This window comes from Methanosarcina sp. KYL-1 (assembly GCF_024372725.1).
Classification (GTDB): domain Archaea; phylum Halobacteriota; class Methanosarcinia; order Methanosarcinales; family Methanosarcinaceae; genus Methanosarcina.
In genome coordinates this window covers 1-45,154 of sequence record NZ_VOUA01000032.1, presented here as the reverse complement: position 1 = coordinate 45,154, position 45,154 = coordinate 1, and the positions used below count along the sequence as shown (strand labels likewise).

Annotated in this window: 30 protein-coding genes and 1 tRNA gene; 18 read left to right on the top strand and 13 right to left on the bottom strand. The window is 48.5% G+C overall.

Annotated features, from left to right (window positions below):
* Positions 1-132: 132 nt before the first annotated feature.
* Together FTO70_RS15795 and FTO70_RS15790 are read right to left on the bottom strand one after the other, a co-directional pair.
* The gene (locus tag FTO70_RS15795) at positions 133-2,244 is read right to left on the bottom strand and encodes a methyltransferase domain-containing protein (protein WP_255336728.1); all 2,112 of its coding nucleotides are present in this window, start codon (positions 2,242-2,244) and stop codon (positions 133-135) included.
* A 191-nt stretch (positions 2,245-2,435) separates the two neighbouring features.
* Positions 2,436-3,680: an anion transporter gene (locus FTO70_RS15790; protein WP_255336727.1), complete on the bottom strand. Its 1,245-nt coding sequence runs from the start codon at positions 3,678-3,680 to the stop codon at positions 2,436-2,438.
* Between the two features lie 160 nt (positions 3,681-3,840).
* On the opposite strand from FTO70_RS15790, the gene FTO70_RS15785 reads away from it, so the two are divergent.
* The gene (locus FTO70_RS15785) at positions 3,841-4,032 is read left to right on the top strand and encodes a hypothetical protein (protein WP_255336726.1); all 192 of its coding nucleotides are present in this window, start codon (positions 3,841-3,843) and stop codon (positions 4,030-4,032) included.
* A 115-nt stretch (positions 4,033-4,147) separates the two neighbouring features.
* Here the strand turns inward: FTO70_RS15785 and FTO70_RS15780 are convergent, their stop codons facing one another.
* Complete coding sequence (locus FTO70_RS15780) at positions 4,148-5,260, bottom strand: uroporphyrinogen decarboxylase family protein (RefSeq protein WP_255336725.1); 1,113 nt, start codon at positions 5,258-5,260, stop codon at positions 4,148-4,150.
* A 160-nt stretch (positions 5,261-5,420) separates the two neighbouring features.
* Here FTO70_RS15780 and FTO70_RS15775 point away from each other — a divergent pair, with 160 nt between their 5' ends.
* Both FTO70_RS15775 and FTO70_RS15770 read left to right on the top strand, forming a co-directional pair.
* Complete coding sequence (locus tag FTO70_RS15775; RefSeq protein WP_255336724.1) at positions 5,421-5,660, top strand: type II toxin-antitoxin system HicB family antitoxin; 240 nt, start codon at positions 5,421-5,423, stop codon at positions 5,658-5,660.
* A gap of 1,756 nt (positions 5,661-7,416) precedes the next feature.
* Positions 7,417-7,489: transfer RNA gene (locus FTO70_RS15770), tRNA-Gln, on the top strand.
* Between the two features lie 333 nt (positions 7,490-7,822).
* Here the strand turns inward: FTO70_RS15770 and FTO70_RS15765 are convergent.
* From FTO70_RS15765 to FTO70_RS15740, 6 genes are all read right to left on the bottom strand, one after another.
* Entirely contained in the window at positions 7,823-10,438 is a 2,616-nt protein-coding gene (locus tag FTO70_RS15765) for a dockerin type I domain-containing protein (RefSeq protein ID WP_255336723.1), read from the bottom strand.
* Positions 10,439-10,772: 334 nt separating this feature from the next.
* The gene (locus tag FTO70_RS15760) at positions 10,773-11,009 is read right to left on the bottom strand and encodes a hypothetical protein (protein WP_255336722.1); all 237 of its coding nucleotides are present in this window, start codon (positions 11,007-11,009) and stop codon (positions 10,773-10,775) included.
* 734 nt (positions 11,010-11,743) lie between these two features.
* Entirely contained in the window at positions 11,744-11,926 is a 183-nt protein-coding gene (locus tag FTO70_RS15755; protein WP_255336721.1) for a hypothetical protein, read from the bottom strand.
* Positions 11,927-12,535: 609 nt separating this feature from the next.
* Positions 12,536-13,243, bottom strand: a complete 708-nt coding sequence (locus FTO70_RS15750) for a diphthine--ammonia ligase (protein WP_255336720.1) — start codon at positions 13,241-13,243, stop codon at positions 12,536-12,538.
* 44 nt (positions 13,244-13,287) lie between these two features.
* Positions 13,288-14,550 carry an ABC transporter permease gene (locus tag FTO70_RS15745; protein ID WP_255336719.1) on the bottom strand — a complete coding sequence of 421 codons (1,263 nt, stop codon included), beginning with the start codon at positions 14,548-14,550 and terminating at the stop codon, positions 13,288-13,290.
* On the bottom strand, positions 14,543-15,619 hold the full coding sequence (locus FTO70_RS15740) for an ABC transporter ATP-binding protein (RefSeq protein WP_255336718.1): 1,077 nt from the start codon (positions 15,617-15,619) through the stop codon (positions 14,543-14,545). Before FTO70_RS15740 ends, FTO70_RS15745 begins: the two co-directional genes overlap by 8 nt.
* Positions 15,620-15,918: 299 nt before the next feature.
* Here FTO70_RS15740 and FTO70_RS15735 point away from each other — a divergent pair, with 299 nt between their 5' ends.
* The 10 genes from FTO70_RS15735 to FTO70_RS15690 all read left to right on the top strand — a co-directional run bounded on the left by FTO70_RS15735 (position 15,919) and on the right by FTO70_RS15690 (position 28,538).
* Positions 15,919-16,602, top strand: coding sequence for a dihydrofolate reductase family protein (locus FTO70_RS15735; protein WP_255336717.1), 684 nt, complete (start codon positions 15,919-15,921; stop codon positions 16,600-16,602).
* Positions 16,603-17,163: 561 nt separating this feature from the next.
* The gene (locus FTO70_RS15730) at positions 17,164-19,107 is read left to right on the top strand and encodes a proton-conducting transporter membrane subunit (RefSeq protein WP_255336716.1); all 1,944 of its coding nucleotides are present in this window, start codon (positions 17,164-17,166) and stop codon (positions 19,105-19,107) included.
* The gene (locus tag FTO70_RS15725) at positions 19,104-20,045 is read left to right on the top strand and encodes a respiratory chain complex I subunit 1 family protein (protein WP_255336715.1); all 942 of its coding nucleotides are present in this window, start codon (positions 19,104-19,106) and stop codon (positions 20,043-20,045) included. Before FTO70_RS15730 ends, FTO70_RS15725 begins: the two co-directional genes overlap by 4 nt.
* Positions 20,042-20,728 (top strand): hydrogenase subunit, encoded by a 687-nt coding sequence (locus FTO70_RS15720; RefSeq protein WP_255336714.1) that lies wholly within the window; start codon positions 20,042-20,044, stop codon positions 20,726-20,728. The genes FTO70_RS15725 and FTO70_RS15720 overlap by 4 nt, the downstream gene beginning before the upstream one ends.
* Positions 20,725-22,221, top strand: a complete 1,497-nt coding sequence (locus FTO70_RS15715; RefSeq protein WP_255336713.1) for a proton-conducting transporter membrane subunit — start codon at positions 20,725-20,727, stop codon at positions 22,219-22,221. The genes FTO70_RS15720 and FTO70_RS15715 overlap by 4 nt, the downstream gene beginning before the upstream one ends.
* A gap of 19 nt (positions 22,222-22,240) precedes the next feature.
* Positions 22,241-23,911: an NADH-quinone oxidoreductase subunit C gene (locus FTO70_RS15710; RefSeq protein ID WP_255336712.1), complete on the top strand. Its 1,671-nt coding sequence runs from the start codon at positions 22,241-22,243 to the stop codon at positions 23,909-23,911.
* 108 nt (positions 23,912-24,019) lie between these two features.
* Complete coding sequence (locus tag FTO70_RS15705; protein ID WP_255336711.1) at positions 24,020-24,532, top strand: NADH-quinone oxidoreductase subunit B family protein; 513 nt, start codon at positions 24,020-24,022, stop codon at positions 24,530-24,532.
* A gap of 827 nt (positions 24,533-25,359) precedes the next feature.
* Positions 25,360-26,481 (top strand): aminotransferase class I/II-fold pyridoxal phosphate-dependent enzyme, encoded by a 1,122-nt coding sequence (locus FTO70_RS15700; protein ID WP_255336710.1) that lies wholly within the window; start codon positions 25,360-25,362, stop codon positions 26,479-26,481.
* 33 nt (positions 26,482-26,514) lie between these two features.
* On the top strand, positions 26,515-27,429 hold the full coding sequence (locus tag FTO70_RS15695) for a class I SAM-dependent methyltransferase (protein WP_255336709.1): 915 nt from the start codon (positions 26,515-26,517) through the stop codon (positions 27,427-27,429).
* A 323-nt stretch (positions 27,430-27,752) separates the two neighbouring features.
* Complete coding sequence (locus FTO70_RS15690) at positions 27,753-28,538, top strand: winged helix-turn-helix domain-containing protein (protein WP_255336708.1); 786 nt, start codon at positions 27,753-27,755, stop codon at positions 28,536-28,538.
* A 158-nt stretch (positions 28,539-28,696) separates the two neighbouring features.
* Here FTO70_RS15690 and FTO70_RS15685 read toward each other — a convergent pair whose 3' ends face one another.
* From FTO70_RS15685 to FTO70_RS15675, 3 genes are all read right to left on the bottom strand, one after another.
* The gene (locus FTO70_RS15685; protein ID WP_255336707.1) at positions 28,697-29,068 is read right to left on the bottom strand and encodes a response regulator; all 372 of its coding nucleotides are present in this window, start codon (positions 29,066-29,068) and stop codon (positions 28,697-28,699) included.
* Positions 29,040-32,123 (bottom strand): response regulator, encoded by a 3,084-nt coding sequence (locus FTO70_RS15680; RefSeq protein ID WP_255336706.1) that lies wholly within the window; start codon positions 32,121-32,123, stop codon positions 29,040-29,042. Before FTO70_RS15680 ends, FTO70_RS15685 begins: the two co-directional genes overlap by 29 nt.
* A gap of 203 nt (positions 32,124-32,326) precedes the next feature.
* Positions 32,327-35,155 carry a cation-transporting P-type ATPase gene (locus tag FTO70_RS15675; RefSeq protein ID WP_255336729.1) on the bottom strand — a complete coding sequence of 943 codons (2,829 nt, stop codon included), beginning with the start codon at positions 35,153-35,155 and terminating at the stop codon, positions 32,327-32,329.
* Between the two features lie 548 nt (positions 35,156-35,703).
* On the opposite strand from FTO70_RS15675, the gene mtaA reads away from it, so the two are divergent.
* From mtaA to FTO70_RS15660, 3 genes are all read left to right on the top strand, one after another.
* Positions 35,704-36,723, top strand: coding sequence for a methylcobamide:CoM methyltransferase MtaA (gene mtaA / locus FTO70_RS15670; RefSeq protein ID WP_255336704.1), 1,020 nt, complete (start codon positions 35,704-35,706; stop codon positions 36,721-36,723).
* A gap of 326 nt (positions 36,724-37,049) precedes the next feature.
* Entirely contained in the window at positions 37,050-38,669 is a 1,620-nt protein-coding gene (locus tag FTO70_RS15665) for a methylamine methyltransferase corrinoid protein reductive activase (RefSeq protein ID WP_255336703.1), read from the top strand.
* Positions 38,670-38,778: 109 nt separating this feature from the next.
* A complete protein-coding gene (locus FTO70_RS15660; protein WP_255336702.1) occupies positions 38,779-39,930 on the top strand; it encodes a GTP-binding protein in 1,152 nt (383 codons plus the stop codon).
* A gap of 225 nt (positions 39,931-40,155) precedes the next feature.
* Here the strand turns inward: FTO70_RS15660 and FTO70_RS15655 are convergent, their stop codons facing one another.
* Positions 40,156-40,929, bottom strand: coding sequence for a winged helix-turn-helix domain-containing protein (locus FTO70_RS15655; RefSeq protein ID WP_255336701.1), 774 nt, complete (start codon positions 40,927-40,929; stop codon positions 40,156-40,158).
* Between the two features lie 1,196 nt (positions 40,930-42,125).
* Here FTO70_RS15655 and FTO70_RS15650 point away from each other — a divergent pair.
* Complete coding sequence (locus FTO70_RS15650; RefSeq protein WP_255336700.1) at positions 42,126-44,021, top strand: uroporphyrinogen decarboxylase family protein; 1,896 nt, start codon at positions 42,126-42,128, stop codon at positions 44,019-44,021.
* A 291-nt stretch (positions 44,022-44,312) separates the two neighbouring features.
* Complete coding sequence (locus tag FTO70_RS15645; protein ID WP_255336699.1) at positions 44,313-44,633, top strand: hypothetical protein; 321 nt, start codon at positions 44,313-44,315, stop codon at positions 44,631-44,633.
* Positions 44,634-45,154 lie beyond the last annotated feature (521 nt).

The window sequence follows — 45,154 nt, the reverse complement described above, 5'->3', positions numbered from 1 at the left end:
GTACCCTGTTTTATGTACCCTGTTTTATGTACCCTGTTTTATGTACCCTGTTTTATGTACCCTGTTTTATGTACCCTGTTTTATGTACCCTGTTTTATGTACCCTGTTTTATGTACCCTGTTTTATGCGGCCTTAAAGGGCCTGTACCGATTCGGAAGTGTTAGAAAAAACACCTCTCTTCCTGTTGCTTTCATGGCCCTCGGGGGTTTCCCCTTCAAGTTCGGCTTCGAATTCCGCTGCATATTCGGCCGGGCTTTTCCTGGGGATTTTCCCAGGAAGCTCAGCAGAGGTTTCCTTCTTTTCTGCAGCTCTGTTGAGGCCGTACCTCTCTTTTGCAGCTTCAAGGACAGCCGCAAGCATCCCGGAATAGGAAATCCCCGAATAGGCTGCCATCTTTGCCAGGTGCCCGTCCCAGCACCAGCCAGGATTGGGGTTTACTTCAAGGAGCCTGGGCCTGCCTTCGGCATCCAGCCTCCAGTCAAAGCGGGCATAGTCCCGGCAGCCCAGTCTGGAAAAGAGAGAAAGGCAGCACTTCACGACTTCCTTTTTTGTCTTTTCCGGAAGCTCCACAGGCACGGATTTGATTTTCCAGTATGGGGAGTCAGGAAGCCATTTGGCTTCATAGCCGCAGAGCCGGGGGAGGTCCTCCGGGACTGCAGAGTAATCCTCTTCGGTGATGGGCAGCACCGTGCAGGCAGGGGGGTTTCCTATTATGCCTACACTGATGTCTTTTCCGGGTAGGAACTCTTCTACCAGGAAAGGCCTGTCAGACCCGATCCTTTCCCTGGTATTCCTGAGGAGCTCAAGGAGTTCTTCCCGGCTGTGGGCGATGCTGTGCTGGGTAATCCCAAAACTTGAGTCCCCAGAGTTGGGCTTTACGAGCACTGGGAAGGGAAGGGAAAGCTTTGAGATGTCGGAATTCCCGTCCACCAGGGCCCCTTTTGCCACGGGGATCCGCATCTCCCTGGCAACGCCCCTTACAAGGGACTTGTCATAGCAGAAAGCAAGGCCCTGGGGACCTGCCCCAGTGTAGGGGATGTTGAGCTGCTCGAGGAGAGCCGGGACGTGGAGCTCTTTTGTGGGGTCGTTGTTGAAACCCTCGTCGCAGAGGTTGAGCACAAGGTCAATTTTTCCTGCCCTCTTTTTCAGGTCTTCGAGCAGGGTATCATGCCTGTCAAAGAAAGTGAATTTCATGTCAGGGACCTGGGCAAGGGCTTTTTTCATCCTGTCCAGGGTATCGAAATCATCGTCATCAAACACGCAGGCAGGCTTGACTACGTCTTCTTTTCTCGGGTCCCCGAGTACCACGGCAACGTTAAAGGGTTTGCCCTCTGCCTTAGGAAGAGAAGAAGCCACCTGAGACCAGGCTTTTTCAACTGAAGCCGAAACCAGGATTCTCTTCTCCATCATGCCGGGGTCCTGTGTGCCTTCGGACACCGGGCTGAAACTTGTATGGAAAGTGGGGCTGCTGAAGCCCGTAGCCGTAAGCAGTTCGAAAAGGCTGTCCTGGTTGTAGAGCCGTTCTGCATAAAACTGGTCTGCAATTATTCCCCTGTCAATGCGGCTTATGACTTCCCGGCAGATTAAGCGGTTCCCGTCTGCGGAAAGGGCCCGTTCCCTGCATACGAAGTACTTCCCGTCAAGCCATTCCCAGGACCTTGGCTGAAAACTCCTCTTAATATGGTCCCCGTCGGCGGCATCAATGAAAACCCTCCCCCCGGGCTTGAGCACCCTCAGGACCTCTTCGAGCACCTTCCGGTCCTGGAGGGTGGACTCAAAGTAACCGAAACTGTTGCCCATGATAGTGACCACATCAAAACTATCCGGAGGATAGGGCAGCTTTCTTGCGTCCCCTTCCCTGAACCTGACGTGAAGGCCTTCCTTCTGGGCCCTGCTCTTTGCTTTCCTTATAAGGTACTGGGACCTGTCGTAGCCTTCTACATTGAAATAGCCCCTTCTGGCCATTTCCATGACATGCCGGCCCTGCCCGCAGCAGAGGTCAAGGACCTTTTCTTCCGGGGCCAGCCCGAGAATGGAGACAACGAGGTCAACCTCTTTTTGGGTAACTGCCAGGTCATCCAGAAGATCGGCATCGGTCTTGAGGTAAAGGGAGTTGAAAATAGTCTGCCACCAATCGGTCCTGACGTGAGGCTCAAGGTCCTCCACAGGACCGAGGGTTTTCTTCTGTGCAGTACTTTTCGCGCGTTTCCGCCTGTTATTGTGAGCGATAGTATTCTGGGTCATGATCTGATGTCTTCCAGAAAAAAGTGTATGTATTTTGAGTATATCAAACTTATCGGAGGCTTTAGAACCCTTTATATACATATCGGGTTAACCAGAATAATCCATTACAGGATTAATAGGATTTTAAAGGAAATTTAAAGCTTTAATCGTTCTTCTATTGTTATTTCGGGAAAAATTATCGCTTTTGAGACTTAAAGGAAGATAAAGTAAATAATAACGTCTAAAAATGTAATTAAAGCTCCAATTCTGGCGAATTCAACAAATGAAAGAGTTTCACCTTCTTTTTCTGCATTCTGGATAATTATAACGTTGCTTGCAGCCCCCAGGATCAGGAGGTTTCCTGCAATTGTGCTTCCCGCAGCAAGCGCCATCAGCTGCCCTTCAGAAACTGCCGGGCCCATTGCGGGCAGGTAGAGGGCGACAAAAGGCACGTTTGAAATCAGCTGGCTGAGCCCAATACTGAGGGCCAGGACCACGAGCACCGAGCCTAGCTGCGGGCCCAGGCTGTCCAGGATGCCCTGACAGGCCCCGGAAGCCCAGACACTTTCCATAAGCACGAACATGGAAACGAAAAAGACAAGGGTTGACCAGTCAATATTTTTTAGGACTTCAACCCGCCTCCGGCTGAGCAGCACGGGCAGGGCGGAAAGAAGCGCAAGGTAACTGAGCCTGAAGTCCAGGGCAGGGAAAAACTCTACCATGAGGACCTTACACCCTATAAGGAAGAGCATGAGGCAAAGGGCCCATTTTGAAACCCGGGCAAGCTCTGGGTCCGTTACCTGCTCTTCGAAGTGCACAAGAGCTCCTTTTCCGAACTCCCGCCAGAAGAAAAGCCTCAGGACGGCATAGGCGAGCCCCAGGTTTATGAGTGTAGGCAGGGCGAGGGTGCGCAGGAAAACCACAAAAGGAGAATCCAGATCACCCTCAACCGCGATCAGGAGGTTCTGGGGGTTTCCTATGGGGCTCATGACGCTTCCCGTGGTAATTCCGAAAGCCAGGGCAAAGAGCATAAGCTTTGCCGAAACCCCGTATTTCCGGGAAAAGCGCAGCACAAGCGGGGTTCCCATGATCGCAAGGGTGTCGTTCATCAGGAGGGCGGAGAGGAGCCCTGTAGAAAAGAGCACGAGCAAAACCAGCTGGTCGGTGTTCCTTGCCCCGGATACAGCCCTGCTCCCGAGCCAGGCCAGGTACCCGCTCCTGTTCAGGGCTTCCCCTATACAAAAAGCCCCGAAAAGGAAGAGAAGCACGTCAAGGTTAACCGCAGCCAGGGCTTCAGCAGGCGAGATTTCCCCGAGCAGCAGGACAGATAGAGCCCCCAGGGTCATGACCTGCCAGATCTGCAGCCTGACAGACCCCACCTGCCTGAGGGCCGTCAGCAAGAAGACGCCCAGCAGGACCAGGATTGAAAGATCAAATGAAGGAGCAAGAGAGGACATCAACGACCCTGTTGCCATAGATTCCGCGAGCCTGTTAACATAAACTTCGCATGTGATGTGTGGCCGGGTATAAAATCCCTGCGCTTGAGGGCGTTTTTACCTTCAAAAAAATGGATAAAAATACGAAATATTTAAAAGCTGATTTGCAGTATTTCAGAGCATGGCAATATGGTTCCCATTCTCCGCAACAATCGTCCAGGAAGGGGATTCCTGCATCTCAATCTGTCCCGAAGCCGACATAACCTGCAGGGGAGAGACCGCCGAAGAAGCCGTTGCAAACCTGAAAAAAGAGGTTGAAAAATTCCTGGGGGAAGAACTGCCCCAGGGGTTTTCGAAAATCGTATTTTACTGAGATTTTACTGAGATTTTACTGAGATTTTACTGAGATTTTACTGAGATTTTACTGAGATTTTACTGAGATTTTACTGAGATTTTACTGAGATTTTACTGAGATTTTGCTGATTTCTTCAAAACCTTGCTTTTATCGCTTCCCACATTGCTTCCATATTTTCGAGGGGAGAGTTCAGTGGGATTTCGCATCCTGTGGCAAGAATGAAACCTTTTTCAGGAGCCGCATTGAGGCAGCTTTTAACCTCATGCTCGATTTCGGCCCTGCCGCCGGTGAGAGGCGCGTTCGGGATTATGTTGCCCATGAGGCAGATGCCGGCATCAGAAAAGGCCTTGAACTCCCTGACGCAGTACCGCGGCCCGCACCCTATATTTTTATGGTTATGCAGTTTCTCGCATTCGACCCCGTACTTTTTCCCGAGTTCCCTGACGTCCCCGAAGGCAAAATTCAGGGCATGGGGCTCAAGTTTCAGCTCAAGGTCGTAGAAGGCATGGGCTGCGCAGTTGTGGGAGATTACGTACCCGCCTTCGGCCTTTATGCGGTCGTAAAGCTCCTTCGTATACGGCAGCATGAACTCCTCGGCCATCTGCGGACTGAAGAGGTCGCCCGTGTTTTCCCCATTTTCGACGAAGATGCCGTCAGCTCCGGCTTCGAGCAGGGCTTCGGAAAAGAGGATGCAGCTTTCCGTAAGATTCTCAAGCAGCGCATGAAAGCCGTCCCTGTCTTTTAGCATATCGATGCAGAGCCTGCTCCCGCCCATGACCTGGGAAGCAAGCATAAGGGGAGACATGGTAGCCCCGAGAATGAAGGCCTCATCCCCGAGCTCTTTCTTGAGGATTTCAACTGACCCTGAAACGGCCTTTACCCGCTCCGACCTCTCGAGATCCCGGGGATTGATCTGCTCATGCTCGCCCGCAGACTTCAGGGCATACTTCGCAACCGTGGGGTACCTGTTATCCATGACGTTCACTTTTGTTCCGAGCGCCTCCGCTTCCACAAGGAGGCAGCCCCAGGGAGACATCACGTTGTCGTGGTGGTACATCTCCCGGGCAAGGACCTGCGCCTTTGCAATCCCTTCTGCAGAATAATAGACGTCTTTGAGGCTTGCGCCCATCCGCTCCAGCACTGCATGCCCGGCCCCGAACCAGAGGTAGCCGTAGGGGATCCGGTCAACATCCTTTTGCTCAAGCGCGTTGATAAAACGCTCCCGTGAGGTCATTTCCGCTGTCATAAAATAATCTTCTCCGCTTCCTTAGATGACTTCCTGCAGATAGGACTATAAAATTACTTTTATAAATACCAGCCCCGGAGGTCCCGGGCCCTGAGGTATGGCTTTGCAGAAACGGGTTAGCTGCGAAATATTCAAGACAATCCCCTCATTATGTTGAACCATGAAAGAAACGTACACATTTACCGCGATCGTGCGCCGGGAAGGAGAGCAGTATGTTTCCCTTTGTCCGGAGCTGTATGTTGTAAGCCAGGGAAAAACAATCGAAGAAGCAGTTTCAAACCTGAAAGAAGCCGTTGAGCGCCACCTCGATGAGAAAGCCATAAGCCTCCCCCTCAAACACCCTTTCAAGACCACATTCGAAGTGTCCCGCGAAACCAACATTCCCGAGGAAGAGAATTAAGCGGAAAGCCAGCAGCCACAAGCGGAAAAACAGAATTATTTAAGAAAAACGATACCAAAAAAGAGAAAGACAGAGAAAAACCAGCAAAAAAGAAAAAGGTCAGTAAAAAAGAAGAAAAGGAAGAAGCCAGGAGTGCTGTATCCCTTAACCGTATCCCCCAATACGGTTGCCCCGAAGATATACTCCCCCAAGCATATCGGTCCAGAGCAGGAACAGCTCCCCCCCAGGCTATTCATTCGCTGATTTATTTACCAAAGCTGACTTATTTACCAAAGGAAGAAGCCAGGAGTGCTGCATCCCTTCACCGTATCCCCCAACACGGTTGCCCCGAAGATATACTCCCCCAAGCATATCGGTCCAGAGCAGGAACAGCTCCCCCCAGGCGATTCTTTCACTGATTCATTTACCTATTCCCTTATACCCTTCCACTTCACAACTCCCAACATAGAATAATATCATAAATTATTTTAAATTAATTATTCAAAAATTCGTATTATGACAAAAAATATTTTCCCGTAAAAGATTTCAAAGCCAGCATAGAATTGCATATGAAATGTTTTTTTAATGGGAATACAACGCAACAAAAAACGGCTCAAAAACTTTGACTATTCTCAGCCCATGAAAACAGGACCTGCCGACTCCACTTTCATATAAGGCATAAAGCAAAACGGTCAACCAAAAAACGGCTAACAGCAAAATAGATTTTGAAACAACCTTTATTTCAAAAAACAACTAAAAAACAATACAAGAAACAAACAAAAGAAGCAGATTAAAAAAAGGATTGAAGAAGAGAAGCAGATTAAAAGAAAAAAGGATTGAAGAAGAGAAACAGATCAAGAAGAAAAGAGATTTAAGAAGAAGCCCAGGGACACTGAATCCCTTTTACTGCGTTCCCCAACACAGCAACCCCGAAAATATGCTCCCCCAAGCATATTGGAACGGGAAAGGACCAGCGTCCCCCTGGAACTTCTTTCACATCACTCAATCATACCCGGTTCACTTCCCATGTTACAATATAGAATAGTATCAAAACTTATTTTAAATTAATTCATAGAAAAATTTTCCCGCCGTGAAAAATAACTTTACTTCAAAAGATTCAAACTCTACATAGAATTGGACATGAAACAGATTTTCAACCGGAAAAATTGGGAAGATACGGGAAAAAGGATGGGAAAAGACAGGGAAAGACGGGAAAAATAAATCAAAGAAAGACAAAATGAATTTGGAAAACTCCGAAAAGATCAGAAACAGAAGATGGAAAAAACAAAAGATTGAAAAAGAAAGTCAGCCCCGGTGCATAAGAGTCCAGGAAACTGATGAAGCCCTCCCCAGCCGGAAGAACACACTAATTTTTCAAAAGAAACTTAGCAAAAAACCATCTTAAGAAAAAGGAATATTAAGAAGAAGCCCGGGGACACCGATCCCTTTACTGACCCTCAAACAGTGCCCCGAAGATATACTCCCCCAGCATAAATCCAAAGCGGGACAGGTGGCTCCCAGGAACTTCTTTCACATCATTCTGACCCAATCATCCCTTGTTACAAGATAGTAATTGTACCAAAACTTATATCAAATTAATTCTTCAAAAAAAAAATTAGCGAGAAAAATTAACCTTGCTTTGAAAGTTTCAATCCCTGAATAAAAAAGAATGTGCCACTTACTTTTAATCAGAACCCCCCCTGAAGAGAAAAACTGCAAATTAGTGGCACAAAAATTAAGTACATGAATCAATCTATAGGTAAAAGCTTGCACGCGCAGTCCTGTAGGGTAGTGGTCAATCCTTCGGGCCTTTGGAGCCCGGGACAGCGGTTCGAATCCGCTCAGGACTATCGGACAATAAAGAAGGCTCTTCGTCATTCTCTATGGATTAGGTGATTTTCACTTCAAGCCCGCATTGGTTTTTGTGATGGCTTACCACACAAAACAACGAAGAGCCATAAAATAATAACAGAATATAGGGAGTTCGCTCAATATTCTGAATCCATAGAAAATCTGAGTAAACTACACAGCTAAAGTCGTGCTGGCGAACCCCCGTAACAATCTGCGGGGTATTCGGCTGAAACAAAATTGTGTGCGATCACCCACCTAGACAGCCTATAAAGGTAGGGTATTCGTGACCCTTCAAACTCCCGATGTAATGAAAAAGGAGCTTTAAAGGCTCCTTACATCATTCCTAGCAACTCCATAATCTTGTACTTCGCGATTTCCAGAGCATCGGAGATGTCAATGACAGAGTCACCATTTATATCCGTAAAAGTGTCGTATTGACTATCACCTTCCTTTGCACCATATTTGCTTACAAAAGTAGAGATGTCTACAACATCAATTCTGCCATCTCCATTAATGTCATCTATCTGGCCTGGATTTTTCGGAATATTGATATCAGTATAGAATTCCTGTATTACTGGTCTGTAAACCCCAATGTCATCATCACCATCACCATCCCAATCTCCAATTACAGGATAATCTCCTCTGTCTCCATATTCATAAGGCAATATTTTTCCATCCGTTCCCACTGGACCTATCTCATGCTGACCTCCCGATAAATCAGAATCAAAATAAAAAGCGTTTGTGTTCAGATTTTTTGGAGAAGGATACCTGAACACACCAATTTCATCCTTTCCATTGCCGTCCCAGTCACCCACAAATGGAATATCGCCAGAAATTCCAAATTTAACAGAAGGTATTTCTCCATAAGGTTCTGAAACTGATGAGTCAAGGTTAAGTATGTATAAGTAAAATTCGTTGTTCTCAGGATTGAAACCACCAACATCATCCCTGCCGTTATTATCCCAGTCTCCCACTACAGGAATATCAGTTGGATATATCCCAAAGTTTATCTTTCTGATATCTTCGGAAGCTTCCACCTTGGAACCAAGACTATTCCAATCTTTCATGACTAAGTAAAATCGGGATTTTCCGTCATCGTCTACAGGTCTGAATACTCCTATTTCATCTCCTCCTTTACCATCCCAATTGCCAATGATAGGGATGTCCGTAGGAAGACCGAATTGGACAGATTTGGAATTGAAAGTGAATTCAGATGTACTGGAATCAAAGATTCCGGTAATATCTCTGTCATTCCCGTCCATTTTTCCGGAAAGAACAAATCTTCTATTTATTGGTGGAGATAATGGAGGGTAAGCCCAGCCAATATAGGGGAATTTTTTTGAATCCAGGGATCTGTAGTCTTGTTTTAGAATCGATGTTCCAGAATTATGAATAATTTCTCCATTCCCTAGAGACAGACCTACATGACCCCAATTTTTATAGACCCCTCCTACTTTTCCATCCCAGTCGTAAAAAACAAACGCTCCTCTCGGAGGTAGACCTTTGTTACTTTCAGCATTTAATTTATTTGCAGCATTTTTAGCATATGACAGGCGTGAACCTGCAGACATTTTGAAAGCATCCTCAACAAATTTTAAACACTCTAGATTATAATTGTATGTTTTGACTTCGATTTCAGATTCAGCCCATTTTATGGCTTCTTCAATCCTTTGGTCTTCAATCCAGTAACCAGTGTTTTGAGATAATGCAGTTTCAGTCATAGGAGAGGATGAGGATTCTAAAGTTTCTATTGATATGGGATTTATGGAGTCTGAATTCAGTTGTATTATTTCAATATTATTTATTTCATCGTCTAGTTGACTTTGAAAGTCTCTATAATAATTAACATCCCTATTCATTTCAATTCCTTTATTATAAAGATACAGATTCAGGATAGCCTGTCCCTTGTTCAAAGAATCAACAAGATTCTGATTTTTAATTGAATAAGTGTTTGATACAAAACCATCTAAATCATCTGCAACTTTTGATAAATAGTTTGGATCTCCTTGTTGTTTTCCCAAATATATATATAAAGTATTGGGACCTGAATTGTAATGCAGCGTAGCGTAAACAGGAGAATTGGATTTTTCATACAGATCATTGAGATAGGCACAGCCATCATTTATCGCATAATCATAACCAAGATTATCTTCAGTATATGGCTTACTCTTATCATAACCACTTGCAGGCGTAACCTGCATTATTCCATCACCATTAGTTGGTTGAGCCCAAGGACCGTGATTTTCCTCATAAAAGGTATTGTATTTTGAACCATCAGTGTAGAAAGACCCTTTTCCGCCTTCCTGGCAAATGATAGCAAGCACAAGTTCTGCAGGCAGTTCACCTTTATGAATATTTACTAAATTAAAAATCTCTTGTTGCTTTTGTTTGTCAGTTATAGCGTCATTATTTTCGTATTCTGAAAATTTTTCAAGTCGTATATAATCAAATCCAAAAGTATCATCATGTATTTCAGGGTCATTATCTGCATAATCAGAAGGATCAATTCTCAAACCCGTGATGAAACCACTCCAAGAAGGATTATCGGATACCAAAATTGTATATTCGTTCCACTCCAGACCTTGAGATACGGTAAAATCAAATTTTTTGTTCTCATCATAATCTTTTGATTCCGATGTCGTAAAATAAATTGCACCTGTTTTGTCATTGCAGTTGCTTGACATCCTGATTTTGATGATATCTACAGAAGATGAATCCACAGAAAGGCCATCATGCCGTATCCATGGATCAGGCCCTATGGGGTCTATTATGAGAAGTCCGTCGTTTTGAACATTTATATTTTCATTCAATGCATCCCCATTGTATGCCAGCCATCCTTCAGTATTTCCGGGATCATTAAATTCCCATTGTTGAGCAGAAGTTGTGTTGATCAAGGTAATTACGAAGAAAAAAGTAATAACATATTTAATATGCATAATTTCCTCCAATATTACATATAGTCAAATGTCAAATAAAAAAGACATTTATGGAAATAGTCTGAGAATTAGATCATTAATATGATTCTGTACATCAAACAAAGAGTACTTTAAGAGATATTCAGAAATATGAGGCATTATAAACTGAGATTACTCTACTAGTGTCGTGTCAATCATCAATTGAATGATTATGAATAATTGTAATCTGTATCATATCACATTATTTGGTTGACAGGGCACTAAGCGAGGTAAATCCTATCGATTTTTGGATCCTCATTTTAAGGAACTTTATATAAACATGTAAGGGCAATAAATTTAAAAAACATCAAAGTTACGTAAATTAAACTTATAGTTTCGATTGCCCAATCTCATCATCTTCAATACGATTGTCTCTAGCTTGTTTTAATCCTTCTGCAATACCATCTCGAATAATTCTTTTAGCAGCTTTATTTCTTTCATGATACAGCATGTAAGAACCAATCAAAAGCATAGGAATTCCTATGATTGCACCTAACACAGTAAAGCTTAATAGACAACCAATAATTACTAAACCGGCTCCAATTACATAATTTATTGCACCCATAAGATCACCAAAGTTAACTATACTTATCCAGCTTTAAAATTTGGAATTATTGAATCAAAATACAAGGCAATAGCCAAATATTCAAGATTTAGTGAAAGTGTAACACCCAAAGTACTGGTAGTTTCAAAAAAATTAGGCCTTCTTAAATTTTCCAATCATATATTTGCGTTAGTTACAGATTTTGACCTAAAAAACTACGATATGTCCTTTACCATAATTGTATATAACATTTGCTAAAAAATTGTATTTTTTTAAAAGAATATGGAATAGTAAATAAATGAACTATATAAACCAATTGATACTTGAAAAACATTTTATCCCGATAAAACGGCATCTGGAGTAAGGCGCTTAAACTAAAAACAGCATGGCATGGATGATTCATACGGATCTATCCACATATGGACGGAGTACCATACCGGTAATTGTACGGCTTCTAAAAAGATTGTATTCAGGACGTGAAAGGCGTAAACCTTATGTCCTGTTAATAATTCGCATCTATTCAGCGTACCAAAAATCAGACGATTGATGCTGATTTTGAGGTTTCAAAAACATGGAATTACCAACTTACGTAAAACCGAAAAACACAATCAATAGCCGACAATTATATAAAATAAGGCACGATGATTTTGCCCGTTTTACACTTAAGAGGATGTCTATTGATGTTGTTTTTTATACGCTGAATAGTTACAATAATTCTTTTTCCGTTTGCATTTCATTTGGGCATCAAAAGTAAATCAGACTTTATTTCCGGATTTTTGTTCCAGAATTTTTGTATCCCAGTATTTTTCTACTCTTTCCGCAGCAAGCATAGCTCCGTTAACTCTAATGTCCTCGTTTACTTTTCTACAATGGGTGGGGTATAGACCTTCTTCATGTTCAGGACATTGACTGCATTCTGTGTAACACACAAATTCCATTATACTAACTCCAAGGGTTTTTGGGGGGATATAAACATTATATAATAATTTTAGAATATACCATGCATTATAAATAATTTTCTATTTTTGTAAAATTTATTTTATAAGATTGGCGGCAGAAAAAGAATGAGGGAAAAAGAATGAAAGAAAGGGCTGCCATGCAAGCTGGTGGAGGCGACTTGCAATAGCGACTTGCAATAATTAGAGAAAAACCTTTTCGGGGACGATGAAAAAAGCGTACATCTGAATCCTCACCCAACCCCCAACCCGAAACCTGCAACCCGCATATCCCCAAGGAGAGAAAATAGATGCTTGAAAAGAGAGACTTGAACTGGAAAAAAAGTATGGTATAGGTGATCCATAAGGACTTATCCACATATGGGTGAGGTCCCGTACTCATTAATTTTCGGCTTTCCCCATCCTTACGGCCCTTATCCTTATGGATCAATTATAATTATGTCGCGAATAATATAAAGGTATATTCATAGAATGTCGGTTTCTTTAATTAGTCCTATTTTTAGGTCCCGGGAACTTATAACAAAAGCAAAAACAAGCAGGACCCGGAAGTGAGATAGGCATAGCGTCAGGCACAAAGCCTGGCAGGCAGGCTCACTTTTTCTCAGCCTCAAAAGTTGAGATATCCAGGAACCAGTAGCCTCCCCTCAAGACCATTTCGCTCTCGACGATTTTTATTTTGTTTTTGAATAACGGGCCGTCGGTAACAAAGGTATGGAACTCCCCGTTTTCACCACATGGGTCGATTGAAGGATTGTGGTTTCTCAGGTCGCGTATGAAATTTTCATCGATCTTTCGGCCCAGCCACTCTTTACCTAACAAATCGGCTTTAACGCTGAGCAGGATCGCCTCAAAACCCGAATCTATGAGGCCATTTATTATCTGTTCGGAATTCCTCTGCCAAAGCGGCATTATTAACTCGAGGCCCAGTTCCCCGCAGATCCTGTCCACGAGGTTCTTGTGTGTCTCGATATGCCCGAAGACCGCCCCGTCTACTTGCTCCCCGCTTTCCCTTAAATCACGGACAACTTTTTTGAATTCCTGTTCATATGAAATAAAGTCCTTGTGGATAAGGGGAATTCCAAGCGCTTCGGCCTGGGCATAAATCAGGCCAGGATTGATGTCATGGGAGCCGCGCCTCCGGGCTTCCCTGAAGTTCAGGAGGTGGGATACCTCAAAACCTTCCGATATTGCCCCATAACATGCAAGGCAGCCGTCCTTGCCTCCGGTCCACGAAACAACTACCCTGCTTTTATCGTTCTTGCTTATATCGTTCTTAGTTGAAATGGGATTGGCGTTCATCTCCTATATCCATGCACAATTTGAAAAAAAAGCTTTTGTTTTCGTCACCGGCTATCTGCCCGCATATTCCTCAGAATCTCCCTGAGGCCGGGCCTCTTCCCGTACATCAGCAAATAGGCCCTGAAGAGGCGGCTTGAAAACACGATTACCCCGTGGATGGAGACAAAGAGGATTAAAAGGCTTGCTGCGATCTGGTAAAAGGGCACTTCTGAGGCTCCGATCCTGACAAGCATTGAAACGGGGGAAGTAAGGGGAAAAAGGGAAAGGAAGACTGCAAGCGGGCTGTCGGGTTTTGTGAGGAGGAACTGCATGAAGATAAGGGGGGCAGCGGCTGCAAAGGTGAAGATCCCTGCGACCTGCTGGCTTTCCTGGAGGGAGGAGGTTACGGCTCCCACCCCTGCCATGAGACTTGCAAAGAAGAGGAAGCCGAGCAGGAAATAGACCAGGGACAGGAGAAGGAGGAAGGGTTCGATTGTAAGAGGAAGGGCGTATGCCGAACCCAGGGCAACTGCCGAAAGCCAGACCGTAATCTGCAGGAGGCCGACTGCGCCGAGGCCAAGGACTTTTCCGGCAAGGAGCTCGGTCGGGGTCGCAGAGGAGAGCAGGACTTCGATGACCCTGTTTTCCTTTTCTTCGGACACTCCGCGAAGGAGGTAGCCGGAAGACGAAAAGATGCTGAAGAAGAGCAGGAAGGAAGTGAGGAAGGGAAGTCCGAGGTTGCCCAGGAGCTCGGCCAGGCCCTGCTCGGCGGCTTCCCCGCTTTCCCCGATATTGAACATCTTCATATTGACCGGGTCTTTGACCCTCTGGAGCACGGGCTCTTCCACTTTGCCTTCCAGGAGGAAGTTTATAGCGAGATCGGAGAGCTCTACGGAAAGTTCGACCCCCGGGGCCGGAGCCCCTTTGTCAGCGGTGTAGAGTTCGATAATTCCGGTTTCCAGGAAATCCTCAGGGACCACGAGGAAAGAAGAGATCTCTCCCGCTTTAAGGGCCTGCCTGGCCTCAGAGACTTCAGGATAACTTACAAATTTTATCTTCGAAGCTTTTTCACCCAGTGGACCTACAGCAAAACCCTCACTGATAATTTCAGGGGGGAAGTCAAAGGAACCCGTCATGTCGATATAGCCTACACTCTGGTCTTCCGAAGGCGTCATTCCGGCAAGCAAGGCGGGTAAAAGGGTAATTCCTGCCAGGAAGAGCGGGAAAATGAAAGTCATGAAGAGAAACTCTTTCCTTTTCACGGTTTTCAGGAACTCATGCCTGGCAACTGTCACGGATTTTTTTGAAAATCCAAAAAACTTACTCATTGGGAACTCCCTCCCGGGATTCCCCTTCAGTATCCGTGCCAGCTTTTTCTGCAGCTTTTTCAGCAGCCTTATCTACATCCGTATCTGCAGCCTTATCTGCAACTTCTCCTGAATCCCCCTCTACCGTTTCAATGAAAATGTCGTTCAGGGAGGGGAGGGCATGCTCAAAGCGCAGGACTTCTACCTTCCGGACAAGTTCCTCAAGGAGAAACTGAGTGTTTGTGTCTGCCTCAGGAAAGATTTCAACAAATATCCCATGCTCCTGTTCATGTTCCTGCTTGCGCTCCACTATTTTCCTGATGCCGGGAATTTCCCTGAGTGCACTGAGGCCCCCGCCTGCAATGCTGCCAGAACTACTGCCAGAACTACTGCCTGTAAATTCCACGAGCAGGGAATTTTTCCCGCGCTCTTTTCTGATCCCTTCCACGGTGCCGTAAAGCACCCGACTGCCCCTGTCTACCATCAGGATCCTGTCGCAGAGCGTCTGGGCCTTTTCCATCATGTGTGTGGAAAGGATGATCGTCTTGCCGGCGTTCCTGTGCTCGAGGATCATGTCCTTGATGGTCCTGGTGTTCACGGGGTCAAGGCCTGAGAAGGGCTCGTCCAGGACAATCAGGTCCGGGTCGTGGATAATCGAGGAGAGGAACTGGATTTTTTGCTGCATCCCCTTGGAGAGTTCTTCGACCTTTTTTCCCCTGTGTTCGTAGAGCCCGAAGGAGTGCAGCAGGGATTCGGCATTCGCGTGCGCCTGCTTTTTTGGGACGTTCTTGAGCTGGGCAAGGTAGACCAGCATATCGACGAGCTTTGTTTTCCTGTACAGCCCCCGCTCTTCCGGAAGGTAGCCTATCCTGTCCTTTGCCCCGGGGCCCAGGGAAGCCCCAAAAACCCGGATCTCCCCGGAATCTGGCCTTATGATGTCAAGAAGCATCCTGATTAGCGTGGTTTTCCCGGCCCCGTTGGGTCCGAGCAGCCCGAAAATTTCTCCCTGTTCAACAGAAAAAGAAATGTCCTTAATGACTTCAGTCCCGTTGTACACCTTGGATACGTGCTCGAATTCTATGACCCGCATTCAAGTAAAATATATCCTCATATAGAGTTAAAGTTATTTCAGTTCGCAATAGGATAGGCTCTGCAAAAGGCCGGTTCTCTAATAAATAAAAGGCCTACAAGACAAATTTATTATACAAGACCGGATCTCTACAGGACAATCATTCTACAAAAATAAGCCTCTAAAAAAACAAACTTCTAAAAAAACATGTATCTACAAAAACGGGTCTCTAAAAAAACAGTTCCTAACAAAAGTTTCTTTACGAAAACAACTCACAGGATTAGCAATTCTCAGGGTAGCCAATCCGCAAGGTGACAAACATGCTCCCCAAACTCATCCTTCACAACAGCATCAGCCTCGACAGCTCAATAACCGGGTTCGAAGCCAACCTCGCCGTACACTACGGCATCCTCAGCAGCTATCGGCCCAGTGCCATGCTTGTGGGATCAAAAACCGCAAAGATAGGAATAGAACTCTTCTACGAAAAAGTCCCCGCCGAAGAAGAAACCGATTTCTCGAAGCCGGAAATCCAGCCTGGTGACCCGCGGGCTTACTGGTTGATAGCCGATTCCAGGGGAATTCTGGAAGGGCTGCTACACATCTACAGGCGCTCCGAATACTGCAAGGACGTAATCGTCCTGGTTTCGAAAAGGACCCCTGCATCTTACATCAACTACCTCAAGGAAAGAAACTATGACTTTATCCGCGCAGGAGAGGACCATGTAGATTACCGGCAGGCCCTTGGAACCGCAAACGAGAGGTATGGCTTCAAGCTGGTAGTCTCGGACAGCGGCGGGATGCTGAACAGTATTTTGCTTGAGCAGGGGCTGGCAGAGGAGATCAGCCTGGTGGTCTACCCGGTAGTTGTGGGGAAGCAGGGTACAAACCTGTTCAGGAACCTGGAGAAAAGCGGGGTTCAGCTTGAACTTTTGAGGACCGAGGCGTTAGAGGGCAACTACGTCCACCTGCTGTACAGGGTTTTGAAAGAATACGGAACTCCATAAATTATCCTGGGCCTGAAAGCCTGCCGCGAGATGTACATGGGCAGTACACCCTCAAGCAATTTAGTTGGAAAATGCCGGAGAGAAAACGGACAAAAGGAAAAACTGCCCAAATCTCATGTAAATCTCATGTAAGATAGTTATAGTTCTGTACATTCAACCCCATCACCGGAATGATAGGAGTTCCGGGCACCTGTTAAAAAAAGAGGGGGGAGACTTCTGCTTTTTACAGTAAATTAAACTTTTTTTAGAACGGATTCAGGGGGGAACCAGCCTCACGAATAATCGTTATATATTATAATAATAAAATTTACAATGTAAATCTTTATAGTCTTGGGAAGTATTAGGCGGGAGGTTTCCCCGGGGAAAAAAGCGCCCCCGGGACAGAACTTTACGGTGGAATGTCAATACGAATCACAGAATTGTCCGTCTCGTCTATTCTCAAAGGGACAGTTTCAAAGAGCCCGCTTTAAGCGGGATGGGGGCAGGGGAGTTTGCACTTCCCACCCGATCCGAAACATCGTTTTCTGATCTCTTTTCAAGTGCCGGAACCCGGCTTCAGGAGTGAATAGTTTGCTCGAAGCCCTAGCGTACGGCGCAGTTTTTGCCCTTGTATCCGGAACTGTCCTCCCTCTCCTGTACCGCAGTAAAAATGCCAGACAGGCCTCCTTTGGCCTTTCTCTTATTTCGTCAGTCCTGCTCCTGGGTTTTGCAGGCACGGTCCTCTACACAGGGAAAGAGCCCTCATTTCCGGCCTTCGGCTTCCTTCCGGGCCTGGACTTCACCCTGGCTGCAGACCGGCTAACGGCCGGGTTTGTCCTGCTGATAGCAGCCGTCCTGCCCGGGGTCTCAATCTATTCCCTGGAATACACTGAGCACGCAAAAAGCGAAGCCCGAAAAGCCCTGCAGGCAGCCCTGACAAGCCTTTTCGTCCTTGCCATGCTGCTGGTCGTGCTTGCAGGCAACATGGTGGGTTTCCTCATATTCTGGGAAATCATGTCCCTCTCATCCCTCCTGCTGGTGCTCCACGACTATTCTTCGGAGGAGAACAAAAAGGCAGGCTTCTTTTATTTCGTGATGACGAACATAAGCACGACTTTTCTTTTCCTGGGCTTCATTAGCCTCTACAGGCTGACCGGGTCTGCCGAATTCGGGCCGCTCGAATACCCGGCCGGAGCACTTACCCTGCCCTTCCTCTGCCTCTTTATCGGCTTTGGGGTCAAGGCGGGGCTTGTGCCCTTCCACAAATGGCTGCCCTACGCCCACCCCGCAGCCCCCTCAAACATCTCGGCCCTGATGTCCGGGGTCATGTTGAAGGTCGCAATCTACGGTTTCCTGCGTTTCCTGCTTGCAGCTGCCTCCCCGGAACTCTGGTGGGGTGTGCTTATCCTTATCGCAGGCAGCCTCTCAGCCCTCTTCGGGGTGATCTACGCCCTCAAGGAAAGCGACATAAAACGGCTGCTTGCCTACAGCAGTATAGAAAACATAGGCATCATCTTCATAGGAATAGGGCTCTACGTCATATTCAGAGTCGAAGGACTCGAAACCCTTGCCCTTATGAGCCTTGCAGGAGCCTGCTTCCACGCCTTTAACCACGCCCTGTTCAAGAGCCTGCTCTTCCTCTGTGCAGGTTCGGTGGTCCATGCCACAGGCACCCGGAACATAGAAGCTTTCGGCGGGCTGGTCAAAACTATGCCTGCAACGTCGGCCCTTTTCCTGATAGGCTCGGTCTCCATTGCAGCCCTCCCCCCGGCAAACGGCTTTGCGGGAGAACTCCTGCTCTACCAGGCCTTCTTCCAGGCTTCGGCCCTTTCCGCAAACCCCCTGCTCACGGTGTTCATGGTAATTGCGCTTTCGAGCTTTGCCCTCACCGGAGCCCTGGCAGCAGCCCTTTTCGTAAAACTTTTCGGGATTACCTGCCTTGCACTCCCTCGCTCCGAGGAAAGCAGGCTGGCCGAAGAAGTCGAAAAGCCCATGCTTTTCGGGCCTGCAGTCCCGGCAGTCCTCTGCATCCTTACCGGGATCTTTTCAAAGCAGATCCTCTCCCTTGCGGGCTGGGACATCGAATTTCCGGACCTGCTCCTGCTCGGGCTGCTGCTGGCTTTCATATACGCAGCCCTTTTCCTGGCAGTCCGCGCAAAGACCGAAATCCCTGACCGGATCAGCGAGACCTGGGGCTGCGGTTTCCCTGCTCTTACCCCTTCGACGGAGTACAGTTCCGCAGGCTTTTCCGAACCCCTGGTCATGATCTTCAAAAGCATTTACAGGACCAGGATCGTGCACAGGCCGGAGTACTTTGACGGGCAGGAAAGCCTATTCAAAAACGGACATGTGGAAATCCGCCTGCTCCGCTTCTTTGAGGAATACCTCTACATCCCCCCTGCCCTGGCCATTGACAGCCTTTCAAAGAGGGTTGCAAAACTGCAGAACGGCAAACTTGACAGTTACGTCCTTTACGCCTTCCTCGCAGTCCTGACCCTGATTATCGCTACGGGGGTCCTCGTATGAACACGTCATTCCTGCTCTTTGCCCTGTTAAACCCGGCCTTTGCCCTGCTTGCAGCTCCCCTCTACATGGCCCTGATCCGGAAGGTTAAGGCCTATGCCCAGGGGAGGAAAGGGCCGAAACTTTTCCAGGTCTACTATGACTTAAGAAAACTCATGCACAAGGAAGCCGTCTATTCCCCGACTTCTTCCTGGGTCATGCGGCTCACCCCCTGCCTCAACCTGACAGCCCTGCTGGCCTGCTCCCTCTTCGTGCCCCTCATCTTTGTCCCGGAGCCTGCAGGAGGATTCGGAAACGTTATTGTCTTCCTCTACCTCCTGGCTCTCGAACGTTTCTTTACGGCACTTTCCGGGCTTGACGCAGGCAGTGCTTTCGGGGGCATGGGCAGTTCCCGCTCCATGAGCCTGGCAGCCGTGATCGAGCCCACGATGGTTGTTGCTTTTGCTGCGCTTGCTTTTGTCCTCAAGAGCCTGAACCTGCACGAGATGTTTGCCCTGACCGCAGGCTCGCTCCTCCCCGCAAGCCCGACCCTTGTCCTGGTCTCGATTTCCCTCTTCATCATCCTCATCGTGGAGACCGGAAGGCTCCCCGTAGACAACCCGGCAACCCACCTTGAACTCACAATGATCAACGAGGCCATGATCCTGGAACAGACCGGGAAAAACCTGGCCCTGCTCGAGCTTGCCCATGCCATAAAACAGCTCCTCCTGATGGGGGTCCTGATCAACACGATCCTCCCAATCGGGCTCAGTGCGGAAGCCGATGCAGGAAAAATTGCGGTATCAGCCCTGCTATTCCTCCTGAAGGCCGGGGTGCTTGCCGTGGTAATCGGGCTCTTTGAATCGGCCCTTGCGAAAATGCGCCTCTTCAGGCTTCCCGCCTTTTACATGATGGCGTTTTTCTTTTCAGCCCTTACCATCCTTATCGAGGTGTTTGCATGATTGAACCCCTTTTCCTCGAAGGCGTAATCAAGATCCTCTTCGTCTTCGTCCTGATCAGTGCAGCCCTGATCATCTCCACCCGCAGCCTTGCTTCCGTCCTTACTACATATACCGTCCAGTCCTTCCTGCTTGCGGCGGTTTCCTTCCTCCTCTACCTTATGGAAGGAAAAAGCGAACTCCTGCTGCTGGCAGGCCTGACCCTGGCAAGCAAGGTACTCCTGATCCCCCATTTCATTAAAAGGATAGAGGAGAAGATCAAGATCAGCAGAGACCTGAACTTCACCTACCTCGAACCCACGACCTCCCTCCTGCTGAGCATAGGCCTGATCCTGCTCTCCTACGCCTTCCTCTCCAGGGTCTTTGAAGCCTTTGCCCTCTCGAAGCTCTTCTTTTTCGGGGCGGTCATAGGGCTTTCCCTGACCCTCATGGGCATGCTTGTCATGTTCAGCCGGAGAAAGGTCATCACAAAAGCCCTCGGCTACCTCAGCATGGAAAACGGGGTCCTGATGTTCGGAATCTTTGTTACGGAACTTCCCTTCATCCTTGAAATCCTGATCATAATCGACCTGATCATCCTGGTCCTGCTGACCTCTATCCTGGCCGTGGGGCTGGACTCCAGCATCGAGGAGTACAGGAAAAAAATAAGGAGACTCCAGGTCTGGAACGGAGGTGAAGCCCTATGATCCGCTTTTATCTGCTGGCAATGGGGGTATTCCTGACCCTCGGCCTCATCCCGAAGTCCCACAGGCTCATGAACGCCCTTGCCGCAGGAAACGCTTTCTTCCACCTTGCCCTGACATGTGCAGCCCTGCTAACCCTCGAGCTTCCGGTAAGGTACGGGCCGACCCTCTACCTGGACCACCTGAACCTCTATGTGGAACTTATTACGGCAGTCGGCTTCTGTGCAGCAGCCTTCTACGCAAAAGGGTACACTGAAAGCCTGATGGAAGCCGGGGAACTCGACCCGAAGAACCTCAAGCTATTCTACCTGGCTTTCAACCTCCTGCTGGTTATGGCCACAGCTGCACTCTTTTCGGACAACCTTGCCCTCTTCTGGGTCTTTGCGGAACTCACCACGGTCTGCGCAGCCGTGCTTGTGGCAATCCTTTCGGCAAGGGAGAACATCGACGCAGCCTTAAAGTATGTCTTCATAGTCTCAGGAGCCATGCTCTTTGCCTTCCTGGGGCTGATCTTCCTCTTCACCCTCTCGGCCCAGGTGCTGGGGGAGGGGACACTTTCCTGGACGGAACTTATGGAAAACGCCTCGGGCTTTTCCCCGGCCCTCCTCCTGACAAGCTTTGCCTTCGCCTTCATAGGCTTCGGGGCAAAGGCAGGAGTTGCACCCTTCCACACCTGGCTTCCGGATGCCTATGCAAGGGCCCCTTCGGTTAGCGCAATCCTTTCCGGGCTCATGCAGAACCTCGGGATCTACGGCATCCTCAGGATGTACGCCCTGCTCAGGGTCAGCGAAGCCGCATCCCAGGCCTCTTTTATCCTCATTGCTGCAGGGCTGTTTTCAATTGCCCTTGCTGCTTTCAGCATGTTCCAGCAGAGGAACCTTAAGAGGCTGATCGCCTTTTCAAGTGTGGAACACATGGGGCTCCTCCTTGTGGGAATCGGGGTAGGGACGTCCCTTGCCCTCTTCTGGGCCCTCTTTTACATGCTGGTCCATGTCCTGGTCAAGGAAGCCCTGCTTTTTGCCGCAGGAATCCTGCACAGGCAGTACAGGAGCAACATGCGTGAAGACATGAGGGACGTGTTCAAACTCCAGCCCCGCGCAGCCTGGACCCTGATCCTCGGGAGCGTCGCAATCGTCGGCATGCCGCCTTTCCCGCTCTTCCCGGCAAAGTTTTTCATCCTGCTGGAAAGCGCGGAAATTTCCTCCTACCTGACCCTGGCAGTCCTGCTCCTGCTCATCCTGGCAGCCGCCTCCTTTGCGAACTTCCTGTTAAAAGCCTTCTCAAGGGTAACAGCGGAAGGAGACGGTTCCGAAGGGGGACACGGAAAAGAAACAGGATACCGGAAAAAAAGCCTTCAGGACCCCTATGTGGTAAGGGCAGGGATGAGGATTCCAACAGTCTTCATGCTCGCCCTTGCCCTCCTCCTGGGCCTCTGGTTCCCCGAACCTCTCAGGGCACTCCTTGAAGCGATAGTCCTTGAACTCGGATATGTGTAAGGGGGCAGTGCATATGGATATGAAAAAGAATAAGGATACAATGGATTTGCTTTCGGAAATTTCGGGAATGGCAGGAGAAGAGCCCGAACTGCTCAGCGCCCGCACAGACGAGGCCTACGTCCGGCTCTCCGAAGCCGGGTTTGAAAGGGCAGCCTTAGCCCTTGCGGAGAAGAAGTTCAGCCTCATCGGGCTCTTCTGCGCGGAAGCCTTTGAGAAAGAGAGCGGCTTTACCCTCTTTTACGCCTTCAAAAAAGCCGGGAGGGCACATGTCCTCGTCCTGGTGCGGGAAGCAGGCAGGGCAGCGGGCAGGGAAGGAAAAGCAGCTCATGGAGCAGTGTCTTCAGTTGCGGAAATCTTCCCTTCGGCTTCCTGGTTTGAACGGGAAGTAAGGGACGGCTTCGGGCTGGAGTTTTCCGGGGCCTTTGACACGAGAAGGCTCTTTTTGCACGAGTGCTACCCCGAAGGCTTCCACCCCCTGCAAAAAACCTTCAAAAACGGGCCTATAAGCCTTCGGAAACCGGAAGCCGGAAAAAACCCCGAAGAATACCGTTTCAGGGAAACGAAAGGAGAAGGGGTCTACCAGGTAGCTGTAGGGCCTGTCCATGCCGGGATCATCGAACCCGGGCACTTCAGGTTCAATGTGATTGGAGAGCCCATCTTCAGCCTGGAAATCCGGCTCTTCTACAAGCACAGGGGCATAGAAAAACTGGCTGAGGGAAAAAGCCCCTTAGAATGTGTCCCCCTGGCCGAAGCCGTAAGCGGGGACGAAAGTGCAGCCAACGCCGTTGGGTTCTGTACGGCCGTGGAACGCGCCTCCGGGATTGCGGTGCCCGAAAGGGCGGAATGCCTGCGGGCCGTACTGCTTGAGCTAGAAAGGGTCTACTCCCTGCTGGGAGACCTTGCGGGCATGGCCGTAGACGTAGGATTTTCCCTGGTTGCAAGCCCCTTCTTCATCCTGAGGGAAGAGGTGTTCAGGCAGAACGAAAAACTCACAGGCTCAAGGTTCCTGCGGGGGATAATGGTACCCGGAGGGCTGAAAAAGGACATATCCGGTCCGGCCCTGGAAGAACTTCCCCCCTTCCTTGCAAAGTTTTCCCGGACTTTTGAGTCGGCTTTCGAAAGGGCGATGTCCTCCTCCTCCTTAATCGACAGGTTTGCAACAACAGGAGTGGTAAAAAAAGAACTTGTTGCTCCTCTCAACCTTACAGGCCCCCTGGCAAAAGCCTCGGGGTGCCCTGCCGACACGAGGCTTGACCGGCCTTACGGGGCTTACAGGCGCTTATCCCCGGAGCCCTCGGTGAAGAAAGGAGGAGACGTGCTCTCCCGCTTTGAGGTAAAAGCTGACGAAATCCGGGCATCCGTGAAGCTCATCAAACGCCTGCTGGAAGAAATGCCTTCAGGCCCCGTGTTTGCGGAAAACGGCCCTGCGGCAGGCGAAGAAGCCAGGTCCGATGTCAGGCCCGGCTACTCCGGTCCTTCCGGCTACTCCATTGCCCTGGTGGAGTCTCCAAGGGGGCAGAACCTGCACTGGGTCTACCTGAAAAACGGGCGTATTGACCGCTACAAGGTAAGGACCGCATCCTTCTGCAACTGGCAGGCCATAGAACATGCCGTGCTCGGGAACATCGTCCCTGATTTCCCGGTTATCAACAAGAGCCTGAACATGTCATATGCAGGAACCGATCTTTGAACCCGGAAGAAATTACAGGCAAGAATACGGAAAAAAATGCGAGACATGCAAAGAATGCAAGAAATGCAGAGAATGCAAGAAATGCAAGAAATTCAGTGAGGTCTTATTGTGGTAAACCCGCTTTCCCTCTTCCTCCGCCCGAAAGTGACGGAGGATTTTGCCTTCCGGGACGAAGAACTCGAAGCCCTGGGAGCCGAAATCAAAAAAACCATCCCGAAGGTCTTCGGGAAAAGCCTTGCAATCCGAGAACTGGACTCGGGCAGCGACAACTCCACGGAAATCGAAATCTCAAACCTGGGCACCCCGTACTATGATGTCGAAAGGTTCGGGGTCTCCTTTGTGGCATCCCCGCGGCACGCCGACGTCCTGCTGGTCACAGGGGCAGTCACCCTAAACATGGCCGAAGCCGTGAAAAAGACCTATGACGCCATGCCCTCCCCCAAATTTGTGGTAGCCGTCGGAGACGACGCCTGCGACGGGGGGATCTATAAGGGGTCCTATGCCGTACTCGGAGGGGTGGATAAGATCCTGCCCGTGGACATGAAGATCCCGGGAAACCCTCCTTCCCCGAAAGAGATTTTGAAAGGATTGCTTTTACTGATGAAGCAGGCTTCAAAGTAACAGGCTTCAAAGTAACAGGCTTCAAAGTAACAGGCTTCAAAGTAACAGGCTTCAAAGTAACAGGCTTCAAAGTAATTGAAAAACGGGGTTTGAAACCCCAGTTTTCTAATTTTTCCGTAAGCTCTTCCAAAATCACCGGGATGCGGCCGGAATATAGCCTCCATAGAAATCCTGCTTTATTACCGGAAAAGCCGGCTTGTGCCCGATGCCTGACCCCTAATTTTTGACCCCTAATTCCTGACCCCAATTAAGTCAGGTCTTATCCTCATATAGCTCTCCATGCTCTCACCGCCCGCCTCAGCGGGCGGCCTTTTCCTAATTCACTGAAAAAAGCTGCTTGCAAAATAAACTGGTGAAGAGAAAGCCTTTCACTCTGATTTTTCCGGCCTGTTTTCTACGTCCTGTTTTCTACACCTTAATTTTGAGATCCCTCCTTCAACACATTACTTTCGAACCGTCTTACTTTCAAGATCCTGCTTTCTACATCTTAATTTTCAGTCACTGTAATGACCTTTTTAGGTATCCTACTATACTTTTTCGGTCACTCAAACCTATTTTTATTTATGCAATGTAATCTCTGGAAAAGCCGGTCGTCAAAGACGACCGGTGAGAGAGCCGGTACCTGAGAAGCAAATCAGAAAAAGGTTTTCAGGGGCAACCAAACAGGAGAAATTTTTATACGAATAAGTTGTTTCCAGCATGCGGTTCATCTGCAGGTGGGCCAGGTCCCAGGAACATGTCTTTTCAGGTACTGTCCCTAAGCTTTCCTTCATCTTTATCCCTGCACCCCGTCACTCATAAGTAGCCGGAAAATCACTCTAAAATATATGAGAATTAAGGACTTCAAACTTGAACGCTTTTTTGCAAAATACGAATTTAGCGCCCCCTACCTGCTCTCCTCTTCAGACTGCGAGTCCTTCACCGTAGCCGAACTCCTGGCCCTTGAAGAGAATGCCGAAGAGCAGTTCAAAAACTTGCGGCTCGGGTATACCGAAGCCCAGGGAAACCCGGAACTGAGGGATGAAATCTCAAAACTGTATGATAACGTAAAACCGGAAGAAGTCCTTGTCTTTTCAGGGGCTGAAGAAGGGATCTTTATATTCATGAACGTGCTGCTTGAGCCGGGAGACCATATCATCGTGCAGTGCCCTGCCTACCAGTCCCTTTACGCCGTTGCGGAGGCTATCGGGTGCAGGGTTACGACATGGGAGATGAAGCCCGAAAACTGGTGGAGGCCGGACTTAGGGTTATTGAAAAAAAGCATTTGTGAAAACAAAAACACAAAGGCAATCATTCTCAACTCCCCCCACAACCCTACGGGCTTTCAGTTTTCCGGGGAAGAATTCGACGCAATCGTGGAAATTGCAAAGGCAAACGGGCTTTACGTCTTTTCGGACGAGGTGTACCGCTTCTTAGAGTATGACCCGCGGGACAGGCTGCCTGCGGCGGCCGACCTTTACGAAAAAGGGCTGTCTCTCGGCGTCATGTCCAAGACCTTCGGGCTTCCGGGGCTGAGGATAGGGTGGATTGCGGCGAAAGACCGGAAACTGCTCCGGAGGCTTGCGGCTTTCAAGGACTTTACCACCATCTGCAACAGTGCCCCGAGCGAATTCCTTGCCGCCCTTGCGCTCAGGCACAGGGAAATCCTGATAGAAAGAAACCTCGAAATCGTAAGGAAGAACCTTGAACTCCTTGATGCATTTTTCGAGAAACACACCGGGCTCTTCGAGTGGATAAGGCCAGGAGCCGGGCCAATCGCTTTTCCCGAACTCAGGCCTGACATTGATGTGGAAGAATTCTGCGTCGATCTTGCGGAAAAAAACGGAGTTCTGCTCCTTCCGGGCACAATGTACGACATTGGGGGCAGGCAGTTCAGGATAGGGTTCGGGAGAAAAAATATGCCTGAAGCCCTGAAGGAATTTGAAAAATATATTGAGAAAAATTTATAAATGAAGAGAAATATTATCCAGGGGTGTTGAGGGATGCCAGAAAACCTGGAAAAACCGGAAAAACCGGATGTAAAAGCTGAAAGGGGTTCCTTCCCCGGACAGGAGCTTTCAGTTAAAGAAGCCGAAGCCCTGGGCTATTACGATTTCATGAGCTACCTCGGGGTGCCCTATTACCACATAGGAGGCCTGAGTTCTACCAGAAAGCTCGCTGAGTTCTGCCGGATTGACAGCAGCAAAAAAGTGCTTATGGTTGGCTGCGGAGAGGGTTTTTCTGCTTGCTACCTCGCAAAGAAAACCGGCTGTTCCGCGGTCGGAGTTGATATTGCAGAACTTTCCGTCAGAAAGGCAAAGGAAAGAGCCAGAAAAGAAGGACTTGAAGGAAAGGTGGAGTTCGGGATGGGAGATGCCTATGCCCTGCCCTTCAAAGCCGGGGCCTTTGACGCCGTGATTACCGAGTTTGTTTCCCAGTTCCTGGACAGGGACAGGGCTTTTAAAGAATTCGAAAGGGTCCTGAAACCCGGGGCTTATGCGGGAATTAACGAGATGTACAGGGAAGAGGAAATCCCTCCGAAAGCCTCCGAAGAAATCGACCGCGCCGAGAAGATATTCGCTGAGATTACGGGACTTCCATTTTCCCTTCCCACCCCTGAAGAGTGGAGGAGAGGATTTGAGGGGGCGGGGTTAAAAGACGCTGCCGTAAGGAAGTTCAGGCCTTCTCCCGGCCTTGAAGAAATAAAAATGCTTGTAGAAGCAATGGGCGGGAGCTGGAAATTTACCAGGTACTTTGCAGGGCTGATGTGGAAAATGGCCGGATATACCCTCTCAAGCAGGAAGATCCGGCTCCGGTTCAGGAGGCTGGGGGAAGGCAAAAAAATCCTGCTCCGGAAAAAACCGACCTCAAAATATGTGGGGTACGTACTGGCTACAGGAAAGAAAAGTGAAGATTAAAAAAGAAAAAAGAGATGTAATGGCTGCAGGAAAGAAAAGTGAAGGTTGATAAAGAGAAAAGCCCGTACATCCGCATGGAGAAAAAAACCGAAAAAATGAAAAAGAGAACAAGCCGCGCTTCAAAACTGTAAGAAAATAAAACTTTTTTGGAAAAAGATATAAAGAATCAAAGGGAAAGTAAAGCAATAGTTTCATATAAAGTTCCTTTAAGGTTTCTCTGGAGAGGAGGCCGGAACTTTTGCTGAGACTGGATGCTTTCTAAAAAGAATGAGAAGGAGAATTATCTCCGGCATATTTTAGAAGCTTCCGGGGAGAGGACATAAATGAAGATATCACTTATCGATTTGGCGTTTCTTTCTGAAAAAAGAACAAATGTATTGCTCCTGCTGGAAGAAGGGCCCAAAACGGGGGACGAAATCAAAACGGCTCTTAACGTTAGCTCGACTTCCATTATGCCCCAGATCAAGAAATTAAAGGAAGGAAACCTGATCCTGCAGGGAGAGGACAGCAAGTACAGGCTTTCCGAAATGGGGGAAATTGTAGTCGAAAAGATGGGACCTCTCTTAAACACCGTGAGGGTCTTTGAAGAAAACTATGATTACTGGATAAACCACGACTTCAGCGGGATTCCCGAACACCTCCTGAACAGGATCGATGAACTGGGGAACTATTTCCTGCTGGAACCGGACCTGAACCGGCTCTTTGAGGTGCCGGAAGACTTTAAGAAGAATCTTCTGGAATCCCGGCGCGTAATGACATTTTTCTCATTTTTCCACCCTCTCTACCTTGACCTTTATTCCGAACTTGTAAAAAAAGAAGCTGAGATGTTTCTCATCCTGACCGAGCCTGTTTTTGAGAGGATGAAAAAAGACTATAATGAAGACCTCAGGTTCCTGCTTGAATCGAAAAACACGAAAATATACATCTGCGACAAAAACATAACCCTGAAAAACGTAGTAACCGACCGTTTCTGCTCTGTACTGCTCTTTGACAGGAAGGGAAAATTCGACCACCAGCGCCTGATAAGCTTTGATGAGAGCGCACTGAAATGGTGCGAAGAGCTTTTCATGTATTATAAGAACATGTCTATTCCCCTGGAAAATCTCTGATCGGACTGCCTTTTATTGCTCTGCAATTCCTTATTGCCCTGCAGCCAATAAAAAACTGAAAGTGTGCCAAAAATATTTGTAAACAAAAAAACTCTTTTTTAGGGTTTTCAGGGTCTTTTAGCCATTTCCGGCTTCTTATCCTCCAGAAAATCTCAGATTTATTCCCCTAGATATTTGTCAATCAGGGCGCGGAACTTATGGATGTCAATGGGTTTTGAAATATAATCCACGCAGCCCATTTCTATGAAATGTTCCTCACTGCCTTTCATGGCATGGGCTGTAACCGCAATCACCGGGATATCGGCAGTTGAGGGGTTCTTCTTAATCCGTGCGAGCAGTTCGAGCCCGTCCATTTTCGGAAGCTGCATGTCCAGGAGGATGATATCGAATTTTTTCTCAGAAAGGCGTTCAAGGGCCTTTATCCCATCCTCTGCCCCGGTTACGCTGTGCCCGTAGAACTCCAGCAAATCGAGGATCAGTTCCATGTTCATGGGGTTGTCTTCAACAATCAGAATCTCTTTCATCGTCATGCCTCTTCAGCATAGTTAATTGATTTATTCTGTTAATTAACTCTTTTCTTCCGAAAGTGCCTTTTTTCATAATTGAAAGCAAATGCCCCTTAAGTTCTTCATTAAGTTCTTCAATATTCTTTTCGGTAAACTCGCCCGCCGTACAGACAATAAGGGGGAGGTCTTTTGTACTGAGGTCTTCCCTCATGCTGGAAATTACATCAAAACCACTCACTTCCGGCATCATAAGGTCAAGTATGAGGATGTCGGGGTGTACGGAGAAGAGCTTTTCCATGCCGTCTTGCCCGCCGTAAGCCTTGACAACCTCAAAGCCCTCGGGCTCGATCATCGAATTAAGCAGTTCCACGGCATTTTCGTCGTCATCCACGATAAGAACCTTCGGGCTCTCAAACCTGAACTTCTGCGTGATTTCGCCCAGGGAGCCCATCAGTTCAGGCTTTTTGACTGGTTTTGTAAAAGAATATGTCGCCCCAAGGGCAATTCCCAGTTCGTTTTTATCAGTCATGGAAATGATGAGCACGGGAATGGAAGCGGCCTCAGGGTCATTCTTCAACTGCCTCAGGACAAGCCAGCCGTTGGCATCGGGCATGAACACGTCAAGGGTAATAACATCGGGTTTAAGTTCCTTTGCAACAGCAAGGACAGTCCTTCCATTATAAATTGATGCTACCCTGTACCCTGCTTCCACCAGTACTATTCTAAGAAGTTCGTTGGAATTTTTATCATCGTCAACAACCAGAATGAGCGGTTTTCCTTTACCGCCGTTTTCTGGAGAGAGAATTACAGGGAGTTCTACATCCCCCTTAAATTCTTCAACAACTTCTTTCACCGAGAGGGCTGCTTTCTTGTTCATTTCGAATTCGAGGAGAACCCCTTCAAGCTCTGCTTCCCCGGTCTTCCTTATGGCCTGAGGATTTCTAAGCGGGAGTGAGAACGTAAAGCTGCTGCCCTTCATGAGGTCGCTTTCAACCCGGATTTCTCCTCTGTGAAGGTTTACGAGCTTCTTTACGAGGGCAAGCCCAAGCCCGGTCCCGCAGTACTGCCGGGCTGCTGAGGCATCAATCTGGGTAAAAGGCTGGAACAGCTTTTTCTGGTCTTCACCGGAAATGCCTATCCCGGTATCTGCAACAGTAATAAAGGCCATTCCTCCTTCTTTTTTGCAGGAGACAAAGACTTTTCCCCCTTCGGGAGTAAATTTGATTGCATTGCTTATGAGATTGGAAAGGATCTGGAAGAGGCGGCTCCTGTCGGCTTCAAGGCTCGTAAAACCCGGCTCCATGTTAAAGACCACCTCAAGAGACCTTGCACGGGCAAGAGGAGAAAAAACGGCCCAGACTTCCTCAAACAGGGAGGCAGGAGAGAACTCACTGTAATAGAGCTCCATTTTTCCGGCCTCGACTTTTGAGAGGTCAAGTATGTCATTTATAAGTTTCAGGAGATGCTTCCCACTGTTAGAGATGTTATTTATGTACTTTAACTGCCTTCCGTTGAGTTCCCCAAAGACCTTTTCAAGCAGGATGTCCGAAAAGCCTATAATGGAATTAAGGGGTGTCCGCAGTTCGTGGCTCATATTGGCCAGGAATTCACTCTTGGTCCGGCTGGCCCCCTCTGCTTCCAGCTTTGCCTGAAGCAACCGCTCTTCCGAGTGCTTATGGGCAGTGATGTCAAGCCCTGCCTGCAGGACCCCTGTTACTCTGCCTTCCTCATCCTTTATCGGGCCTGCCCGGACCATCCAGACCTTTCCGTCGGGAGCAAGGAGCTCCTCAACTTCTTCATTCCCGGATTTAAGCACCCTTCGCACCGGAGATTTCTCAGGGTCCATTTCATATAGCACACAGACATCATCGTGGCTCCGACCGATTATATATTCAAGTTTCAGGCCCACAAAGTCCAGAAACGCCTTATTTGCCCAGATTATGCGCAACTCCGGGTCAAGAAAAACAAGCAGTTCACTGAGAGAATTGAGAATAACCTTTTTCTCATGCTCTTTTGCCTTTAGCTCTTCAGAGGCTATATTTAAACGGCCAAGCATGCCATTTATTCTCTCTGCCAGCCTGGAAAGCTCATCGTCCCCTTCCACAAAAAGCCTATCGGAAGAATCATCTTTTTTTCCAACCTTTTCCACAAAGCTGTCAATTGCAACAATCCGGGATACTACCTCCCTGTCCAGAAGGAGCTTGCAGCCTGCCCCCACCATCAGACCTGCAAACAGGAGGAAAAGGACAATGTAGCGCAGGGATTCCTGTCCTTCTGCATAGATATTCCGGTCCATATCCGTCCGGACCATGACAGCAGGATTTCCCTTGATATCGTCCAGGACAAAATAACCTGCCATCCGGCCTCCTTCTACGGGATGCACGAAAGTCCCGGTCTTACTTTCAAAAAAAGCCTGCTGGAAATCGGAGGGTATGCTGTCAAGCCTGTAAAGCATCAGAGGGTTTCCGGTAAGAACCCGGAGGGATTCTACATATTCCTCATCAAGGCCCTCCCCCAGAATGAGCGTCCCGAGCACTTCCTCACTCTCCGGCCCTGATAGGACAGGGCGGCTGGAAATGATCATGGGGCCGCCTTCCAGCAAAAGCAAGCCCTTTACATTATCTCCTGCAGCCGTACACAGGAGATTGTTATCATTTATGCTCCGGAGGATTTCAAAAGGCACGGGGACACCCGGGTGTTCGGAATCTGGTGTTTGGGAATATATCACACTCCCCGAGCTATTGACTAAAAAGACTGTATCGTACCCGGTTAAGGAAAAGATCTCGTTCAGTATAATTCCATCAATATGTTCCATTCCATCAATATGTTCCGGGTCCGGACTCATCAGCATAAAAGCCCTAATATCGTCCCGGGAAGAGAGAATGTAATTGATTTCATCAAGTTCCCGGACCTGAAATTCAAGAACGTTTTTTACCTTTGCCACATTTCCGACCACTTCTTTTTGCTCCATTTCGGAAAAACTCGAATCCAGAATATTCTGTGATGCAAAAATAACAACTGAAGTAAGGAGGGCAAAAATCAGGTATATGATAACAAGAACCTTTTTACTAACATTCATACTTTGAACTCGGGGGATGGATGGGGGTTGAGTTTATAATATAATAGAGACAGATAAAAATCAACTAAATATATATATAAAGATTATCAATGGAAAAGAAAATAATAGAAAAATATTCCATAAGACGAAAATAGGGAATTTAAGAAGAATTTGCCGGAATCACCATTGAATCACCATTGAATCACCATTGAATCACCATTGAATCACCATTTAAACAACCCGGAAACCCACTTAACATTTTTTCTGAGGAGATATTTCCTGAGCTCGTCGACTGCCAGAAGAAAAACCGCAAAGGGGAGAGCAAGCAGCATGTATCTGAGCTCAATGGGAGAAGTATAGAAGATAAGGTTAGCCAGGGGGTTCCAGATAATGAAAGAGAGGATAAGGAGTTCGCTTGCAATGCCTACCAGGACAAGCTTGTTGCTGAAAAAACCCTTTGTGAAGACCGACTGGAAACGGGTCCTCGAAGTAAATACATTTGCGACCTGACAGATGATCACCGCGGAAAAAAAGGCAGTTATGGACTGCATATAAAGGGGGTCGCTGTTAGGCAACTGTTCTCCGAAGGCCCATCCTCCTTCAAAAAGCACGGCAAAATAGCAGAAAAAGCCTGCTGCAGCTTCTATAGGCCCTTTTACCCCGTAGGAGGTAAAAAGCACCTGGGAAGTAAGCAATTTCTCTTCTCTGGGCCGCGGGGGACGCTTCATAATATCCCCTTCCCCCTTTTCCATTCCAAGGGCAAGGGCAGGCAGGAGGTCGGTCCCCAGGTCGATTGCCAGGATGAGCTGCACCGGCATGGGGAGAGGAATGGAGAAGAGTACGAAGGCTATAAAGGGGAGGATTTCCGGGATGTTGCTGGCCAGGATGTAGGCAATGAACTTTTTTATATTGTCAAAGACAGTCCTTCCTTCTTCCACAGCGTTTACGATCGTGGCAAAGTTGTCGTCCAGGAGCACCATGTCCGCAGCCTCCCTGGCCACGTCGGTGCCGCTGCCCATGGCAACCCCCATATCCGCGTTCTTGATCGCGGGGGCATCATTGACCCCATCCCCGGTCATGGTCACGATCTCCCCTTCCGCCTGGAAGAGCTGCACGATTTTCAGTTTCTGCACCGGGGAAGTGCGGGCAAAGACAATGCTCCGCTTTTTCAGCCGGGATGAAAGCTCCTCACGGGAGAGAGCTTTCAATTCGTCCCCTGTGATAATTTCAATTGCCTCCGAATCCGCAAGTCCCACACTCTTTGCTATGGACTCGGCCGTGACCGGGTGGTCTCCGGTAATCATTACAACCTTGATCCCGGCGGCATGGCATTTTGCAATTGCCCCCCTGGCCTCCGGGCGCGGAGGGTCCACAATCCCTATAAAGCCGAGAAAAACAAAGTCTCCCGTGTACTCTTCCTGCCGTTCGATTTCCCGGTATGCAAGAGCAATCACTCTCTCCCCCCTCTCAGCCAGCCGGATATGGTGGTCCAGAAGGTCCTCCTTTTCGGTTTTGCCCAGGCCCCGGACCCCTCCGGGCTCCAGCACGGAACCGCACATATCCACCACCACTTCCGGGGCACCCTTGAGGTACGATTCAAGCCCGCCTTCCGGAGTCCTGCAGATAACCTCCATCCGCTTGGTAATGGAGTCGAAAGGAAATTCCTCCACCCGGGGGTAGCTTCTGCCGAGTTCCTTTAAGTCCGTAAGGCCGGCCGCAAAAACCAGGAGGGCACCTTCAGTGGGGTCTCCGGTATAACCCGGAGCAATTTCCGAAAGCCTTGCGTTATTGCAGAGCCCGGCAACCCTTATGAAAACCGGAGGCACTTTACGCGGGTTCCAGCCTGAGATTGCCGCAGCAGGAATTCTTTCTGCCCCGGATGCCGTAATATCTCCTGAAGCTGCCGTAACCTCTCCCGAAGCCTCTCCCTCCCCTTCGGGATTTCCCGGCTCCAGCCGTTCAAACCCCAGGATTAGAGAGTTTACAGCCATCCTGTTCTGGGTCAGGGTGCCGGTCTTGTCCGTGCAGATAACGGTGGTCGAGCCCAGGGTTTCCACGGATTCGAGCTGTTTGATAAGGGCGTTTCTCCCGGCCATCCTCCGGGACGCAAGGCTCAGGGCTAGGGTCACCGTGGGCAAAAGCCCTTCAGGCACATTGGCGACAATGATACCGATGGCAAAAATCAGGCTTGCAAGAAAGATGTCCTGAAGAAAAAATGCCAGCAAGAAAAAGGTTATTCCCAGGAAAATAGCAATTGCGGAGATGACTTTTATGAAATGGTTGAGTTCTTTTCTGATAGGGGTTTCCACGGCTGACGTCTTTTCTGTCAGTGTGGCCAGGTTCCCGATCTGGGTATGCTGCCCGGTCCCGAACACGACTGCCTTTCCGTTTCCGCTCTGCACGAGCGTCCCGGAAAAGACCATGTTCCGGCATTCCAGTATTTCCGGGTGAGTGCACTGGAGGGAACGCAGCTGCGGCTCGGCTTCCCCGGTAAGGGCTGAATTGTCCACCTTCAGGGAATTTACCTCGATCAGCCGGCCATCTGCAGGGACCTTGTCTCCTTCTTCAAGCAGGATCAAGTCTCCGACAACCAGTTCCGAAGCCAGGACGTCCCGGACTTTGCCGTCCCTGAAAACCCTTGCATGGGGAGGGATAAGGCCCCGGAAGCTTTCCATGGTCTTTTCAGCCTGGTACTCCTGGATAAAAGTGAAAGTCCCGTTAAGGACCACAACCACCCCGAGAGCAACCCCTATATAAACGTTGCCCTTGCCGGGGTCAAGGTACTCGCCAAGGAAAGATAAAATAGCCCCGATGACCAGGAGAATGGAAAAGAAGTTCCGAAACTGCCGCAAGTATTTAATTAATATGCTTTCTTTCCCGGTTTCCTTCAGGATATTGGGCCCGCACTCCCGGAGCCTCCTGATAACTTCCCTTTCACTCAACCCGTTTTCATCCGTTCCGAACCTCTTCAGAAACTCAGGAAGGGAAATCCTGTGTTCATCACCCCGGGGACTGCAAACCTCCGACCTGTTTTCACCATTTGCCGCCTCCATACCCGATGTATCCTCCACCGAATCCCCCATGATTCAATGCCGCATAAAGATAAGAAACTTGGCATCTTGAAATAAAGAAAGCGGCATAAGAGCTCAGACCTTCAGGGACTGCCATGAAACCCCAAAAACAAAAACAGCACACATAGGCAATAAGAAAGAAAACACGAAAAATTAGTTCAAAAATTTTTACCTTATTTATCAAAAACAGGATAAAAAAAAATTCCCGACAATTAGCTTTTATAATTTGGTTACCGAAAGTATGCTCTATCTAATGCTTCAAAGAGGGAGTTGAGATGCGTTTTTGCTAATTTTCTCACCCATTTGCAAGCGGACAAGAAAGGAATGCCAGAAAACCTTTCCGGCATCAATCCCCGGAAAAACCCCGGGAGAAAAAACCTGCAATTTTTAACTGTGTTCCAGGACTTCGGACACTTTTAGTCTGGAGTGTGAAACATTTTGGATTGAAAAGGTCTATATAATATTGTCAAGTAGAAAATAAAATTGTTACTAAAAATAAATCTATAATGATAAAAAAGGTATGACCGATTATGAGCGAATTTACACTTAAAACGAGACTTTTAGCCGCCCTGAAAGGCGAAGCTGTTGACAAAGTACCTGTTTGTTCCGTGACCCAGACCGGAATTGTAGAACTCATGGACGAAGTCGGCGCCCCATGGCCCGAGTCCCACACCGACGCCGAACTTATGGCAAAGCTGGCAATCGCAAACCACGAGCTCAGCGGGCTTGAGGCTGTCAGGGTCCCCTACTGCCTGACCGTCCTGGTCGAAGCAATGGGCTGTGAAATCAACATGGGTACAAAGAACAGGCAGCCCTCTGTCACCGGTCACCCCTACCCCAAGGACCTCGAAGGCGCTGCAATCCCCGAAGACCTGCTGCAGAGAGGCAGGATCCCTGCAGTGCTTGAAGCCATTAAGATCATCAGGGAAAAGGTCGGCCCCGACGTGCCCATCATCGGTGGAATGGAAGGCCCGATCACCGTCGCCTCTGACCTTGCAAGTGTAAAGTCCTTCATGAAATGGTCCATCAAAAAACCTGAACTCTTCGAACAGGTCCTGGACCTCGCAACCGAAGCTTCAATCATCTACGCAAACGCAATGGTCGAAGCCGGCGCAGATGTCATCTCCGTTGCAGACCCGGTCGCATCCCCTGACCTCATGAGCCCGGACTCCTTCAAGCAGTACCTCCAGGCAAGGCTGCAGAAGTTTTCCTCCAGTGTGAACTCCGTGACCATCCTCCACATCTGTGGTAACGTCAACCCCGTACTCAGCTACATGGCAGACTGCGGCTTTGAGGGCCTCAGCGTGGAAGAAAAGATCGGCAGCGTAAAGAATGCAAAGGAAGTCATCGGGACCAGGGCAAGGCTCGTCGGAAACATCTCAAGCCCCTTCACCCTCCTGCCCGGACCTGTTGACAAGATCAACACCGAAGCCAAGCAGGCCCTTGCAGAAGGCATCGATGTGCTCGCACCTGGCTGTGGGATTGCACCCATGACCCCGCTCGAGAACATCAAAGCCATGGTCGCAGCAAGAAACGAGTTCTACGCCTGAAACGGCACAACCATTTTCTTTTATTTTTTAGTGGGCAGGTTTCGGGGCAACACTGCACCAGTCCCCGGGAATTTCCTGCCCCGCTTTTCATTTTTTTCCAGTTTTGCCGGAGATGGGACGCCCCGGGTGCAGACATACGAGGTTGCGGCCCTTTCAGGCAGCCGGTCCAGGCAAATAAATAATTCACTGCATAACTCACATGGGGCGTTTTATTTACAAAGAAACTTATTTAAAATTATTTAAAAATGAGCGAGTACCTGAGACGCATCCTTTGAATGAGCGATCAATTGGATGCATGAGCAGGCTTTTTTGAAGGAGGTAAAAATATGAGAACAGGCGTTGCAATTGACCTGGGAACCAGTGGTTTTCGGGCACAGAAAATTGACCTGGAAAACGAAAAGATCCTGAAAACCGTCATAACCCTGAGGAACCCCCTTCCCGGGGCAAACGTGATGGACCACCTGGACTTTGCAATCCATTACGGACTTGACAAGGCCCACGGGCTCTCGGCAACTGCTGTCAAGCACATCATGGAGGAACTGGGAGTAAAGCCTGAAGAACTGGAAAAGTTCTCAATCTGCGGAAACCCGATCCAGCTTTCCATCTTCCAGGGAATCCCTATCGAAGACCTGGCCTATGCCGGAGAGCGCAAGAAACAGAAATACCACATAGAAGAGCAGAACAGGGACGCCCGGGTCATCCCCCTGGCCGAGATTGCAGGTTTTGAAGAATTAAAAAACTGCAAGCTGTACGTGCCCCCTGCCATCAAACACGAAGTTGGAGCCGATGCCCTGGCCCTTATCGAGAAAGCCGGGATGCTCAACAGTGACGAGATCGCAATCGCAACTGACTACGGGACAAACGCTGAAATGGCCCTGAAAGCAAACGGCGTGATTTACACCGGGTCGGCTGCTGCAGGCCCCGCCCTGGAAGGCCAGGAAATCGAATACGGGGCAATTGCTTCCCCGCACACCATCTGCGATGTGGAGTTTGACGGAGAGAACCTGCGCTGCTATGTGCTGGACAGGGACATGAAAAGCACAAGGGGAGACCTTGTGAACCCGAAGACCGGAGATGTTGTTGAAAAAGGGGAAATCACCGCAAAAGGCATCACCGGGACCGGCGTCATCGCCCTCATCGAAGCCGGGATCAGGAACAAACTGATCGTGCTCCCGAAGATCCAGACCCCTGACAGCACCATCCACCTTCAGGACGGGATCAAGTTCACGGACAAAGACTTAATCGAAGCCGGAAGGGCTATAGGGGCGATCCGGGCAGGGCACATAACCCTCTGCGCAGCGGCCGGAATCGAGATGGAAGACCTCAGGGTAGCACACATGTCTGGTGCTGCCGGCACCTATATGGATGCGGCAAAGGCCCACCAGGTAGGCATGATCCCCTACAACGCAGGCTATGTATCCCAGATAGGAAACACCTCCCTTACCGTGGCCCGGGAAATCCTGCTTTCGGAAGACAGGCTCTGGGAACTTCAGAAGATTGCAAAAGATATTGTGGGAACGCACGTAATGTTTGCAACCTCGGAAGCCTTCAAGGAAGCCTACATGCTTGAACTTGCCTTCTGGAACGAGGGCATGATGTTCAAAATGCTCAAAAAATTCCTGAAAAAGAAAAACCTCCCGATGCTCGACGAACCCTCTTCAATCCTGAAAATCGACCGCCAGGTCGAAAGGGACATCCCGGTACTGGGAGAAGAGGGGCTGCACGTGCTCGAAAAAGTCGGCACTTACCTCACAATGGTCATCGAGGACTGTAAAAACTGCCACAGCTGCGCAAAAGTCTGCCCGACCGGAGCCCTCAGGATGGACGATTCCGGCACCGTAAGGATAAGGACAGACCTCTGCGACGGGGCCAATTGCCAGCGCTGCCTCCACGCCTGCCCGGAAGACAGGTTTAAGTGGGAAAACCTGACCGTTGCAGAGAACTGAAAAGAAGCCGGAAAAGCTTATTGGAACTGAAGGCAGAATAGTGGACATACGAGAAGCGGACATATAAGAAAGCGATAAATAAAAACGGCAGCAAAGGGAGGAAAGAACCGTGCAGGTCATTGTGGTGGGGGGTTTTCTCGGGAGCGGGAAGACTACCACCATTATCAATATGGGAAAATACCTTGCAGAGCGAGGGAAAAAGATCGCCATCATTGTAAACGAGATAGGGGAAGTAGGCATTGACGGGGACGTCATCAACAGGTACGGGTTCGATACCAAGGAAATAACAAGCGGGTGCATCTGCTGTTCCCTTAAAGTGGGGCTCAGGACGACCGTAACCCTCCTTGCAAAAGAATACAAACCCGACATCCTAATGATCGAGCCCACGGGAATTGCTTTCCCCCACGTGATCAAGGAGGAGGTCGAACTCATGAACCTCGGAGAAGAGGTAGAAATCTCCCCCCTCGTGACCCTGATAGACGGGAGCCGCTTTAAGCACCTGATGAAAGAAGTAAAAGAATTCTCCATGCGCCAGATCATCGATGCGGAAATCCTCGGGATAAACAAGGTGGACCTGATCGAACCCATACAGCTCCCTATCCTGGAAGCTTCGGTCCAGCAGTTGAACCCGAAAGCCCGGGTGGTCCGGCTCTCAGGAAAAGCCATGGACGAAAAGTTCGAGAGCCTTATGCATATACTCGTCCCGGACCTGGAAGCGGAAAAGCCTGCAAAAGAGGAAAAAGCTCCTTCCGAAACCATATCCGGAGCCCCGGCAGCCCCTAAAGAAACCGAAAATTCCATTGAAGCTTCCGGAGTCGGCACTTACGCTGCGGAGTTTGCGGTGGAGAAAAAGGGCCTGAGCAAAGAGGAAGCCCGGGAAATCACGACCGAACTCATGAACTCGATCAAGAAAAAGGCCCTGGGGCTCAATCCCGAGTTCATCGGGCACATTAAGCTCTTCCTGGATAACGGGTCCGAAACCGTGAAACAGAGCGTTACAATCTATTACGAAGAACCACAGGAAGATGTGATCAAATCAAAGGAAGGGGCATCTCCTGCACTCAAGGTCCTCTCTGCGGTTTCAAACGTTGAAAAAGAAGCTCTTCTGAATGCCGTAAACAGTTCGGTCCGGGAAATCTTCGGAGAAAGGAAGATAGGCATCCATAAGATAGAGAAAGGCCATGGGCATGAACATGAACACGGGCATGAACAAAAGCTAGTAAACATATCCGGAATAAGGAAAGAGAATTCTGGAAAATAAGAAGAGGATTGAGATGGGGACCCACTAACTACCTTTCCCCACTCACCACATCCTCACATCCACCACCTTCACCCGGAATCTGGTTTTACTCAAGGACACATGGAAGGAAGCGGGCCAATAATTCCCTACCATTTGTAATTGGTCCTTGTAATTGGTCCTTGTAATTGGTCCTTGTAATTGGTCCTTGTAATTGGTCCTTGTAATTAGCCCTTATAAATTCCGGGTTTAATTGATTTTTTCTGATCTGTCAATATAATATTGGGCAAGTTCGTTTCCCCATTCCAGGGCACTCTGATTGAAACTCATAATTTTCCTGTGATCGAATTCCCCGTCTTTTCCGAAGAGCTTCAGCATCATGAAATCATCAGCTACCATAAAGGACGAGGGCCTTATGTTACCTGAATAGATATAGAGGGACACCTTGTTCTCAAGCAGTACATTGTATTCGCTCTCAAAGTCGTCCTTCAGCCTGTTGTAAACCTTTTCGTCAAGGATGAGGTGCACTTCAGCTCCGTTTTTTGCACAGGTGGCCTGAATTGAAGGACAGTCCGGGCAGAAGTATGAATAAAAGGACTTGAGAGTCCTTGAACTGAACAGCTTGTCCCGCAGATACCTTGGAAACTCGAAAAGGTGGTCCAGGTCAGGTTCTTCCAGGGTACACTTCCCCAGCATGTCCATCTTCTTTATCAGATGCCTGGGAATAGGAGACCTGTCATGTTTTGACCAGTAATCCTTGTTTCCGTCAAAGACGTCCAGAAGAGATGTGAGCGGGAGCATCTTTTCAACGATCACATCACCGAGGTCCGAGAGCTCGTAGACGTTTCCCTTCTGGAGGATGATATCCATATCCTTCAACTTTTTGATCTGCGGCATTACCGCACATGCCTTCACGTTAAGGGTGTCCTTGATCTCATCAATATCCTTTGGCCCGCTGGCTAACTGGACAAGGATATTTTTTCTCTTTTCAGAAAAGAAAATCAAGTCTATAAGGGAACTCATGTTTATCAACTTCCAACCATGAACCTATATTATCAGATGTTTTCGGGATTTACCCTTAACCCCACCACAAAGGCAGGATTGTAAAGCTCCAGCTCCATGTAAGAGATGGCCTCTGATTCACTCATAATTTTGCTGCTTTCGCCCTTTTTTATCGATTTTCGTAGATAGCGTGGTCATATCGACAGCAGATCTCCGAATTCAACGCTTTTTTTAAAAAATGGGAAACAACTTCCTATCAATGCCCAGCTAATTATATTACAGAGATTATATTTAAATCTTGATACTTGACTGTTACCATAGCAGCAGATCTGGAAAGCTCACCATGAACAACTTACCAAAAACTGCGGACATTATATTTAAAACATAACAATGAATGTCATGGAAGCATGTCAAAAACTACATGATTATATTTAAATTATAATAATTAGATAGAAAATCGCAAGCTATAAAACAGAAATAAAAGATATCCTGTTGTTTTGAAGAGGCCTTTACTATCTCAGGCACCCCAAGAATATGGTTCCACCTTATTTTTGCACCGGATCGAATAACCGCCATCAGTCCGGAAAACAAGGATTCAACGGCTTAAAGGGGTTTTTGAGACCCTGCGCATTGTTAGCCCCCTAACAATACCCTCAAATTTTCAATGCCCCCTATTTTTCAATGCCCCGCTTTTTTCAATACCCTTTGATTCCGTGAAGATGGCAGTTTTTGAGGTCACCCACTGTAAACCGACCCATGGCCAAAAAACGCTTTTAGCACAAAAAAGGCAAGAAACAAAAAATCCCCCAGGGCATTGAAACCGGTGCTCTGGCAAAAACCCGGTCCGCACAAAAACTGAGGAAAGCCATATTTTATAACAAGAGCAAATATTGACAGAGAAATGAAAAGCAACGTCGGTTAAGCTATATATTTCTGAGTCATTTGTCTTTTTAGTAATCATAGCCTGAAAGGAGATTTGACCTCCGGGCCACAGGCCAGGAGAACTCCGGGACCCTGCAGGACAGGATCCGGAAGAACGGAATATTCAGGTTGTGGTTATTGTGTGGATTAAGGAGTATATTCGTGGATTTAGGGAATTAACGGGCTGTGGAACCCGTTTAAGGATCTAAATGCAGTAAAAAACCAGGATAGAGATCCGGAAAAACAGACAGACAACTGGCTGTTTGGATCCTTCACTAAAAAAAAGGAGATTTTCAATGGCAAAAGAAGAAATTCTGAACGCTTTATCTGATGCTGTAGTTGAAGGCGACGACGACCTTGCAGAAGAATTCGCACAGAAAGCCCTTGATGAGGGACTCGATGCATACGAAGCAATCGTTGACGGCCTTGCAAAAGGCATGAAAATCATCAGTGACATGTATGAGAAGGGAGAAGCCTTCGTCCCGAGCCTTCTGCTCGCAGCAGACGCAATGTATGCCGGGATGGACATCCTCACCCCTTACATCAAAGTAGACGGGACCGCAGCTCCCAAGAATGTTATCATCGGTACTGTCGAAGGTGACGTGCACGACATCGGGAAGAACCTCGTCAAGACCATGATGACCGCAGCCGGCTTCAACATGATTGACCTCGGCTGTGATGTGCCCCTTGAGAAGTTCGCAGAAGCCGCAAAGGAAAAGAAGGCAACTGCAATCTCCATGAGCACCCTTATGACCACCACCATGGGTGGAATGGAAACCGTTATCGAACAGCTCCAGGAAGAAGGTATCAGGGACTCCATGATCGTATTGGTCGGCGGCGCACCCGTCTCCAGCACCTTCGCAGAGTCGATCGGAGCAGACGGCACAGCTCTTGACGCAAGCGCAGCAGTTGAGACCCTTACCTCCCTTGTCAGCGAACTCCCGGCCGACCTCTGGAGCGACTCCGCACTCGCAGCAAGCAAGATGAAATACAAGGAGTCCCTCGCCCAGAAAGGAAACAGGGAAAAGGTCGACATCGGCCTTGTAACTGCAGAGAAAGTCCTTGCAGAATTCGACTCTGTCGTGCCCAAGTTCAACGAGGTAATGACCAAGGCAGAAAGATTCACCTCAGCCTTCCAGGACAAGAAAGTCGACAGGCTCCCGGTCGCACCCCTCGCCTGTGGCGTTTCCAGGAAATTCGTACCCTGCTCCTACGCAGACTACTCCACCAAGGCAGAAAAGTACGCAGCCTGTGTCGAAGCAGGTATCAAGTACTTCAACATGGACACCTTCGTAGGCCTGACTGACCTCTGTGTCGACGCAGCAGACTTCGGCGCAAACATCAGGTACCCTGAAGAGGACACCCCTGCAGCAGTCGGCCACCTCGAAGACTACGAGAAGCTCGAAGTCCCCGAAATCAAGGAAGGCACCCGTGCCCACAACCTTATCCAGGGCAACAAGATCGCAACCGAGAAAGCACACGCCCTCGGCGCACCCATGACCGCCCTGATCGAAGGCCCGATGGTCGCCCTGACCCAGATCATGGGAGCAACACGTGTCCTTTCCGACCTCAGGACCAACCCCGACGTTGTCCTCAAGGCCCTTGACAAGACCGCAACCTACGTAGAAGAAATCATGAAGGGCATGTTCGAAGAAGCTCAGCCGGACAACCTCTGTATGGTTACCCTCTGGACCAACAACGTCATCCTCAGCGCTGACGAATACATGAAGTCCGAAGGTCAGATCATGCAGAACAGGATCGCCCCGATGTACAAGAAGTACAACAAGCCGACTGTCATCCACAACTGTTCCGACGCCCCGCACTGGGACCTCATCCACAAGTGGGACACCAAGTACTACAGCTACACCTTCTACCCTGATGAAGTCAACAAGGGTTCCAAGGACCACAAGTACCTGATCAGCACCCACGGTAAGGAAACCATGTTCGGTGGAGAAGTCAGCCCGATCGTCTTCCTGGACAACAGCCCAGAAGGCCTCGAAGCAATGAAGGCAAACACCATGGCCCTCCAGGAGAGCGTCCTGAACACCCTCAAGGAGAACGGCATGCAGTCCAAGTACATGATTGCAACCGGCTGTGAAGTGCCGCCAGGAGCACCCTGTGACTCCATCACTGCCCAGACATACACCGTGGCAGAGAAGGGTCCGGAACTCTACAAGAAGATCATGGGATAATCCCACGGAAATTACTTTAAGAAAAACGGGCAAGTTTCAGCTTGCTGAAAAAAGGATGGGTAAAAAACCCATCCTTCCTTTCCCATCGAAATTACAGGGTTCTCGTTGTTTTCGGCCCTTGTGCTTCAAAAGCGCAGAGGCGAACTTAAAAACGATAAAAAGTGCCGAATAAAAAACGGATAAAAAACGAAAAAACGAATTAAAAAGATTCAAGCTGAAGATATGTGCAGTTTTTCGCGGAGAATAGCAGAGAACCTTTTTTTAACTACTTTAGGAAAGAGGTGAAACTGGATGAAGTACCAGAGAAAACCCGAACCTGGAGAAAAGCAAAATTATTCGAGTCCTGCACGCGGCCCTATGGCCTATAAGCCAGGGCTGAGCCACTCATCTCAGAGCCCCTTCTTCCGTTACTCGGTCATTGAAACGGGCCCTTTGACCTATGAACTCGACTCAAACCCCCTATGTGCAACTTACACAATACCCGCTCACTCAGGCCTTCCCGCAGAAACGGACCTCAGCATGGGAAATCCGGATACCTACCTCAGAAGTATTGGAAAATATTCAGAATCATCCGGCATTCTGCACTCCGGGAAGAAGTCTGAAATACCCTGATTAAACTTCCAGCAAAATGCCCCTCCAAAACAGATAAAAACTTCCAGCAAAATGCCCATTAAAACAAATAAAAACTTCCAATCAAAATGTCCCACTTAAAAAATAAAAACTTCCGGCAAAATATCCCATTAAAACAAATAAAAACTTCCAATCAAAATGCCCCATTAAAACAAATAAAAACTTCCGGCAAAAGCTCCATAAATATTGACCGGAAATTATAAAACTATCTTCATTCATCGATACCGGAGATAGGACCCTGCATGCACGATTGAGAATTCCTGCAGGGAAATGGCAGACCACTAGCAGGTAAAAAAATCAAAGCAGTGCTATTGGGGAAAAAACATGGCAAGTGAAATAAGAACACCGAACAGCCCGAATCCGGAAAGCCGGGACGGAATGGCAAAACTGGCCCGAACGATACAGGACAAGATTCAGATAAAGGAACCTGTAAAGGAAGAAGGGCTGATCGATCAGCTCGAAAGGGCAGCCACCGAAATAGACGAGCTGCTGGGTTCGTCCCT

What these genes read in the sequence shown, in the direction of transcription:
- FTO70_RS15795 (WP_255336728.1), bottom strand. Translation starts at nt 2,244, where the DNA reads ATGACCCAGAATACTATCGCTCACAATAACAGGCGGAAACGCGCGAAA.
- FTO70_RS15760 (WP_255336722.1), bottom strand. Translation starts at nt 11,009, where the DNA reads ATGGGTGCAATAAATTATGTAATTGGAGCCGGTTTAGTAATTATTGGT.
- FTO70_RS15785 (WP_255336726.1), top strand. Translation starts at nt 3,841, where the DNA reads ATGGCAATATGGTTCCCATTCTCCGCAACAATCGTCCAGGAAGGGGAT.
- FTO70_RS15695 (WP_255336709.1), top strand. Translation starts at nt 26,515, where the DNA reads ATGCCAGAAAACCTGGAAAAACCGGAAAAACCGGATGTAAAAGCTGAA.
- FTO70_RS15735 (WP_255336717.1), top strand. Translation starts at nt 15,919, where the DNA reads ATGCTCCCCAAACTCATCCTTCACAACAGCATCAGCCTCGACAGCTCA.
- FTO70_RS15755 (WP_255336721.1), bottom strand. Translation starts at nt 11,926, where the DNA reads ATGGAATTTGTGTGTTACACAGAATGCAGTCAATGTCCTGAACATGAA.
- FTO70_RS15665 (WP_255336703.1), top strand. Translation starts at nt 37,050, where the DNA reads ATGAGAACAGGCGTTGCAATTGACCTGGGAACCAGTGGTTTTCGGGCA.
- mtaA (WP_255336704.1), top strand. Translation starts at nt 35,704, where the DNA reads ATGAGCGAATTTACACTTAAAACGAGACTTTTAGCCGCCCTGAAAGGC.
- FTO70_RS15715 (WP_255336713.1), top strand. Translation starts at nt 20,725, where the DNA reads ATGATCCGCTTTTATCTGCTGGCAATGGGGGTATTCCTGACCCTCGGC.
- FTO70_RS15740 (WP_255336718.1), bottom strand. Translation starts at nt 15,619, where the DNA reads ATGCGGGTCATAGAATTCGAGCACGTATCCAAGGTGTACAACGGGACT.
- FTO70_RS15675 (WP_255336729.1), bottom strand. Translation starts at nt 35,155, where the DNA reads ATGGAGGCGGCAAATGGTGAAAACAGGTCGGAGGTTTGCAGTCCCCGG.
- FTO70_RS15655 (WP_255336701.1), bottom strand. Translation starts at nt 40,929, where the DNA reads ATGAGTTCCCTTATAGACTTGATTTTCTTTTCTGAAAAGAGAAAAAAT.
- FTO70_RS15725 (WP_255336715.1), top strand. Translation starts at nt 19,104, where the DNA reads ATGAACACGTCATTCCTGCTCTTTGCCCTGTTAAACCCGGCCTTTGCC.
- FTO70_RS15645 (WP_255336699.1), top strand. Translation starts at nt 44,313, where the DNA reads ATGAAGTACCAGAGAAAACCCGAACCTGGAGAAAAGCAAAATTATTCG.
- FTO70_RS15775 (WP_255336724.1), top strand. Translation starts at nt 5,421, where the DNA reads ATGAAAGAAACGTACACATTTACCGCGATCGTGCGCCGGGAAGGAGAG.
- FTO70_RS15780 (WP_255336725.1), bottom strand. Translation starts at nt 5,260, where the DNA reads ATGACAGCGGAAATGACCTCACGGGAGCGTTTTATCAACGCGCTTGAG.
- FTO70_RS15690 (WP_255336708.1), top strand. Translation starts at nt 27,753, where the DNA reads ATGAAGATATCACTTATCGATTTGGCGTTTCTTTCTGAAAAAAGAACA.
- FTO70_RS15710 (WP_255336712.1), top strand. Translation starts at nt 22,241, where the DNA reads ATGAAAAAGAATAAGGATACAATGGATTTGCTTTCGGAAATTTCGGGA.
- FTO70_RS15750 (WP_255336720.1), bottom strand. Translation starts at nt 13,243, where the DNA reads ATGAACGCCAATCCCATTTCAACTAAGAACGATATAAGCAAGAACGAT.
- FTO70_RS15720 (WP_255336714.1), top strand. Translation starts at nt 20,042, where the DNA reads ATGATTGAACCCCTTTTCCTCGAAGGCGTAATCAAGATCCTCTTCGTC.
- FTO70_RS15680 (WP_255336706.1), bottom strand. Translation starts at nt 32,123, where the DNA reads ATGAATGTTAGTAAAAAGGTTCTTGTTATCATATACCTGATTTTTGCC.
- FTO70_RS15745 (WP_255336719.1), bottom strand. Translation starts at nt 14,550, where the DNA reads ATGAGTAAGTTTTTTGGATTTTCAAAAAAATCCGTGACAGTTGCCAGG.
- FTO70_RS15700 (WP_255336710.1), top strand. Translation starts at nt 25,360, where the DNA reads ATGAGAATTAAGGACTTCAAACTTGAACGCTTTTTTGCAAAATACGAA.
- FTO70_RS15685 (WP_255336707.1), bottom strand. Translation starts at nt 29,068, where the DNA reads ATGACGATGAAAGAGATTCTGATTGTTGAAGACAACCCCATGAACATG.
- FTO70_RS15650 (WP_255336700.1), top strand. Translation starts at nt 42,126, where the DNA reads ATGGCAAAAGAAGAAATTCTGAACGCTTTATCTGATGCTGTAGTTGAA.
- FTO70_RS15790 (WP_255336727.1), bottom strand. Translation starts at nt 3,680, where the DNA reads ATGTCCTCTCTTGCTCCTTCATTTGATCTTTCAATCCTGGTCCTGCTG.